Source organism: Pseudomonas sp. GW823-FHT02C02 (assembly GCF_058797635.1).
The window spans coordinates 513645-568269 of sequence record NZ_JBXAJV010000002.1; the positions used below are offsets into that span (position 1 = coordinate 513645).

At 58.1% G+C, this 54625-nt stretch carries 59 protein-coding genes and 2 pseudogenes (1 of these 61 running past the window's edge); 33 read left to right on the plus strand and 28 right to left on the minus strand.

Annotation, left to right across the window (positions count from 1 at the left end; genetic code table 11):
- Positions 1 to 71: 71 nt before the first annotated feature.
- Positions 72 to 917, plus strand: coding sequence for a helix-turn-helix transcriptional regulator (locus AC1ROI_RS05070; protein WP_102594919.1), 846 nt, complete (start codon positions 72 to 74; stop codon positions 915 to 917).
- Positions 918 to 963: 46 nt separating this feature from the next.
- On the opposite strand, the gene AC1ROI_RS05075 is transcribed toward AC1ROI_RS05070, so the two are convergent.
- On the minus strand, positions 964 to 1473 hold the full coding sequence (locus AC1ROI_RS05075; protein ID WP_010459172.1) for a YkgB family protein: 510 nt from the start codon (positions 1471 to 1473) through the stop codon (positions 964 to 966).
- A gap of 362 nt (positions 1474 to 1835) precedes the next feature.
- Positions 1836 to 2762, minus strand: coding sequence for a LysR family transcriptional regulator (locus tag AC1ROI_RS05080; RefSeq protein WP_102594917.1), 927 nt, complete (start codon positions 2760 to 2762; stop codon positions 1836 to 1838).
- Between the two features lie 142 nt (positions 2763 to 2904).
- Here AC1ROI_RS05080 and AC1ROI_RS05085 point away from each other — a divergent pair, with 142 nt between their 5' ends.
- Positions 2905 to 3306, plus strand: a complete 402-nt coding sequence (locus tag AC1ROI_RS05085; protein ID WP_010459176.1) for a RidA family protein — start codon at positions 2905 to 2907, stop codon at positions 3304 to 3306.
- Between the two features lie 86 nt (positions 3307 to 3392).
- Here the strand turns inward: AC1ROI_RS05085 and AC1ROI_RS05090 are convergent, their stop codons facing one another.
- The gene (locus AC1ROI_RS05090) at positions 3393 to 3797 is read right to left on the minus strand and encodes a DUF6632 domain-containing protein (protein WP_102594916.1); all 405 of its coding nucleotides are present in this window, start codon (positions 3795 to 3797) and stop codon (positions 3393 to 3395) included.
- 432 nt (positions 3798 to 4229) lie between these two features.
- Positions 4230 to 5114: a LysR family transcriptional regulator gene (locus AC1ROI_RS05095; RefSeq protein WP_102594915.1), complete on the minus strand. Its 885-nt coding sequence runs from the start codon at positions 5112 to 5114 to the stop codon at positions 4230 to 4232.
- A gap of 140 nt (positions 5115 to 5254) precedes the next feature.
- On the opposite strand from AC1ROI_RS05095, the gene AC1ROI_RS05100 reads away from it, so the two are divergent.
- The 9 genes from AC1ROI_RS05100 to AC1ROI_RS05140 all read left to right on the plus strand — a co-directional run bounded on the left by AC1ROI_RS05100 (position 5255) and on the right by AC1ROI_RS05140 (position 16010).
- A complete protein-coding gene (locus AC1ROI_RS05100; protein WP_102594914.1) occupies positions 5255 to 7018 on the plus strand; it encodes an IlvD/Edd family dehydratase in 1764 nt (587 codons plus the stop codon).
- Between the two features lie 26 nt (positions 7019 to 7044).
- Positions 7045 to 7959 carry an NAD(P)-dependent oxidoreductase gene (locus tag AC1ROI_RS05105; RefSeq protein WP_207235054.1) on the plus strand — a complete coding sequence of 305 codons (915 nt, stop codon included), beginning with the start codon at positions 7045 to 7047 and terminating at the stop codon, positions 7957 to 7959.
- A 27-nt stretch (positions 7960 to 7986) separates the two neighbouring features.
- On the plus strand, positions 7987 to 9024 hold the full coding sequence (locus AC1ROI_RS05110; RefSeq protein ID WP_102594912.1) for an isocitrate/isopropylmalate dehydrogenase family protein: 1038 nt from the start codon (positions 7987 to 7989) through the stop codon (positions 9022 to 9024).
- Positions 9025 to 9037: 13 nt separating this feature from the next.
- Positions 9038 to 9823, plus strand: a complete 786-nt coding sequence (locus tag AC1ROI_RS05115; protein ID WP_102594911.1) for a 2-keto-4-pentenoate hydratase — start codon at positions 9038 to 9040, stop codon at positions 9821 to 9823.
- Between the two features lie 144 nt (positions 9824 to 9967).
- Positions 9968 to 11608: an acetolactate synthase large subunit gene (locus AC1ROI_RS05120; RefSeq protein ID WP_102594910.1), complete on the plus strand. Its 1641-nt coding sequence runs from the start codon at positions 9968 to 9970 to the stop codon at positions 11606 to 11608.
- A 59-nt stretch (positions 11609 to 11667) separates the two neighbouring features.
- Positions 11668 to 13116 carry an NADP-dependent succinate-semialdehyde dehydrogenase gene (gabD, locus tag AC1ROI_RS05125; RefSeq protein WP_102594921.1) on the plus strand — a complete coding sequence of 483 codons (1449 nt, stop codon included), beginning with the start codon at positions 11668 to 11670 and terminating at the stop codon, positions 13114 to 13116.
- Positions 13117 to 13318: 202 nt separating this feature from the next.
- Entirely contained in the window at positions 13319 to 14635 is a 1317-nt protein-coding gene (locus AC1ROI_RS05130; RefSeq protein WP_102594909.1) for a CitMHS family transporter, read from the plus strand.
- Positions 14636 to 14720: 85 nt separating this feature from the next.
- Entirely contained in the window at positions 14721 to 15404 is a 684-nt protein-coding gene (locus AC1ROI_RS05135) for a TerC family protein (RefSeq protein WP_102594908.1), read from the plus strand.
- 66 nt (positions 15405 to 15470) lie between these two features.
- Positions 15471 to 16010 carry a peroxiredoxin gene (locus tag AC1ROI_RS05140; RefSeq protein WP_102594907.1) on the plus strand — a complete coding sequence of 180 codons (540 nt, stop codon included), beginning with the start codon at positions 15471 to 15473 and terminating at the stop codon, positions 16008 to 16010.
- 158 nt (positions 16011 to 16168) lie between these two features.
- Here the strand turns inward: AC1ROI_RS05140 and AC1ROI_RS05145 are convergent.
- Positions 16169 to 16354: pseudogene (locus tag AC1ROI_RS05145) on the minus strand (EamA/RhaT family transporter); the annotation flags it as partial.
- Position 16355: 1 nt separating this feature from the next.
- Here AC1ROI_RS05145 and AC1ROI_RS05150 point away from each other — a divergent pair.
- Positions 16356 to 17096 (plus strand): annotated as a pseudogene (locus AC1ROI_RS05150) (LysR substrate-binding domain-containing protein); the annotation flags it as partial.
- Between the two features lie 204 nt (positions 17097 to 17300).
- Here AC1ROI_RS05150 and AC1ROI_RS05155 read toward each other — a convergent pair.
- The 5 genes from AC1ROI_RS05155 to AC1ROI_RS05175 form a co-directional block, all read right to left on the minus strand.
- Positions 17301 to 17600: a hypothetical protein gene (locus tag AC1ROI_RS05155; RefSeq protein ID WP_077750366.1), complete on the minus strand. Its 300-nt coding sequence runs from the start codon at positions 17598 to 17600 to the stop codon at positions 17301 to 17303.
- A 92-nt stretch (positions 17601 to 17692) separates the two neighbouring features.
- Complete coding sequence (locus tag AC1ROI_RS05160; RefSeq protein ID WP_077750367.1) at positions 17693 to 18412, minus strand: NADPH-dependent F420 reductase; 720 nt, start codon at positions 18410 to 18412, stop codon at positions 17693 to 17695.
- A gap of 343 nt (positions 18413 to 18755) precedes the next feature.
- The gene (locus AC1ROI_RS05165) at positions 18756 to 19316 is read right to left on the minus strand and encodes a hypothetical protein (RefSeq protein ID WP_102594906.1); all 561 of its coding nucleotides are present in this window, start codon (positions 19314 to 19316) and stop codon (positions 18756 to 18758) included.
- A gap of 60 nt (positions 19317 to 19376) precedes the next feature.
- Positions 19377 to 19871: a PaaI family thioesterase gene (locus tag AC1ROI_RS05170; RefSeq protein ID WP_077750369.1), complete on the minus strand. Its 495-nt coding sequence runs from the start codon at positions 19869 to 19871 to the stop codon at positions 19377 to 19379.
- A 79-nt stretch (positions 19872 to 19950) separates the two neighbouring features.
- On the minus strand, positions 19951 to 20955 hold the full coding sequence (locus AC1ROI_RS05175) for a LacI family DNA-binding transcriptional regulator (protein ID WP_077750370.1): 1005 nt from the start codon (positions 20953 to 20955) through the stop codon (positions 19951 to 19953).
- 227 nt (positions 20956 to 21182) lie between these two features.
- Between AC1ROI_RS05175 and AC1ROI_RS05180 the strand changes: the two genes are divergently transcribed.
- Genes AC1ROI_RS05180 through AC1ROI_RS05190 form a run of 3 tightly spaced genes read left to right on the plus strand, consistent with a single transcriptional unit; the run spans position 21183 to position 24705 of the window.
- Entirely contained in the window at positions 21183 to 22322 is a 1140-nt protein-coding gene (locus tag AC1ROI_RS05180) for a Gfo/Idh/MocA family protein (protein ID WP_172962149.1), read from the plus strand.
- A complete protein-coding gene (locus tag AC1ROI_RS05185; protein WP_077750372.1) occupies positions 22319 to 23416 on the plus strand; it encodes a sugar phosphate isomerase/epimerase family protein in 1098 nt (365 codons plus the stop codon). The genes AC1ROI_RS05180 and AC1ROI_RS05185 overlap by 4 nt, the downstream gene beginning before the upstream one ends.
- A 56-nt stretch (positions 23417 to 23472) precedes the next feature.
- Entirely contained in the window at positions 23473 to 24705 is a 1233-nt protein-coding gene (locus AC1ROI_RS05190) for a nucleoside permease (protein ID WP_102594904.1), read from the plus strand.
- On the opposite strand, the gene AC1ROI_RS05195 is transcribed toward AC1ROI_RS05190, so the two are convergent.
- The 4 genes from AC1ROI_RS05195 to AC1ROI_RS05210 form a co-directional block, all read right to left on the minus strand.
- Positions 24690 to 25382 (minus strand): class I SAM-dependent methyltransferase, encoded by a 693-nt coding sequence (locus tag AC1ROI_RS05195; protein ID WP_102594903.1) that lies wholly within the window; start codon positions 25380 to 25382, stop codon positions 24690 to 24692. The genes AC1ROI_RS05190 and AC1ROI_RS05195 overlap by 16 nt on opposite strands.
- Before the next feature lie 90 nt (positions 25383 to 25472).
- Positions 25473 to 26003, minus strand: a complete 531-nt coding sequence (locus AC1ROI_RS05200) for a glyoxalase superfamily protein (protein WP_102594902.1) — start codon at positions 26001 to 26003, stop codon at positions 25473 to 25475.
- A gap of 315 nt (positions 26004 to 26318) precedes the next feature.
- Positions 26319 to 28574, minus strand: a complete 2256-nt coding sequence (locus AC1ROI_RS05205; RefSeq protein ID WP_102594901.1) for a TonB-dependent siderophore receptor — start codon at positions 28572 to 28574, stop codon at positions 26319 to 26321.
- A gap of 253 nt (positions 28575 to 28827) precedes the next feature.
- Positions 28828 to 29253 (minus strand): hypothetical protein, encoded by a 426-nt coding sequence (locus AC1ROI_RS05210; RefSeq protein WP_083377066.1) that lies wholly within the window; start codon positions 29251 to 29253, stop codon positions 28828 to 28830.
- Between the two features lie 154 nt (positions 29254 to 29407).
- Between AC1ROI_RS05210 and AC1ROI_RS05215 the strand changes: the two genes are divergently transcribed.
- Entirely contained in the window at positions 29408 to 30082 is a 675-nt protein-coding gene (locus AC1ROI_RS05215; RefSeq protein ID WP_077750378.1) for a TetR/AcrR family transcriptional regulator, read from the plus strand.
- Positions 30083 to 30743: 661 nt separating this feature from the next.
- On the opposite strand, the gene AC1ROI_RS05220 is transcribed toward AC1ROI_RS05215, so the two are convergent.
- Positions 30744 to 31436 carry an RES family NAD+ phosphorylase gene (locus AC1ROI_RS05220; RefSeq protein ID WP_010459214.1) on the minus strand — a complete coding sequence of 231 codons (693 nt, stop codon included), beginning with the start codon at positions 31434 to 31436 and terminating at the stop codon, positions 30744 to 30746.
- Entirely contained in the window at positions 31430 to 31834 is a 405-nt protein-coding gene (locus AC1ROI_RS05225; protein ID WP_077750379.1) for an antitoxin Xre-like helix-turn-helix domain-containing protein, read from the minus strand. Before AC1ROI_RS05225 ends, AC1ROI_RS05220 begins: the two co-directional genes overlap by 7 nt.
- Positions 31835 to 32029: 195 nt before the next feature.
- On the opposite strand from AC1ROI_RS05225, the gene AC1ROI_RS05230 reads away from it, so the two are divergent.
- Positions 32030 to 32500 (plus strand): anti-virulence regulator CigR family protein, encoded by a 471-nt coding sequence (locus AC1ROI_RS05230; protein WP_083377063.1) that lies wholly within the window; start codon positions 32030 to 32032, stop codon positions 32498 to 32500.
- Positions 32501 to 32529: 29 nt separating this feature from the next.
- On the opposite strand, the gene AC1ROI_RS05235 is transcribed toward AC1ROI_RS05230, so the two are convergent.
- Both AC1ROI_RS05235 and AC1ROI_RS05240 read right to left on the minus strand, forming a co-directional pair.
- Positions 32530 to 32964, minus strand: a complete 435-nt coding sequence (locus AC1ROI_RS05235) for a GFA family protein (protein WP_102594900.1) — start codon at positions 32962 to 32964, stop codon at positions 32530 to 32532.
- Positions 32965 to 33010: 46 nt separating this feature from the next.
- Positions 33011 to 33952 (minus strand): carbon-nitrogen hydrolase family protein, encoded by a 942-nt coding sequence (locus AC1ROI_RS05240; RefSeq protein ID WP_102594899.1) that lies wholly within the window; start codon positions 33950 to 33952, stop codon positions 33011 to 33013.
- A gap of 104 nt (positions 33953 to 34056) precedes the next feature.
- Between AC1ROI_RS05240 and AC1ROI_RS05245 the strand changes: the two genes are divergently transcribed.
- A complete protein-coding gene (locus AC1ROI_RS05245) occupies positions 34057 to 34746 on the plus strand; it encodes a winged helix-turn-helix transcriptional regulator (protein ID WP_010459223.1) in 690 nt (229 codons plus the stop codon).
- A 109-nt stretch (positions 34747 to 34855) separates the two neighbouring features.
- On the opposite strand, the gene AC1ROI_RS05250 is transcribed toward AC1ROI_RS05245, so the two are convergent.
- The 6 genes from AC1ROI_RS05250 to AC1ROI_RS05275 form a co-directional block, all read right to left on the minus strand.
- Positions 34856 to 35143, minus strand: coding sequence for a cyd operon YbgE family protein (locus AC1ROI_RS05250; protein ID WP_010459225.1), 288 nt, complete (start codon positions 35141 to 35143; stop codon positions 34856 to 34858).
- Complete coding sequence (gene cydX, locus AC1ROI_RS05255; RefSeq protein ID WP_010459227.1) at positions 35140 to 35262, minus strand: cytochrome bd-I oxidase subunit CydX; 123 nt, start codon at positions 35260 to 35262, stop codon at positions 35140 to 35142. The genes AC1ROI_RS05250 and cydX overlap by 4 nt, the downstream gene beginning before the upstream one ends.
- Before the next feature lie 22 nt (positions 35263 to 35284).
- Positions 35285 to 36421: a cytochrome d ubiquinol oxidase subunit II gene (gene cydB, locus AC1ROI_RS05260; RefSeq protein WP_102594898.1), complete on the minus strand. Its 1137-nt coding sequence runs from the start codon at positions 36419 to 36421 to the stop codon at positions 35285 to 35287.
- Positions 36414 to 37985, minus strand: coding sequence for a cytochrome ubiquinol oxidase subunit I (locus tag AC1ROI_RS05265; protein ID WP_010459231.1), 1572 nt, complete (start codon positions 37983 to 37985; stop codon positions 36414 to 36416). Before AC1ROI_RS05265 ends, cydB begins: the two co-directional genes overlap by 8 nt.
- A complete protein-coding gene (gene cydP / locus AC1ROI_RS05270) occupies positions 37982 to 38182 on the minus strand; it encodes a cytochrome oxidase putative small subunit CydP (protein WP_331460111.1) in 201 nt (66 codons plus the stop codon). The genes AC1ROI_RS05265 and cydP overlap by 4 nt, the downstream gene beginning before the upstream one ends.
- 148 nt (positions 38183 to 38330) lie before the next feature.
- On the minus strand, positions 38331 to 39656 hold the full coding sequence (locus AC1ROI_RS05275) for a sigma-54 interaction domain-containing protein (RefSeq protein WP_102594897.1): 1326 nt from the start codon (positions 39654 to 39656) through the stop codon (positions 38331 to 38333).
- Between the two features lie 237 nt (positions 39657 to 39893).
- Here AC1ROI_RS05275 and AC1ROI_RS05280 point away from each other — a divergent pair, with 237 nt between their 5' ends.
- From AC1ROI_RS05280 to AC1ROI_RS05305, 6 genes are all read left to right on the plus strand, one after another.
- On the plus strand, positions 39894 to 40772 hold the full coding sequence (locus tag AC1ROI_RS05280) for an MBL fold metallo-hydrolase (protein ID WP_102594896.1): 879 nt from the start codon (positions 39894 to 39896) through the stop codon (positions 40770 to 40772).
- A gap of 52 nt (positions 40773 to 40824) precedes the next feature.
- Entirely contained in the window at positions 40825 to 42495 is a 1671-nt protein-coding gene (locus AC1ROI_RS05285) for a bifunctional protein tyrosine phosphatase family protein/NAD(P)/FAD-dependent oxidoreductase (RefSeq protein ID WP_102594895.1), read from the plus strand.
- A gap of 28 nt (positions 42496 to 42523) precedes the next feature.
- The gene (locus AC1ROI_RS05290) at positions 42524 to 43324 is read left to right on the plus strand and encodes a sulfite exporter TauE/SafE family protein (protein WP_102594894.1); all 801 of its coding nucleotides are present in this window, start codon (positions 42524 to 42526) and stop codon (positions 43322 to 43324) included.
- Positions 43325 to 43436: 112 nt separating this feature from the next.
- On the plus strand, positions 43437 to 43877 hold the full coding sequence (locus tag AC1ROI_RS05295) for a YeeE/YedE family protein (RefSeq protein ID WP_102594893.1): 441 nt from the start codon (positions 43437 to 43439) through the stop codon (positions 43875 to 43877).
- The gene (locus tag AC1ROI_RS05300; protein ID WP_083377055.1) at positions 43874 to 44293 is read left to right on the plus strand and encodes a DUF6691 family protein; all 420 of its coding nucleotides are present in this window, start codon (positions 43874 to 43876) and stop codon (positions 44291 to 44293) included. Before AC1ROI_RS05295 ends, AC1ROI_RS05300 begins: the two co-directional genes overlap by 4 nt.
- Before the next feature lie 13 nt (positions 44294 to 44306).
- Positions 44307 to 44519: a YgaP family membrane protein gene (locus tag AC1ROI_RS05305; protein WP_010459248.1), complete on the plus strand. Its 213-nt coding sequence runs from the start codon at positions 44307 to 44309 to the stop codon at positions 44517 to 44519.
- Positions 44520 to 44553: 34 nt separating this feature from the next.
- On the opposite strand, the gene AC1ROI_RS05310 is transcribed toward AC1ROI_RS05305, so the two are convergent.
- On the minus strand, positions 44554 to 45222 hold the full coding sequence (locus AC1ROI_RS05310) for an FMN-dependent NADH-azoreductase (RefSeq protein ID WP_102594892.1): 669 nt from the start codon (positions 45220 to 45222) through the stop codon (positions 44554 to 44556).
- Positions 45223 to 45325: 103 nt separating this feature from the next.
- Between AC1ROI_RS05310 and AC1ROI_RS05315 the strand changes: the two genes are divergently transcribed.
- Together AC1ROI_RS05315 and AC1ROI_RS05320 are read left to right on the plus strand one after the other, a co-directional pair.
- Positions 45326 to 46180, plus strand: a complete 855-nt coding sequence (locus AC1ROI_RS05315) for a LysR substrate-binding domain-containing protein (RefSeq protein ID WP_102594891.1) — start codon at positions 45326 to 45328, stop codon at positions 46178 to 46180.
- 147 nt (positions 46181 to 46327) lie between these two features.
- Complete coding sequence (locus tag AC1ROI_RS05320) at positions 46328 to 46657, plus strand: DHCW motif cupin fold protein (RefSeq protein ID WP_010459253.1); 330 nt, start codon at positions 46328 to 46330, stop codon at positions 46655 to 46657.
- A 176-nt stretch (positions 46658 to 46833) separates the two neighbouring features.
- Here the strand turns inward: AC1ROI_RS05320 and AC1ROI_RS05325 are convergent, their stop codons facing one another.
- Both AC1ROI_RS05325 and AC1ROI_RS05330 read right to left on the minus strand, forming a co-directional pair.
- A complete protein-coding gene (locus AC1ROI_RS05325) occupies positions 46834 to 47274 on the minus strand; it encodes a phage infection protein (RefSeq protein ID WP_145309481.1) in 441 nt (146 codons plus the stop codon).
- A gap of 59 nt (positions 47275 to 47333) precedes the next feature.
- Positions 47334 to 47513, minus strand: coding sequence for a hypothetical protein (locus AC1ROI_RS05330; RefSeq protein ID WP_102595538.1), 180 nt, complete (start codon positions 47511 to 47513; stop codon positions 47334 to 47336).
- A 253-nt stretch (positions 47514 to 47766) separates the two neighbouring features.
- On the opposite strand from AC1ROI_RS05330, the gene AC1ROI_RS05335 reads away from it, so the two are divergent.
- A complete protein-coding gene (locus AC1ROI_RS05335) occupies positions 47767 to 48660 on the plus strand; it encodes a transporter substrate-binding domain-containing protein (RefSeq protein ID WP_102595539.1) in 894 nt (297 codons plus the stop codon).
- A gap of 23 nt (positions 48661 to 48683) precedes the next feature.
- Here the strand turns inward: AC1ROI_RS05335 and AC1ROI_RS05340 are convergent, their stop codons facing one another.
- Positions 48684 to 49601: a LysR family transcriptional regulator gene (locus tag AC1ROI_RS05340; protein ID WP_083377050.1), complete on the minus strand. Its 918-nt coding sequence runs from the start codon at positions 49599 to 49601 to the stop codon at positions 48684 to 48686.
- 125 nt (positions 49602 to 49726) lie between these two features.
- Between AC1ROI_RS05340 and AC1ROI_RS05345 the strand changes: the two genes are divergently transcribed.
- The 6 genes from AC1ROI_RS05345 to AC1ROI_RS05370 all read left to right on the plus strand — a co-directional run.
- Positions 49727 to 50485 carry a 5-oxoprolinase subunit PxpA gene (locus tag AC1ROI_RS05345; RefSeq protein ID WP_010459262.1) on the plus strand — a complete coding sequence of 253 codons (759 nt, stop codon included), beginning with the start codon at positions 49727 to 49729 and terminating at the stop codon, positions 50483 to 50485.
- Between the two features lie 92 nt (positions 50486 to 50577).
- Positions 50578 to 50823 (plus strand): acetyl-CoA carboxylase, encoded by a 246-nt coding sequence (locus AC1ROI_RS05350; protein WP_077749837.1) that lies wholly within the window; start codon positions 50578 to 50580, stop codon positions 50821 to 50823.
- 10 nt (positions 50824 to 50833) lie between these two features.
- Positions 50834 to 52207: an acetyl-CoA carboxylase biotin carboxylase subunit gene (locus AC1ROI_RS05355; RefSeq protein WP_083377048.1), complete on the plus strand. Its 1374-nt coding sequence runs from the start codon at positions 50834 to 50836 to the stop codon at positions 52205 to 52207.
- Positions 52204 to 53076, plus strand: coding sequence for a 5-oxoprolinase subunit B family protein (locus AC1ROI_RS05360; protein ID WP_102595540.1), 873 nt, complete (start codon positions 52204 to 52206; stop codon positions 53074 to 53076). The genes AC1ROI_RS05355 and AC1ROI_RS05360 overlap by 4 nt, the downstream gene beginning before the upstream one ends.
- A complete protein-coding gene (locus tag AC1ROI_RS05365) occupies positions 53073 to 54047 on the plus strand; it encodes a 5-oxoprolinase subunit C family protein (RefSeq protein ID WP_083377046.1) in 975 nt (324 codons plus the stop codon). Before AC1ROI_RS05360 ends, AC1ROI_RS05365 begins: the two co-directional genes overlap by 4 nt.
- A gap of 111 nt (positions 54048 to 54158) precedes the next feature.
- Positions 54159 to 54625 carry the 5' portion of a purine-cytosine permease family protein gene (locus AC1ROI_RS05370; protein WP_102595541.1) on the plus strand. The gene runs 850 nt beyond the window's last position, so the window shows 467 of its 1317 coding nt (coding positions 1-467); its start codon is at positions 54159 to 54161; its stop codon lies off the right edge, out of view.

Sequence of the window (54625 nt, forward strand, 5' to 3'; positions counted from 1 at the left end):
AGGACCCAACCGGACCGCAACCCCCTCGGTGATATGCTATTTCGTATCTACACCTCGCCCAGAGATCGCCCATGGATCGCTTGTCTACACTGTTGTCGCAGTTCGGCGTGCGCGCCAACCTCTTTTACAACGGCAAGCTTTGCGGCATGGCGTCTTACGACGGTGCTGACACGCGAGGTCATATTCACCTGCTTCAGGCCGGTGCCCTCACGTTGCAGGGGCTCGATCGCAAGGACTTGCTGCTGACTCGGCCCAGTCTGATTTTTCTGCCCCGACCACGCCGGCATCAACTGTTTGCCAATGAACCCGAAGGGGCTCAACTCCTGTGCGCATCAATGGAGTTCGAGGGTGGGGTCGATAACCCGCTGTCGGCTTCGTTACCCGACCTGCTGGTGCTGCCCCTGGATGAGCTACCGATGCTGGCCGACACGTTGAGATGGATGTTCGTTGAGGCGGCGGGCGGACATTGCGGCAGGGAGGCTGCGCTGGATCGCTTGTTCGAATTGCTGATCATCCTGTTGTTTCGGCATCTGCTCGACCACCACCAGTTGCACACCGGAATGATGGCCGGGCTGGCCGATTCACGATTGGCGCGCTCCCTGGTCCAGATTCAAAACGCACCGCATCGTCCCTGGTCGATTGCCGAGCTTGCGAGCGAGTCAAACATGTCGCGCGCGGCCTATGCCGTGCATTTCCGGGCCGTCATCGGGCAGACACCGGCCGATTATCTGTTGAGTTGGCGTATCAGCCTGGCGCAAAAGCGTCTGCGTGAAGGGCGACCGATCACGCTGATCGCCGCCGAGGTCGGTTATGAAAGTCCTTCGGCGCTTGCCCGCGCTTTTCGTCGCAAGACGGGCTACAGCCCCCGGGACTGGATGAAGGATTCGGCAGGAGAGGCTGATGGGGAAATGGCCTGAAAACCTCGAGCGGTTTCAGGCCATTCCTGGAGGACAAATCATCGGTTCAACGCGATTCCAGTGCAGTCAGAGAATGGCCGGCCACGAAAACCGAAGCGGCAAGCAAGCCGATATCCTTCAGGAGAAACTGACCAGGTGCAACCGAAATGGCCGGGAAACCGAGGCCGGGTTCAATCACGCCAGGTGTCGACAACATGAAGCTCAAGGTCGTGAAAAACAATCCGGCAGACAACGCACCCCCGATCAATGAAAGCTTGGGTGACAGCAGGCGCCCCGCAATAAGGAGTCCGATCGAGACTTCCAGGATACCGAGCAGACTGGAGAACGTATCCACACTGAAAATGTTGTAGACCCAACCGAGGAAAGGGCTGTTGCTTACCAACGGGACCAGGCCCTCGGCTTCATAGTGCGTGAACTTCATGCCGCCGAACCAGAAGTAAATGATGGCCAGAGCAACGTAAGCACCGTAGGTGCCGATCGCCGTGGTTCTAACCCCGAGCGATGCTTTCTGAGTGACGCCGGACGTTCTGCAGTTCTCATTGTTCAAGGTAGTCATGATTCAGGCTTCCAATAATGTGGGGATTCAAACCCAGCGCGGTTTACGTTGGGAGTGGACACAGTGTTGCCTTTGATCCCACGCTCTTGGCTTCTGAACGTATTGAGAACTGTGCAGATCGTCTTGACTCACTTCAGGTCTTGAAAAGAGGAGGGCGGCTGGACCATCGCGTCCCGGCGCCTGCCCATGACACTGGCCAGCCTGTTGCTGTCCCTGGAAATGATCTTCGCGACCTGCCTGGGGCTGCTGTTGTGTTTACCGGGCACTCGGTGCCGGAGGGGCATCGCACTGATTGTGGTGGGAGCCGTCACAGCGATCATTTGGACAAAGCGACCGCCATGGCGAATTCCCCAACGCTGTATTCACGAGTCATGTCCGTCGCTGACAGGCGCATGGTGTGCCATCAGCTCAGCGACCCAATCGATGAACACGCGCAGTTTGATACTGATATGCCGATTTGGCGGAAATGCCACGTAGATGGGCATCGGATCGAGTTTCCAGTTCTCGAACAGGGGCACTAACTCGCCGCGTGCTTCGAAGGTCTTGGACATGTACTTTGGCAGCCAAAGCACGCCCAGTCCGGCAAGGCCGGCCGCGAGGTAGGCATTGCCATCGTCGACTGCCAGCGCGTAGCGACCTTTGATTCGGACACTCTCAACGTCGTTGTGCAGGGCATAGGGCACGGCTTTGCCGGTGCGCGCCCACAGGAAACCGACGATACGGTGATGCGAATCTTCCAGCTCCCGCGGATGCGCAGGCGTACCGACGCGTGCCAGGTAGCTGGGCGCTGCAAAAACACCAAGCTGGAGGTCGCCTACTCGTCGGGCCATTAACGACTGATCCGTCAGCTCGCCGCCGCGCACCACGCAATCGACGTTCTCATCAATCATATCCACGATACGATCGCTGACGCCCATGTCGATCTGGATGTCTGGGTACCGCTCGTAAAACGCAGGCAACGCGGGTACGAGAATCATGCTGGCCAGCGGGCTTGGCACATCCACTCGCAACCGGCCCCTGGGCAGCGTCGAGGCGCCGGACAGGCTGGTCTCGGCGTCGTCCATGTCGGCCAGCAATTGAAGCACTCGCTCGTAATAAACGGCACCGTCGGCGGTGACGTTGACTTTGCGAGTCGTGCGGTTAAGTAATTTGACGCGCAACCGTGCCTCAAGCTGCTGGACCAGTTGTGTCACGGTGGTCTTGCTCATGTGCAGTGTTTCGGCTGCCTTGGTGAAGCTGCCCGCTTCCACCACTCGAGCAAATGCCTGCATTGCATCAAAACGGTCCATTGCTGCCCCGGCTATCGATCAGATTGTTTGGATTTCACAAACAGTGATAGCTACGGTTGCTTGTTTATCGCCCAGGCACAAGTCCTTACAGTCTCGACATCGTTTGTTCCGGGTCTGCGTAGACCCATTGATGGAGGCACCTATGACACAGCGTGATGTTGTTTTTCCACCCGGACGCCAGGCGCTTTATGAGCGCAATCGCTATTCGCCGGCTATCAAGTCCAATGGTTTCTTATTCGTGTCGGGACAAGTCGGCAGTAACGAAGACGGCTCGCCCGAACCCGATCTGGAGGCCCAGGTTCGACTCGCGTTCAACAATTTGAATGCAATCCTGGGCGCTGCCGGTTGCACCTTCGACGATGTGATTGACGTCACCGTCTTCATCGTCGATCCCGAATCAAAGTTCGAGACGATCTGGAAGGTTCTGCCAGAGTTCTGGGGTAACGCGCCGCACCCGACGCTGACCGGCGTCGGCGTCACGTGGCTCTACGGTTACCAGTTCGAGATCAAGGTGATCGCCAAGCTTCCAGAAACCACGGGATGACCTGAGATCTGACGTATCGACAGCTCGCCCGTGGTTGCTTTACTGAAACGCAATTTTCGTCCCGATCCTGACAGTCAAACTTGCTCTTAGGCCCCATTGTGTGTCCGGGGCTGAGCGGCCAATTGCGAGCGGGGCGTCAAGATGGCCAAGGCAACCGCCACGATGAAAAGCGCCGGCACGTCACCTGCCAAGTGCCCCATTTGCCCCGGCTGGGTGAGCGCCTGGACGGTCATGATTCCTCCGTGAACGGCGCTAGACCATACGGTGAACCAGATTAGGCTCAGATTGGCTAATGGGTCGCGTGCGGCCAGGATCAAGAACACCCCAAGTGTGGCGTAGAGGCCAACGATCATCATCGGGTAGTCCGAGTGACCGACGTGCCAGGCCCAGCCGGACGGCCAGAACAACATCAGTGGGTAGAGCGCAAGGCACGCGAGGCCAGCCAAAACTAGAACGACGCGCAAATACCTGAGGCGATCGACTACGGTCATGGCGGACTCCTTTTTGGGCCTAACTCTAAGTTGACCTCAAGTGGGGTGATAACACCTTCACGGGCTTGGTCGACTACATTCCTTGCTCTGTCATCTTGCCTGGCTAGACCGGGCATTGTGACTGTCGGGCGACCGCTGAAGGGGGTTATACACCATGGTCGGAAAGCCCCATCTGCTCAATCAGTTCCGGCAGTAGACCAAGCATAGCTATTCATTAGCTATCGCTTCGTCCACCGGTTGAATCCACAGCCGATAGCTGCCCGTCATGAAGTCAGAAATCGACCCATAGCTGCCGGTGAGCGTCGGCAGATTAGCTGATAGCTATATTTCGAGAAATTATAGATCCGGCTATAGGCGGTCTTGTGGTTGGCTGCTTGAATATGCTTACCGATGAGTCGATTTGGTAATTACTTGTTTGGCTGCATATCAAACCTACGCTTTGTTGAAGAAACCAGCAGTCTGGGCAAAGTCGACGAAACGCTTGTTCGCCAGGGAAAGGTATTCGTTCGCTCGCCAACATAACCTGAAGCTCATGGTCTGGGCTGGTTTGAACGGCACTCCAACGATCCCCGGCTCGCGTTCCTGTACTGAGCGCAGGAGCGTGGATATCCCCATTCCGTCGAACGTCGCTTTTGTCACAAGGGATACAAAATTGCTTTGCAGTGCAATCCGATAGCTGATGCCAGAGGCCTTACAGAAGGCATCGAGCAGATGGCGTTGCAGGAATGTCTGATCGAACACCACCATCTCTGCGCCTTGCAACTGATGGGCTTCGAGGTGAGGCTCAGTAGCCAGTGAATGATCCTCCCTCATGCACAGCACCATCTCGTCGTTGCCAAGCAGCACCGATTCCCATGCGCTTCCCACTCGCCGAGATTCGAGTAATGCCACGTCGATTTCGCGATTTTCGAGGCGCTGGCTAATCGCGTCCGCGCTGCCTTCTATGACGGTCATCACGATTCCGGGGTACTCACGCCGAAAGGCGCTGAGCAGATCCGGGACATAGTTGATCCCGAACATCGGTGGTACGCCCAACTTTATTTCGCCACTGTGCAGTTGAGCCATGTCACGCAGTTCCTGGCGTGCCATGTCCAGCTCCAACAGCGCCAGTTCGACACGGCCCAGAAAGCATTGCCCTTCAGCCGTGACCGTGATTTGTCGTGGCGCACGGTTGAAAAGGATGACGTCCAACTCTTCCTCAAGGCGAGTCACGGCCATGCTCAATGCAGGCTGGGCGATATGAAGCGTGTGTGCTGCCTTGGTAAAGCTGCCTTGACGGGCTATTTCGACACAGCATCTGAGCGCTTTCAAATTCACTTCCGGGCACTCCATTTTCTGAGTTCACATCACACTTTGTGATGAAACTGATCATAACAATATATTTCACATGATGAGTAAGCGTTCCTAGTATGGCGACACAGCATTCCCGTTCCCTACGCAACCCGGAATATGACGCCATGCCTTTTGACGATGATTTGCCTTCCAATGCCCCGAAAGATTCGAGTGAAACCTCAGGCCTTCGCCGAGGCCTCACCAACTATGGAGACAAAGGCTTTTCGCTGTTTCTACGAAAAGCGTTTATCAAAGGATCGGGTTACACCGACGGTGCGCTTGAGAAACCCGTCATCGGCATCGCCTCCACCGGTAGTGCATACAACCCCTGTCACGGAAACATGCCCCAACTGGTGGAAGCGCTGAAGCGTGGTATCCAGCACGCTGGTGGCTTGCCAATGGAATTTCCAACGATCTCGATCGGCGAAAGCTTTTCGGCGCCCACTAGCATGTACCTGCGCAATCTGATGTCGATGGACACTGAGGAAATGCTTCGAGCTCAGCCTATGGATGCAGTCGTCCTGATCGGTGGCTGCGACAAAACCGTTCCAGCGCAGTTGATGGGCGCCGCCTCCGCAGGTATCCCCGCCATCCAGTTGATTACCGGTTCAATGCTCACGGGCAGTCACCGGGGTGAGCGGGTAGGGGCGTGCACTGATTGCCGTCGCTACTGGGGTAAATTCCGCGCCGGCGAAATAGACAGCGTTGAAATCGCCGACGTTAACAGCCGTCTGGTGGCGAGCGTGGGGACCTGCTCGGTGATGGGCACCGCCAGCACAATGGCCTGTATCGCTGAAGCACTTGGTATGACCGTGCCGGGTTGCGCGACACCCCCAGCCGTTACGTCGGATCGCATGCGGATTGCGGAGGAGACCGGCACTTGCATCGTCGACATGGCTCGCCAACGCCGAACCATCGACAAGATCCTGACCCCGGCTGCTTTCGAGAATGCCATGCGTGTGCTGTTGGCCATTGGTGGATCCACCAACGGTATTGTCCACCTCACTGCCATTGCCGGACGCATGGGACTGGAAGTGGATTTGGCCGCCTTGGACCGGATGAGCCGTGAGACGCCAGTACTGGTGGATCTCAAGCCTTCTGGCACCCAGTACATGGAGGATTTTCACGATGCCGGCGGCATGACCACGCTGCTGCGTGAACTAAAACCCTTACTCAACCTTGAAGCGCTGACCGTTACCGGGCGGACCTTGGGCGAAGAACTCGAACGAGGCGAACCGGCCTTCAATCAAAATGTAGTGCGCCCATTTCTGCAGCCCATCTATCCCCAGGGAGGCATTGCAGTACTTCGAGGCAACCTGGCGCCTGGCGGTGCAATCATCAAGCAATCGGCGGCTGACGCAGGTTTGATGGAGCATGAAGGCCGTGCCGTGGTTTTCGAAAACATGGAGGACCTCGCCGCCCGCATCGACAGCGATGAACTGGACGTCACTCCCGAGGATGTCCTGGTGCTCAAGAACATTGGCCCAAAGGGCGGACCGGGTATGCCAGAGGCGGGCTATATACCCATCCCGCAAAAACTGGCCAAAGCCGGCGTGAAGGACATCATCAGAATTTCCGATGGACGCATGAGCGGTACGGCATTCGGCACCATCGTTCTTCACGTCACCCCCGAAGCGGCGGTGGGCGGTCCGCTTGCCTATGTCCAGAACGGAGATCGCATTCGTCTCAGCCTGTCGAATCGGGAGATATCGGTGCTGATCTCGGATGAGGAAATGCGCCGCCGTTCTGAAGCCAGACCGGTAGTGATACCGACTGGCGATCGTGGCTACCACAAGTTGTTCCTGCAATCGGTCACTCAAGCTGACACCGGTGTGGATTTTGATTTCTTGCAGGCCACGACCCTCAGTGGCGCTGTTCCGCGTACATGATCGAATCAGGGAAATTCAACATGAAAATGGCATTCATCGGGCTTGGCCAAATGGGCAGGCCCATGGCAATCAACCTGCTGCGTTCTCACCCCGGCTTATTGGTCAATACGGCCAGTGGCCGGGCCTACGCCGAGTTGGAACGGCTGGGAGCGATAGCGACTGACGATCGCCGCGCCCTGGCCGACTGCGACCTGGTGTTTTTGTCACTGCCCGATGATGAAGTGGTCGATCACTTCCTGTTTGGTGCCGAAGGTATCGCGCAATGGATGTGTCCCGGCAGCATCGTCGTCGATACCAGCACGATCAGTTATGCGCAAACCCTGAGCATCGAAACGAAATTGGCCGCACTGGGTATTCGTTTTCTGGACGCCCCGGTTTCCGGCATGGCTTCTCGCGCTGTTGACGGGACATTGACTGCGATGTGTGGCGGTAGCGAGCAGGTATTCAACGAGGTCGCCCCTTACCTGGAAAAAATGGCCTCCAATATTCTCTACATGGGCGCGGCGGGTGCGGGTCAACTGGCCAAGCTCATCAATCAACTGTTGTTCGATATTAACTGTGCGGCGATTGCTGAAATCTTGCCGATGGCCGTCAAGCTTGGCCTTAACGCAGAGAAAGTGGCTGCGATCGTGAACAGCGGAACTGGGCGTAGTTACGCCTCGGAGTTTTTCGTGCCGCATATTCTGGCTGGCCGGTTCAGCAGTGGATACCCGCTTAAACATGCCTACAAGGATCTCATCAGTGGCGCCGGGTTGAGCGCGAAGATGGGCATTCCGCTACCGGTGCTATCCGCCGCCACGGCGACCTACCAGACCGCCGTCCTCCAAGGCCATGGCGACAGTGACAAGGGCGCGATGATCAAAGTGTATGAGCGGCTGCTGGGCGTGGAGTTTCGCGCTGCAGCCCCGTCAGCAGATGGCTCCACCGCTCATCTTCAGTAACCCGGCACTTTCTAAAGAGAAACCATCGTGGAAAATTCATCTTCAAACAAAATTCCGGCAACGCTGATTCCAGGTGATGGTATCGGGCCGGAAGTGGTCGAGGCGGTTGTTCGGGTTCTGGACGCGCTGGGAAGCCCTTTCGATTGGGATGTCCAAGTGGCGGGGATGGCCGGAATCGCAGCCGTGGGCGATCCACTGCCGAACGCGACCCTGGACAGTATCCGTGCACGCAAGCTGGTGCTCAAAGGTCCGCTGACGACGCCTGTCGGCGAAGGTTTCCGCTCATCCAATGTGCGACTGCGCGAAACGTTTGAATTGTTCGGCAATGTCCGTCCTGCCAAGACGCTGATCCCGGGACGATATGAGGACATCGATCTGGTACTCATTCGGGAGAACCTGGCGGGTTTCTACGTCGCTAATGAGTATTACATCCCGGTGGGTAACGATCCTCGGGCGATCGCCGTTTCCAGTGGCATCAACACCCGTGAAGGCAGCGAGCGCATTGCGCGGTTTGCCTTTGAGTACGCCATTAAAAATGGCCGTAAGAAAATCACGGTCGTGCACAAGGCCAACATCCTCAAGAAGCTGACGGGGTTGTTCCTTGAAGCCGCTCGGGAAGTCGCAAAGGAGTACGAAGGACGGGTCGAGATAGAGGACATGATCGTGGATGCCTGCGCCATGCAACTGGTGCTCAACCCTTGGCGTTTCGACATGTTGCTTTGCACCAACTTGTTTGGCGACATTCTCTCCGACCAGTTGGCAGGTCTGGTGGGCGGTCTGGGCATGGCGCCTGGCTCCAACTTTGGCACCGATACCGCAATTTTCGAAGCTGTCCATGGTTCTGCACCGGATATCGCCGGCATGGGTATCGCCAACCCGATTTCGTTGATGCTGGCCGCGGCCATGATGCTGACTCATGTTGGCCTGGAACAAGACGCACAGCGGCTGCGTGTCGCCATCGACGAAACCTTGAATATCGACAATGTACGGACTCGGGACCTGAAAGGTCTGGCCTCCACACTCGAATTTGCTGACGCCGTCTGCCAACGACTGCGCGCTCAATAATCAGGAGATCAATATGCCAACTTCTCTTTTTGATCCAAACGCTACCGCAGCGGTTTTGTTGAATGCGTGGCGCAGTGGCGAGCTGTTGAACCTGCTGCCTGCTGAAGTCAAACCGGAAACGCTTGAACAGGGTTATGACGCACAGGACGAGCTATTCAAATTGGCCGGCGGTACTCAGGCGGGCTGGAAACTTGGCGTGGGCAGCCCCGCTGCGATGCGCGCCGCGAAATTGTCACGGCCTCTGGTAGGACAGCTCGAAAGAGCGCGCCTGCATGGGACTGGCATTCACCTGCAACTGCCTGACGATACGCCGGTGACGATCGAGTGCGAAATTGCTTTTGTCCTGGATCGGGACCTGCCTCCTGTGATTGGCAGAACGGTCAACGCTGAGGACATCCGCTCCACTTGCGTGACCTTTGAGGTGGTGCGCTCGCGCTTCACCGACCGCAAAACAGTCGGTTGGCCAAGCTTTGCTGCGGATAACGTCGGTTTTGAAGCGCTGGTCGTAGGCAAGTCGATTTGCGAAGGCATCGACCTGCACGCCATGCGCGAACTGGCGGAAACGGCCGTCGTCAATCTGGACGGTTTACCCAGGGCAAAGGGTCTGTTTGGTGACACGGCTACAGATCCTCTGAGTTCGCTGGCTGCCCTCTACCAGCATGCCGCCGAGCGGGGCGTGACCCTGCGTGCCGGTCACCTGGTGTCGACTGGAGCCATGTGCGAGCCCTTCGATATCAAAGGGCCCGGTCATGTCCTGTCGGTGAGTTACTTCAATAAAGAGCTGACGTTCTCCCTGTGAAACTCAGGACGCATCAGTCATAGCGCAAGCCACTGCATTGACGGCGAAACTTGTCCAGGCCGTTACCTGGCTGGATAAGCGCCGCCGATCGATGCTCGCCATTAGAACGTGGTTGTTCACTGAATTATCGAAGAGCGTAAAAAAATGAAAGCTGCTGAGCTGGTTGTGCGCTGTCTGGAAAACGAGGGTGTTGAATATGTATTCGGCATCCCCGGCGAAGAAAACCTCGACCTACTGGACTCGCTGTCTCGTTCGCCGATCAAGCTGATTCTGACGCGCCACGAGCAGCCCGCTGGCTTCATGGCCGCCACTTACGGTCGTCTCACGGGCAAGACCGGTGTCTGCCTCTCGACGCTTGGCCCGGGTGCCACCAACCTGGTAACCGCCGGAGCCTATGCCTATCTGGGAGGCATGCCGATGCTGATGATCACAGGTCAGAAGCCTATCAAAAAATCAAAGCAGGGCCGTTTCCAGATTCTCGACGTCTGCGGGATGATGGCGCCCCTGACCAAGTACACCCATCAACTGGCTTCCGCCGATAACATTCCGTCGCGTATCCGTGAAGCTATCCGGCTGGCCGAAGAAGAAAAGCCAGGATCGGTGCACCTGGAGCTGCCTGAAGATATCGCCGCCGAAGACACCGACAGCACGCCCATTGCGCCAAGCCTCAGCCGTCGCCCGGTGGCCGAAGCGAAATCGATCCGTGCCGCGGTTGCCAAGTTGCAAGCCGCACGCAGTCCGGTGTTGGTCATCGGCGCCGGGGCTAACCGCAAGTCGACTGCCCGGGTGTTGCTTCAACTGATAGCGAAAACCGGCATTCCGTTCGTAACGACGCAGTTGGGCAAGGGGGTCGTCGACGAACGCCACCCGCGTTTTTTGGGCAATGCGGCGTTGTCGGCCAATGACTTCGTCCACCGTGCGCTGGAGTCGGCTGATCTCATCGTCAACATCGGCCATGACGTGATTGAAAAGCCGCCTTTTTTTATGGTTCGCGGTGGCACCGAAGTGATCCATGTCAGTTTCCGGTCTGCCGAAGTCGATCCTGTGTATTTCCCTCAGATCGAGGTGGTGGGGGATATTGCCAATGCGATCTGGGAGATAAACGAAGCACTTGTCCCCCAGCCGACCTGGGATTTCAAACGGCTGCTGGCTATTCGCGAAGCCAACGAGGCCCACGTCGCCGAAGGCGCCACCGACGATCGTTTTCCGGTTTACCCGCAGCGACTGGTCGCGGACCTGCGCCACGTCATGCCGGCCAACGGCATCGTTGCCTTGGACAATGGTATCTACAAAATCTGGTTTGCCCGCAACTACAAGGCCTACATGCCGAACACCGTATTGCTGGATAACGCATTGGCAACCATGGGAGCCGGTCTACCTTCGGCGATGGCGGCACGCCTCGTCTATCCCCAGATTCCGATTGTTGCGGTGTGTGGCGATGGTGGATTCATGATGAACAGCCAGGAGCTTGAAACCGCCGTGCGTTTGAAGATGAATCTGGTGGTCATCATCCTGCGCGACGACGCTTACGGAATGATTCGCTGGAAGCAGGCACAGATGGGGTTTGAGGATTTTGGTCTGGACTACGGAAACCCGGACTTCGTGCTCTACGCCCAAAGCTACGGTGCCTTTGGCCACCGGGTTAACAGCGCAGCCGCTTTCGCGCCGTTGGTACAGCACTGCCTGGAGACTCCCGGTGTGCATGTGATCGACTGCCCGGTCGACTATTCGGAGAACGACCGCATCCTGCATCAGGAGATCAAGGCGTTAAGTGCGGCGGTATGAAATCGCTCCTCGTAACGCAAACCTCAGGGACCCCGGCCCTCCAACAAGAAGAGAACGTCATGCAGCTCAAAGATGCTTCCCTGTTTCGACAACAAGCCTATGTGGACGGCATCTGGATCAATGCCGACAACGGCGCCACGTTTGCCGTGGACAATCCAGCCAATGGAAAGACGCTTGGTACGGTTCCCGGGTTGGGGCGTATCGAGACTCAACGCGCCATTGATGCGGCCCAACGCGCATTGCAAGGTTGGCGTTCGCTGACCGCAAAAGAGCGCTCAATCAAGTTGCGTCGCTGGTACGAGCTGGTGCTTGAGAACCAGGATGACTTGGCCCTGCTCATGACCCTTGAGCAGGGAAAACCGCTACTGGAGGCCAAGGGCGAGATTATCTATGCCGCTTCGTTTCTAGAGTGGTTTGCCGAAGAGGCCAAGCGGGTCTATGGCGATACGATTCCAGGACATCAGGCCGACAAACGCCTCCTTGTCATCAAACAGCCGATCGGTGTCACCGCCGCGATTACCCCGTGGAATTTTCCAGCGGCGATGATCACCCGCAAAGCGGGGCCGGCGCTGGCGGCCGGATGTACGATGGTGGTCAAGCCTGCCAGTCAGACACCGTTCACGGCACTGGCGCTGGCCGAATTGGCGGAGCGCGCTGGCATCCCCAAAGGTGTGCTCAACGTTGTCACGGGTTCGGCCACTGAGATTGGTGCCGAGCTGACTGAAAACCCCATCGTGCGCAAGATTTCCTTTACTGGCTCTACTGAAATTGGCTCCAGGTTGATGGCGCAGAGCGCACCGACGTTGAAGAAGTTGTCCCTTGAGTTGGGGGGGAATGCGCCCTTCATCGTCTTCGATGACGCTGATTTGGACAAAGCCGTGGAAGGCGCCATTGCTTCTAAGTATCGCAATGCGGGGCAGACGTGTGTCTGCGTTAACCGACTGTATGTGCAGGACGGCGTTTACGATGCGTTCTGCGAAAAACTAAGGGTTGCCGTCGCGAAACTGAGGGTCGGCAACGGTCTGGACGAAGGCGTAAGCGTCGGCCCTTTGATTGATGCCAAGGCCGTCGCGAAGATCAAAGAGCACATTGATGACGCTGTGAGCAAAGGCGCCCGGATCGTTGCGGGTGGACAGGCCCATTCCAAGGGTGGCGGCTATTTTTTACCGACCATTTTGGTGGATGTCCCTAATAGCGCAAAGGTCGCCAGGGAAGAGACTTTTGGCCCACTTGCGCCGCTGTTTCGCTTTATGGATGAAGCGGAGGTCGTCGACTTGGCGAATGATACTGAATTTGGCCTGGCTTCCTACTTCTATGCCCATGACCTGTCCCGTGTGTTTCGCGTTGCCGAAGCGCTGGAGTACGGCATGGTCGGCATTAACACCGGGCTTATCTCAAACGAGGTCGCACCCTTCGGTGGAGTAAAAGCCTCCGGGCTGGGTCGTGAGGGCTCCAAGTACGGGATCGAGGAGTACCTAGAGATCAAATACATTTGCTTGAGCATTTGAACAAGCAGCCTGCTCACTTGATGACACTGAACTGCATAAAACAAACATAACAACATGCGAGGTTTTCCCATGATCCACGTCTTGCCATCCAGCGCGGCACCTCCGCCATAGCCTGACCCGCTTCCCCCAGAAACCGTCTTCAGAACGGCCAGATGTGGCCGCTGGGGACTCTGTGCGCCTAATAAAAAAAGAGAGTCCGGCCATGTTGGCAATCCTCGGCTTTTCAATGGTTATCTGCTTCATGTACCTGATTATGACGAAGCGCCTGTCGGCGCTAATTGCCTTGATCATCGTTCCTATCGTTTTTGCCGTTCTGGGAGGTCACTACACAGGACTGGGATCAATGATGCTGGATGGGGTAAAGACATTGGCCCCTACAGGTGTCATGTTGACGTTCTCAATCCTTTATTTCGGCATCATGATCGACGCCGGGCTTTTCGATTCGCTGGTACGCAATATTCTAAAGTTGGTGAAAGGTGATCCGCTGAAAGTGCTAGTGGGTACCGCAATACTCACCATGCTCGTGTCTCTGGATGGCGACAGCTCCACGACGTACATGATCGCCTGCGCAGCATTTTTGCCACTTTACCAGCGCCTTGGCATGAATGTTCTCGGCCTGACTTGCATACTTAGCATCGCTACCGGAATCATGAATATCTCACCATGGGGAGGCCCTACAGCACGTGCTGCCGCCGCGCTGCACGTGGACGCGCTGGAGATATTTCTCCCGATGATTCCTGCCCTGCTGATTGCCGCGGCGACCCTGGTGTTCACCGCTATTGTTCTCGGCCGCCGCGAGCGTGCTCGACTTGGCGTTATCCATCTGGAGGATTTCCATAACGGCTCGTTGGCCTTGGGGCATGGTTCGGCAGAAGAGTGTGAAAAACTTCGACGTCCCAAAATGTTCTGGCCCAATTTGATCGTTACGCTCGTATTGATTGCCTGCCTCGTCGTCGGTGCAATGCCAATCCAGATATTGTTTATGGTGGGGTTTGCTATCGCGATAGTGATCAACTACCCAAGGATTGAACAACAGAGGGAGCGGATTGCTGCCCACGCCTCGAATGTATTGGCGGTGACTGCGCTTATATTCGCGGCGGGCATATTTACGGGGATTCTGTCGGGTACAGGCATGGTCGATGCCATGGCTAAAAGCTTGCTTAGTATCATCCCTGACAGCTTTGGTCCTTTTCTTGCGGTGTTCACCGCGCTGATCAGCATGCCTTTGACGTTCTTCATGTCCAATGATGCCTTTTACTTCGGCATCCTGCCTGTGATCGCCCACACCGCCGCTCAATATGGCATCACGCCTTTGGAGATTGCTCGTGCCTCCATAGTGGGTCAACCCGTGCACTTGTTGAGCCCGTTGGTTCCTGCTCTCTATCTACTGATTTCCTTGGCGAAAGTCGATTTGGGTGACCACCAGCGCTTTGCACTGAAGTGGGCAATTCTTTCCAGTTTGAGCCTGTTGGCTGGCGGACTTCTATTCGGCGCCTTTCCGCTTTACCACTTGAGTTAGAAGACAATCCGACGCCCAAAGCGATCTGCTCGAAGTACTTGGGTTTAAAAATCATGCTCGCTGCGCCGCAGCCAGGAGTTTCCAGTTGATTGAGTTCTTGAATTTGCCAGGTCCTTGGCTGGCGATCGGGCAAATCATAGCCATTGACATTATGTTGGGGGCTGACAATGCCGTGGTTATCGCCATGGCTTGTCGAAATCTCCCCAGGCATCTAAGAAGCAAAGCCGTCGTCTCCGGCGTGGCGGGGGCCATTGTGCTGCGCATCGTCATGCTCTTCTTTGCCATGCAGTTGTTGGCACTTCCAGGCTTGAGAATCGTCGGGGCGATCTTACTTTTATGGATAGGGATCAAACTGATCACGGCAGAGGAGGATCACTACGATTCTATCAAGGGGACTGTCTTACTTCTGAATGCGATAAAAACGATTGTCATTGCCGACGCTGTCATGTCTTTGGACAACGTCTTGGCTATAGCGGGCGCCGCGGGAGGGGATATGTTCATCGTCTCACTTGGAGTATTGATCAGCATCCCCATCATCGTCTGGGGCAGCGGGTTTGTTCTCGATTTGATAGAGCGATTTCCGCAGGCGGTCCTATTTGGCGCCGGGTTGCTCGGGTGGATCGCTGGCGGCATGGCAAGTTTGGACACCTTGGTGCAACCAAGCATGAACGCGGATAAAACCCTGTACTACGTTGCTTCAAGCATTGGCGCCGTTTTCGTTGTTTGCGTGGGATCTTTCTACGCCCGAATCAGGCCGAAAACTGGCTAGGAAGAGTGTCCACCGCTCCGACAAACGCAATACGTCGCCGTTAATAATCAACAATACGAGAGCTTTATGAACAACAACTTGCCTATCGATCATAGTACTAACGTTTTAATCGGTCGGCGTCTGCCCGCGATTTCATTGCCATGTACAACGGGCATGGATATCGATTTGACCAGCCTTTCAGGGTGGTGCGTGATTTTCATCTACCCCCGAACCGGAAATCCCAACGAGACGGCACCTGAGGGGCTTTCGGAAATTCCTGGCGCCAGAGGTTGTACCCCTCAGGCATGCGGGTTCAGAGACAGTCGCGATCAACTGGTCGATTCAGGCTTCTTGAATGTGTTTGGACTTTCTACTCAGGCAAGTGCGTACCAGCAAGAATTCGTACAGCGTATGAGTCTCAACTACTCGTTACTCTCTGACCCCCATTGCAAGTTGGCATCAAGCTTAGGGCTGAAAACCTTTGTTGTGGAGGGACTAACATTTTACGCCCGAATAACGCTAATCATTCATGATGGTCTTGTTGTAAAAACATTTGAGGACATTCAGGACCCCGGTGCCAATGCAACCGAGGTGCTTACGTGGGTTGCCCAAAGCGGAGAAGCCTGAGGGGAACTTATTTTCGGTTCACCAGACGATCGAAAAGCTGGCATGTAGAGGATATTCCGAGGATGTGCCTAACCGTGATCTGCACTTGGATACGGGCTCCTTTTGGCCGATTGCAGTCTGTCGGCAAGAGCAACTTCTGCCCGAAACATCCATCAGCTTTACCGCCGGGCCTGTCGAGCCTCCGACCGAACCACCATCCAGATGCCGACCTCGGACACTGCCATGCCTGACACCATCTGCCATGACAACGGTTCGTTGAACATTGCCTAGACCCAAAGCATCGTGACGGGCGGGCTCAGGTACAAGACGCTGGCCACTCGTGTGGCTGTCGCCCGGCGCAGGCATAATATCCAGCGGCTTGAAGCGGTGGCCGGCGGGCGATTGCTGAACCGCGATAACCAATCGGTGTCCTTGACCGCACTGGGCAAGCGTTTGCTTTTGTCGACGACAGAACTGCTGAGCACCCATGACCGGGTGCTGGCCGACCTGCATGGAAGCCACCTGGCAGGACGCATTACCCTGGGTGTCCCCGACGAATACGCCGCCCATGTCATCCGCGACATCCTGCCGACATTCGCCGCTGCCTGGCCCAACGTGGTGCTGGAGTTGAAGACAGCCCCCAGTGATTCGCTGCGTGACCAGGTCCAGCGTGGAAAGCTTCAGGCCGCGGTGATTGCCCAAGCCAGGGGGCAGCTGACCATGCAGGCGCAATTTCTCGTCGCCACCACGCCGATCTGGGTGGGGCCGGCAAACAAGTCGCTGGCCTCGATGGATCCGCTGCCACTGGCCGTGCATGCGGCGCAATGCCCTTATCGGCAAGCCATGGTGGCATCACTCAAACAAAGCGGCCGCCGGTGGCGCGTGGTGCTGGACAGTCCGTCCAACCAGGCCGTCAGCGCCTGCGTGGAGGCCGGGTTGGCGATCAGTCTGATAGACCGCGCCCGGGTGACGGAAAGTATGCAGATTCTCGACGGTTTGCCCGTCATACCGGAGCATGAGGTCGTGTTTGTCCGATCGCCGTCTTCAGATGGGGATGAAGCGGTGGATTTGCTCTCCCAAGCCATGCAGCAGCACTTTCGGCTCTAGTCCGCGAGCAAGGGAAACTGTCAGGCTCGATCGTCCCATGCTGAATGGCATTGCGAGCAAAGCTGCACTACCGTGTAGGTGTAAGCCTTCGTGCCGCAGTCCTATTCTGGTTGAGAGGTGGGTTTCATGAACAACATCATCTACATCGTCGGGTTAGTGGTGGTCGTCGTGGTTATCCTGTCGTTCCTCGGCTTTGCATAGGTTTCAATGCCTGCACTCCGCCAACACCACTTGGCAAGTAGTCGGCGTGCCACCGGATCGGCCGGCATAGCGGATGCAATTATCCATGGATTTTTTACGCGCCATGCTCAAGGTGGAGCCCCAAGCCAGGCCACCCTCGCCAGCGGTGGGAAGCGCTTTTGCATAGCAGGCTGAGCCCACGCTTGAAGTTGCATAGCGAGCGGTGGACGCTTTGCCGGAACATCCCGCGATCAGCGCCAGGTTGATGGCGAGCAGGGAGGGTATGACCCATGACGAGCATTGGCGCGCTGTTCTATTGGCCATCCCGTTTCCCCTGTATCAAGAGGCGAGCCGCGTGGGGTTGTGCTTCATTGAGATTAGACGGTGTTGGACCTGACCCTCTATCGATTTCAACACTAGCGAGCTTCAGCGCAGGTCGCCTCTACATTCAGACAAAGCTCACCGACGCCCCGTCGTTGCTTGAGTTCGGCCTCACGCCAGACGCCGCTGAGCGGGCCGCCCGGCAACCCCTCATTGGCGCGCGCCAGCGGGAACAGCACCGGTACAAATCCGGCATCACGCACTAACCGGACGCCGATATCCCTGGCCTGGGCATCGTCGGCGAAAACAGGAATCGCCTTGTTTTTGCCGGAAAGGCCTTTCATTGAGGCGAAGCCAATGGCGTTGAACGCCCGCACCAGGTGCACGCCGGGCAGATACTGCTGATCCGCCAGGGCCACGCCCATGTCCAGCGCCTTGCGCCCGACATCTGCGTCACGGCCGCCGAATGGATTACTGGTGCTGAATATCACTTTGCCGTCCAGTTTGCCCTTCAACTGTTCGGACAGCGCCGGCATGGCGCCATAGGGAACACTCAACACGATTACATCGCCCCAGGCCGCGGCCTCGGTGACCGAGCCGGCCCGCGCGTTGGGGCCGGCCTCCTTGACCAGGTCCGCCAGCGCCTCGGGGTGGCGTGATGAAAACATCACCGAGTGCCCGGCCTTTACCCAGAGCGTGCCAAGCGTACCGCCGACCTTGCCGGCGCCGATCACGCCGATCTTGAGGGTGTCTGCCATCGCCGGGCTGGTATACAGAACCAGGCCGGCGAGCATCAGAGAGAAGATTCTGGACATGCACTGGGCTCCTCGGTTGGACAGCGGTCTTGGAATCACCGTAGTTGAGCTTACGTCTAAACGAAAGCTGCGGAGGGAGGCGGCGGACGAGCAGGGGTATTTGATGAGCGGCGTGAGGCGTGTTCAGCAAGGGAAGCTATTGTCTATGTGTTCACCTCGCCAGTTGCCGTCCAACCAGCTCGTCCCTGAGGCGGCTGGCGAGGTGGACCCTCCTGGCCGATTGCTGCCTTTTGATTTCGCTTGTACTGGACTGGACAGCTGCCATGCCGACTCTCGCCAACTGCGAAGATGGTCTATTCACCCTCCAGGGTTGCGGCCACCCGCGCCACTTTCCACGACCCGCCTAGTTGGTCAGTGTAATGGCGACGTCCAAGGCAGAAATGGGCACATAAATCAGGGTGATCGTCGAATACGTTTTGCGCGATTTGGCCCTGAATGCGCAGACCGGGAGAATAATCATGACGACATCCAGCGCCCCCCAAAGCGCCATCGGCGATACCTGAAAGAAGAGGACGTTCACGATGAGGCCGAGCACGAGGTAGGTCGAAAACGATAGAAGGGCGTAGCGCCCATCCTGTTCGAAGTAAACGCGAAGCCCGCTTTGCTCGTCCTCACTTCGACTGGGCAGCAGTAACGCGGCAGAGACAAAAAGCGAGAGCGCCAGGAGCACCAGCAATAAAAACTCGGCAAACGAAAAGGTCGCTTTGATCGTCGGCAGCGCGTTGACCGCCCACCAAAAATCCAGCTGGGACGTGAAAAGCATGACCGCCCAGACCAGCGCCACCCAATCAGGCGCGGCGACGCGGCGGATGCGGAACACCGTCAGCGCACCCATCAGCAGGCGAGTGACGGAGAGCCCCAATATCATCGCGAGTACCGTGGCCACGATGGGGAAGTTGCTCATGACACCTCCTTGTAAATTACACGACCCACACGCAGGATCGATTCCGCTTTCGGTTAGGTCCTACCGACTGTGCGCCGCCGCCGCCAATTGATCGGTATCCACGCGGACAAAAACGGAATCGCCAACCGCCGTGAGTACGTCCCCGGCATAGACCTCGCAGATGACACGGGTTTTGCGTCCGACATCGCCTTCCACTCTGGCACGCAGGGTCAATGGCACACCCATCGGTGTCGGTTTGATGAACTTGATGCCAAGGTTGCCGGTGACGCAATTGATCCGGGGCAGGCTGGCGACTTCGCGGTTTTCCTCACGGTAGTGATAAGCCATCGCCGTCCAGTTGGAATGACAGTCCACCAGCATCGCGATCAACCCGCCGTACACCAACTCCGGCCAGCCGCAATACATGGGATCAGGCACGTGCTCGGCCATGACATGCACGCCGTCCGCATGCCAGAAGCTCTTGATGTGCAGCCCGTGCGGATTGCTGCTGCCGCAGCCGTAACAGACGCCGTCAGGCGCGGCGGTGTCTTGCAGGGAGTTGTCGAGACTGGACATGACAGGCGCTTCCTCATACGAATGAACTCAACCGTCGGATTCTAACGCTGGTATCGGGGTGCGGTCACTTGGTCATCCGTTAGCGCGCCCTGACAACTGCGGTGCTGTTGCGCAACGTCAACTTGAACGGCAACACCACATGCCGCTGTTCGATCGGTTTCTTCTCGATCAGCGCGATCAACATCTCGACGGCTTTCTGACCGAATGTTTCGGCGGGTTGCGAGATGGTCGTCAGCGGCGGGTCGCAGTACGCCGCGAAGGGGATGTCGTCGAAGCCCACCAATGAAATGTCCTCAGGAACGCGCAGGCCTTGTTGCTTGATGCGTTTCAACGCGCCGATGGCCATTTCATCGTTTTCGCAAAACAACGCCGTGGGGCGGTCGGGCAATTCCAGCATCGCGGCGGCGCCGTCATGTCCGGCCTTCAGACTGAAATCGCCATGGCAGATTAGCGCGGCATCCGACGTGATACCGGCCTGTTGCAAGGCGTCCTGATAACCGGCCACGCGATCGCGGGTCAGCGGGCTGCTTTTCGGGCCTTTGATCAGGCCGATCCGGCGGTGGCCCAGTTCGATCAAATGTTCGGTCATGGCCTTGGCAGCCGCGCGGTTGTCGAGGCTGATGGTGGGATGACGGCCGCCCTGAATCACCTCGCAGGCATTGACGATCGGCGGTAAATCGGCGCTGGGGAAGGGCGCTTCAAAAGGGTCATAGGCGCGCAACTGGATCACGCCATCGGCCTGATGGGCGTAGACCAATTCGGCAAACTCCCGTTCCACTTCCTCGCGGCCCTGGGTGTCGCACAGCAACAGCCGATACCCGGCGAGCTGGGCGGCTTGCTGCGCGCCGCTGATCACCTTGGCGAAAAACGTGTTGGCGATGGTCGGCACCAGAATCACCAGGTTGCCGGTTCTGCGCGAGCGAAATTGCACCGCCATCTGGTTCGGTCGATAACCGGCTTTTTCCACCGCGGCGTTGACCTTGTCGCGCGTGTCGGGGAGCACGCGTTCAGGCGACTTCAGCGTCCTGGACACCGTGGCGACGGAGACGCCGGCCAGCCTGGCTACTTCGCGGATATTGGACAAGACCACCTCGTTATCGAACTGTGCAGGGGCGAGCTTAACGCAGGTAAGCCCACCCCTGAAATTTTCCTGGAGATTCATCCGGGGTTTGACACCTCGTCAAACAGGGCCTAGATTTCCGTCACGATGTAACCGGTTACATCGGCTTTCGGGTGCATTCCTGAAAAGCCGCCGGAAACCGCCTCAAACAGAGAAACGTTGCGATGAGTGTTGCCGTGAAAAAAATAAGAATGGGTTTTGTCGGTGGTGGGGAGGGCGCCTTCATCGGTCAGGCCCACCGTCAGGCCGCCGGGCTCGATGGCCGTTTTGAGTTGGTGTGTGGCGCGTTCAGTCGCGACGCCCGCAACAATCAGGACACCGGCGCCGCGCTGGGATTGTGCGCTTCGCGTTGCTACAGCGACTGGCGGCGGATGCTGGAGGCCGAGCGCGCGCTGCCGGTCGATCAGCGCATGGAGCTGCTGATCATTGTCACCCCCAATCACCTTCACGCGCCGATTGCCAGCCAGGCGCTGAGTGCGGGATTTCATGTGTTCAGTGAGAAACCGGCGGCGTTGAATCTGGCCGAGTTGCTGCCGCTCAAGGCTGTGCTTGAACGCAGCGATCGCCTCTATGGCCTGGCCCACACGTACCTGGGCTATCCGATGGTCTGGCAGGCGCGGCAGATGGTTCGCGACGGGGTGATCGGCTCCGTGCGCAAGGTGATTGTCGAGTACCCCCAAGGCTGGCTGAGCGAGGATGTGGCGGGGCAGGGCAACAAGCAGGCCGGCTGGCGCGACCTGCCTGAGCAGTCCGGGTTGGGCGGCTGCATCGGCGATATCGGCACCCATGCCTTTTCATTGGCCGAATTCGTGGCGGACCAGCCCATCCAGCGCCTGTGCGCGATGTTGAATACCCACGTTGCCAGCCGGCAACTGGACGACGATGCCGCGATGCTGTTCAAGATGGCTGACGGCGCGAGTGGTGTGTTGATTGCCAGCCAGGTCTGCGCGGGTGAAGAGAACCCGTTGAAAGTCCGCGTCTACGGCGACAAGGGCGGCCTGGAATGGCGTCAGGAAGAGCCGTCGAGCCTGATCCATCGTTCCCTTGACCAACCAATGCGCGTGCTGCGTTCCGGTGTCGGCCAACCCTGGTTGTGCGACGCCGCGACCCGGCGCATGCGTCTGCCGGCTGGACATCCCGAAGGCTATCTGGAAGCCATGGCCAACCTCTACGGCGATTTCGCCACGGCGATTCGCAGCAACGTCGACGGCAACGTGGCCCCCGGCGTGCCGGGCATCGACGTCGGGCTGCGCGGCATGGCCTTCATCGAAACCGTGATTGCCAGTCATCGTGGCGACACGAAATGGACCGAACTGGTCTGCCTTCAATGAACCCGGAGCACTCGCCCGTGAACCCTACTTCTCAAGCAGGCCTGCGCGGCCCGGGGATCTTCCTCGCGCAGTTCATGTCCGCCGAAGCGCCCTTCGACACCCTGGCCAATATTGCCCAGTGGGCGGCGTCGCAAGGCTACAAGGCCATTCAGTTGCCGACCTTGGGCACGCAATACATCGACCTGGCGCGCGCCGCTGAAAGCCAGGAATACTGCGACGAATTGAAGGCAGTCTGCGCTAAAGCGGGCGTCGAGATCAGCGAGTTGTCGACGCACCTGCAAGGTCAACTGGTGGCGGTGCATCCGGCGTTCGACGCCCTGTTCGACGACTTTGCCCCGGCGCATCTACGCGGCCAGCCGCAAGCACGCACCGAATGGGCCATCGAGCAGTTGAAGCTGGCAGCCCGGGCCAGTCAGCGCTTGGGACTGAAGGCCCACGCAACCTTTTCCGGTGCGCTGCTGTGGCCGTATGTCTACCCCTGGCCGCAACGCCCAAGCGGATTGGTCGAACAGGGTTTTGCCGAACTGGCCAAACGCTGGTTGCCGATTCTTGATTGCTTCGAGGAGGCCGGTGTCGACCTGTGCTACGAAATCCACCCCGGTGAAGACCTGCACGACGGCGCCTCGTTCGAGCGTTTTCTGGAGGCGGTGGATCACCATCCACGCGCCGCGATTTTGTATGACCCCAGCCATCTGCTGCTCCAGCAAATGGACTACCTGGGCTTCATCGATCGCTACCACGCGCGCATCCGCATGTTCCACGTCAAAGACGCCGAGTTCCGCCCCGATGCGCGTTCGGGCGTCTACGGCGGTTACCAGGGCTGGGTTGAGCGGCCGGGGCGTTTCCGTTCCCTGGGCGATGGCCAGATCGACTTCAAATCGATCTTCAGCAAACTGACCCAATACGACTTCAGCGGTTGGGCCGTGCTTGAGTGGGAGTGTTGCCTCAAGGACTCCGCCCAGGGTGCCGCAGAAGGGGCGGCGTTCATCGAGCGGCACATGATCAGCAAGACGCAGAAGGCCTTCGACGATTTCGCCAGCGTGCAGTCGGACGCAGGTTTCAATCGACGATTGCTGGGGTTGCCCGAGGCCTGATCAAAAAGTTATTCGCTTCTCTCTCCAACAAGAAAAACAATAAGACGGTGACTGTTATGTCCACGATGACCGCGCGCCTGAGCGCCATGATGTTCCTGCAATTCTTTATCTGGGGCGGATGGTTCGTCACCCTCGGTACGTTCCTCGCCAGTAACCTGGGCGCCAGCGGCGGGCAGATCGGCATGGCGTTCTCCACCCAGTCCTGGGGCGCGATCATCGCGCCCTTTGTGATCGGCTTGATCGCCGACCGCTTCTTCAATGCCGAACGCATCCTCGCGGTGCTGCACCTGGTGGGCGCCGTGTTGCTGTATCAGCTGTATCGAGCGCCGGACTTCAGTACGTTTTACCCTTACGTGCTGGCGTACATGATGATCTACATGCCGACCCTGGCACTGGTGAATTCAGTGGCGTTCCGGCAAATGAGCGACCCGGCCCTCGAGTTCTCCCGCATCCGCGTGTGGGGCACCATCGGCTGGATCGTGGCCGGCGTGGTCATCAGCTTTGTGTTTGCCTGGGACTCCCAGGCCCTGATTTCGTCAGGCGGGCTGCGCAACACCTTTCTGATGTCGGCGATTGCGTCTCTGGTGCTTGGCCTCTACAGCTTCACCTTGCCGCGCACCGTGCCACTGAAACCTGAGGTGGGCCGCAGCGGCCTCAAGCAAATGCTCGGGCTGGATGCGTTGAGTTTGCTGAAGGACCGCAGTTACCTGGTGTTCTTCGTCGCCTCCATTCTGATCTGCATTCCGTTGGCGTTTTATTACCAGAATGCCAATCCGTTTCTGGCGGAAATCGGCGTAACCAACCCAACGGCGAAAATGGCCATCGGGCAGGTTTCCGAAGTGCTGTTCATGCTGCTTCTGCCGCTGTTCATTCACCGCTTCGGGATCAAGATTGCGCTTTTGGTGGGGATGTTGGCGTGGGCCTTGCGCTACTTGCTGTTCGCCTACGGTAACAATGGCGACCTGGCATTCATGTTGTTTACCGGCATCGCCTTGCACGGTATCTGCTACGACTTCTTCTTCGTGTCCGGCCAGATCTACACCGACGCCAAAGCACCGGAGCGTTTCAGAAGCTCGGCCCAAGGGCTCATTACTTTGGCGACCTATGGCCTGGGCATGCTGATCGGCTTCTGGGTCGCAGGGCAGGTGACCGACCACTATGCGCTGACGGGCAGCCATGACTGGAAGAGCATCTGGTTGTTTCCGGCGGGGTTCGCCCTGGCGATCTTTTTCTGCTTTGCGCTGGCGTTCAAGGGGCGGCACGCCGCGGTTGTTCAATCGACCGTCTGAACAACGCCTTGCCCGCTTTCGGCCACCAACAGCAACGACTGCGGCACCGGACTTTGCGGGTGCTGCGGCTCTTGCAGGACGGCCAGCCGAAAGCCGGCCATGTCCAGCGCATTCAGCCAGCTGGACAAGGTGCGGAAGTACCACGGCATGGGCTGCCACTGGCCCTTGAACCCGGCAAAGGTTTCTTCCCGCCAGCCATCCTGATAGTCGCCTGCCGCGACAGCCCACGGGTGCAGTGTCTGGATCACCAGTGCACCACCAGGGCGGAGCAGGGCGTTCATGGCGGCGAGCAGCGGAATGATGTCCTGGTGCAACAGGGCGAAGTTGGCGCAGATCAGGTCGTAGTCGCGGCCGATGTTCACCTTGGCCTCCACCAATTCTTCATAGCTCGCCACATGCACCTGTGATGACCCCGACGCCCGCGCCGCGTCGACCAGCGTCGCATCGCCATCCACACCGACGGCCGTGATGCCCCGTTGAGCCAGCGCGCGCAGCAACCAGCCCTCGCCGCATCCGAGGTCGAGCACGCGCTCGGGTTGGCGGCCCAGCACGGCCAGCAGGATGGCCTGGTCGGTCACCGTGAGGCGGCTTTCGATGGCGCCGCTGCGGATGGCTGCGATCCAGGCGTGGGCGTTGTGGTGCCAGCTGTCGAGGAGGGTGGATTCGGAGGCGGGCATGTTGGCGTCTGGCGTGGTGGGTTGGTTAGAAGGATAGGACACGTATCAAGGAAACGGGCTGAGTCACCCCAGCCCGCCAGGCAGGCAGGATCAGCTTTGGCAGAATCGAATGCGATTGCCGAAGGGGTCATGGACTTCCAACACTTGCCCCCAACCTTGCTGAACGATATCTGGCCGTCCGTAACCGTAGCGTTTGCCCTGTAATTCGTCGCGCAACAGTTCGATATTGTGCATCGGGACAAATATCGTCGATCCCGGGCTCGCATCGCCATGATGTTCGGAAAGATGGAGCTGCAGACCGTTTCGGTTGATGCCCAGGTACAGCGGTAGATCTGCTTCGAAGCGGTGCTCGAATTCGACGCTGAAGCCTAGAAAATCAAGGTAGAACTCGCGCGCCTTGGTTTCGTCAAACATCCGCAGTATCGGGATGGCTCTGTCGAAGGTAATGGCGGGTTGATCAGGTTCCTGGGGAAGCGTCGCAGACGCTGTGTTCCAGTCCTTGTAGCCCAGTTGATGCGCGACCAGCTCAAGCGCGGTTGAGTGAGACGTCGCTTGATTGCGCGCCTCAAGCGAGGCACGCAGCCTCTTGGCCATCTGCTTGGCTTGTTCGATTGAAAACATCGCTCCTCCTGTAGCCAAGGCATTCTGGTGCTCGCGTTGCCAAACCTAGGCTCTCAAGAGATACGACAGGATTTGGGGGGAGAAGCAATGCTTTCACCTTTCCCTTCGGGAGCGAGCGGCGGGCAGCATCGGCCCGGGACTGATGATACACAGCGGTCAATGAGTGCGGAAGTCAAGAGCAGGTGAACGAGAGAATGGGCTATTTATTCGACATGAGGCGAGGACGCTTTCGTGTTTGTCTGTCGTCAAAAAGCGCAACACCGGCGCAAGGCCGGTGTTGTGTCAGCAGAGTGCAGCGCCACCCGATCGGGTGCCTTAGAAGCGGTATTTCGCCGAAGCCGTAATGCTACGCGGTGCACCGTATGTCAGGGCGCCGTAGGCATCGAAGATGTCGAAGTACTTCTCGTCGGTGACGTTGTTGGCATTCACCTGGCCCGAGAGGTTTTCGGTGAACTCGTAGCGAGCCATCAGGTTGACCAGGGCATAGGCATCCTGCTGGATTTTTTCGGAGTTGCCGGCCGGGTTGACGGCGTAGGTGTAGATCGAATCCTGCCAGTTAACCCCGCCGCCAATGGTCAGCTTGTTGAACGCCCCTGGCAGACGGTAGGTGGTAAAGGTGCGCAGCAACTTGGTCGGGTACAGCGTGTTGACGTCGTCGCCGTTGGCATCTTCGGCCGTGAACTGGGTGTAACCCATCGATGCATTCCAGTCCGTTGCGAGCTCGCCGGAAACTTCCAGCTCGAAACCCTTGCTGGTCGCGCCTTCACTCGCCTCGTAGGCGAAGCCGCCGACCGGGTTTGAAGGATCGATCAGCGCGCCGGTGTTCTGGCCCAGGTTGTCTTGTTTGATCTGGAAAACCGCTGCGGAGGCGTTCAAGCGGCCACCGAAGTACTCACCCTTCAGGCCCAATTCAGTGCTCTCGCCAACGATCGGTTCCAATGCCTGGCCACTGCGGTCGCGTACCGATTGCGGCAGGAAAATTTCTGTGTAGCTGGCATAAGCCGAAAGGTTGTCGGTGAGGTCGTAGACAATACCTGCATAGGGTGTCAGCTCATGATCGACATCGATCTTGCTCACTTCCGAGAAGACGTCATCACTGGTCTTCTCGTACCAGCTTTCACGCGCGCCAAGGATCACTTTCAAATCGTCGGTCACGTTCAGGCGGGTTGCCGCGTACAGGCCCTTCTGGCGGGTCTCGCTGTAACCGTAGTCGGTCCTCGGGCCCCATACCGGTTCTGCGAAATTACCGTTGTAGGAATCGAAATCGGCGACACCGCCAAAGCCTGTTTGCGCGTCGAGTGAATCGGCGTCGAACTTCTGCTTGCTGTCCACATAGCCGAAGGCCAATTCGTGCTCGCGCCCCAGGAACGAGAACGGGCCATTGAAGCGGATGCCGTAGTCGTCCTGGGTGGTCTCGGTCTTGTAGGTCGCCGGGAACGAAGACATCGCGGAGCTGCCGTTCCTGCCTGGATTGCCGGACAGGTACAGCAGGGAAGAGTCGCCGGTGCGTTCGCCACGGTTGTAGCTCAGATTGACTTGCCAGTCGTTGGCAAAGGTGTGATCAAGATTGACGAAGTAGGTCTCGTAGGTCGTGTCCCACTTGCTCCATTTGGCGGAGGTCGACTTCGAGCGGCTCCAGTTGGTGCGGCCGCCGTCTGCGTACCAGACTGGCAGGCCTCCCCACATCGGCGAGTCGGCGTTGCTTTCTTGCCGGCTCAAGCCGAACCAGAGCGTGGTGTCGGGCGTCAGGTCGATATCCATCGTGCCATAGAGGGTCTGGCGCTTGTTCGAGTTCATATCGATCCACGTGTCGCCCTCGTTGGTCTCCCCGACCAGCCGCGCGCGAACGGTGCCTTCCTCGTTTAGCGCCGTGGACACATCAGCCTCGACGCCGTAGGTGTCCCAGGTGCCGGCGCTCAGTTCTACAGAACCCTTCAGGTCTTTACTGTTGGCGCGCTTGCGCACCATGTTGATGGAGGCGGATGGATCGCCGGCACCGGTCATCAGACCGTTGGCGCCGCGTACTACTTCGACGCGGTCATACATGGCCAGGCTGCTGAAAATTTCCCCCGAACTCCATGGCTGCTCGTAGATGGTGGGCACGCCATCGATCATCAGCGAGTTGAGCTCAAACCCTCGGGCGTTGAACTGCGCCCGGCTGGTCTCGTAGCGGTTGACCGACACACCGGTGGCATTGTTGACCACGTCGAGGATCGTATGCAGATCCTGGTCCTGTATGCGTTGCTGGGTGATGACGCTGACCGACTGCGGCGTCTCCCGCAGCGACATGCTCAACGGCGTGGCCGTGCGCGCAGCCTCCGTCGTGTAAGAGTTGGTGTCTTCGGTGACGGCACTGCGTTCGCGAATGGCCGTCTCAGTGATCGCGATAGGGGCCAAGGTCACAGAGCTTCCAGTCTCCGTCTGCTCAGTCTGTTCCGCCGCCTGCAAGGAGGGCGCAGTGATGGCGATACCGGCTGCCAGCATGTGCACTGCGAGCGCCAGGGGGCGCAGGGTCGAAGGCATGCGCGGCGTCACGGAGGTTTGTGTACACAGGGAGATGGGGGCGGTCATGCGAACACTCATTTGATTTTGCTGTTATTGAGAATCCGTATCATACGCAATGGAAATTGATTCTGGAATAGGATTTATACTCATTTGAGATGGTTTATCAAATGAGATGTGTCCAGCGCATTGCGTGCACGCCTGGAGCGAGGCTGCATCGGCCGTTGACACAGGCTTGATCATGACGGAGGCAGCAATCGATCCGAGGCAGAGTCACCCCGGACCGATACGCTGCCCAAAAAGCGGGGACGTGTCTGGCGCGTCAAGACAGGCGCGATTCGCCTGTCGGGCTGCTCAGGTACACGGTTGTCACACCGATGCGCGAGAACACCAGCCACACAAACAGCAGCACACTGCAACCGATGAGGAGCGAGGCGACGCCAATCAACGGCTCGACTGACGGGAAGCCCTTGAGCCGCAGCGTCAGCGCGCCGAGCATCAGCGGGACGCCAAGGTTGTATATCCAGAACTGCGCTGCGGCCACGCGCCCTTCGGTGATGGACGGGTGGGCTGTGCCGATGATGCCGAACAGGGCCATCGACACCCATCCCAACAGATTGATATGGGCATGTACCGCGAAGAGCGAATGATCGCCGGAAGCGCCCATCGCCACGCCCAGCATTACGCCAATGGCAAAGTAGAGGGCAGCGAGCCGAAACCAGGTCCGGGAACGGGGGTTGTGATTCATGGCATTCACCTCATGCGCCCTGGGGCGCGTTCAGTTGCTCAAACAATTGATTTGAAGTCGTCAGGCGCTCCTGCGGGCGACTTCTTGTGGGTTGGATATCGAGTGTCTATTATGAGACTCGTGTCTCACGACAAGACAGGATCTCATTTACTCCATGCCAATTTCCAAGTCAAGCCCGTCCAGCGGAGACGGCGATCAGGGCCGCGACAACCAGAAGCGCCGCACGCGTCAGGCGCTGATCGATGCCGCCATCGCCTTGCGCGACGAGGGCCATAACCCGACGGTTGCGCAAGTGGCCGAGCGGGCGATGGTGTCGCGCGCCACGGCGTATCGCTACTTTCCCTCGACGGAGGCGTTGATCAGCGAGACGGCGGCAGACCGAGACATGACGCCGCTGGAGCAGATCTGGCGGCCGGGGGACGATCCGGTAAAGGGCATCGGTCTGGCGGCGAACGCGTTGAACAAACTGTTGATCGACGACGAGATCGGCCTGCACGTGATGGAACGTTCGTTCATGACGGTGTGGCTCGAAAACGAATCCCGTGAGGCACTGCGACCAGGCCGACGCATGAGCTACATCGAGCCGATTGTCGACTCGCTGAAGGACGTGCTCTCACCTCGGGCGCGAAAGCGATTGAAGCAGGCGCTGTCGATCGTCATGGGCACCGAGGCGTTGATCGCCGTGCGCGATATCAGCCGCGCGAGCGTAGCAGAATCACTCGACGCCGCCGCCTGGGCGGCTCGGGCGCTGGTGCGTCAGGCACTGGCGGAGGATGAAGAGGCACGACGAAAACGCAACGCTTCGAGCGCGCGGTCTTCGGCTCCTTGACACCGCATATCCCTAAACTGCCTGTGATCCGGGCTGATACCGATCAAACGTAAAGACGGCGGCGTCTCGCTGGTCAATGGAAAACCGCAACGATAATTCGCCACAGCCTCCAAGGACGGTGCTTTGAATCACATCAACACCTGCGCGTCTCAAACATCCACCATCGTGTCGCCCTTGGTTTGGTTGTCGGTATTGGCAAGCGTGCTCATCGCCGGCTGTTCCAGTCCGCCTCCACCGGTCACCCCGGTCTACCGCGATCTCTGCCTGGAGGCTGGCCCTGTCAACAGCGCGGTCTAAGATACGTGTGTGCAAGATCGGGAACTCGACAAAGCCTTGGCATACAAAGCACTTTCGAAGATCTCGGGCCCTCTTTCCGGCACAGACACCCGAAGCACCGATGCTTTCATCGTTCGGGCACAGGCCGCCTTGGCACCGACCGGACCATACCCTGTCGAGTTGAGCGCAGGCAAAGAACCCGCGTGGCACGCCGACGAGCTCACGGGAGATAACCTGCATCGGGAAATCCGGATCACGCCAAAACGGTGCGTGGAGTGATGTAAACCTGGGTGCAAACCGGTGGTAACGCCCGCCCAATACGACAATGGGCAGGCCCGTGCAACGCAGCTTCAGCGTAATTTGATCAGACGATCAGACGATCGTTTCAAGCCTCGCTGATCTTGCTGACACTGGTGACCTGACCATTCCAGACCATCTCGTAATGCGCTGTTTGAATGATTGATAGAACCGGCTTGGGCGTCATCAGCGCCCAGCAATAACTGCCTTGCATCCGCACCGAGTGGTAACGAATCCCTGGACAGCGCGCCTCTTTGACGGACCTGCCCAAGCGCCGCGAGTGTGTGTAGTCGTCAGGGTCATAAACCGGATCAGTCAGCGCAATGGCAGCAGCGTCTTTCATTGCCACATCCACGAAGGCGCAGGACAACCCCCGGAACACAAACCGCTCATAATTGAGGCTCGGCACATTTGACCAATAAAGACTCTGGTGATGCCGAACCTCGGCCAATGCCGTGTCCATGGAGTCCGCCAGGTACAACACCCCAAAACGGCCATCGCTGAACCGCGAACCCGCCGGGTTGACGTGAGTAAACGGCGCCGTCGCATAAGAGCAGCCAGGGATGCCGAACGGGATTTGATCCCGCGCAATCAACTCAAGATGACCCACTTCATTTTTCAGCCGGGGATTGGTCAGCGCCTGAATCTGATACAGCACCTCAAACTCGTCCGCATCCGCCACATCATCAAACATCGCAATCGGTGGAAACTTCGAATTGACCAGGCGATAAGCCTGCAATTGCTCACCGGCCAGTTCTGCCAGTTCGCTCACCGTCACCATTGCGCACCACGCAGCACGTCAATGCGCTTGAAGGTTTCATACAAGGAAATCATGTCGCCCTGAGCCATGATCTCCAGCGGACTGCGCCCATTGAAAAACTCGTTGTGGTTGGCCATCGACGGAAAGCCGTAGACGTTGTCCGGGTTGTCGAAGACCAGGCGCAATGCGGCGTGGATGTTGAGCACGAAGCTGATGCGTTGCATCTGGTCTGAATCGAGCGTCACGGACCATGCGGGATCGCGCTGCCGGGCGCGGGTGTAGGTGCTGCGGGAAATGCGCAGGATGCGACAGGCCTGATCGCTGGAGGCGCTCCACTTTTCGAGGATGCCGACGGCAGCGCGCAGGCCTGTTACGCATTGGGCTTTGGTAAAGGCTTGTTCCTGGAGGGGGACTGCCATATTCAATAGCTCTTTCTGAATCTGTAGATTCGAAGATAGGTTTAATGAATCTATAGAGCAAGTCTGCTTCGACCAATGGACATTGAAGTCATTGTTATCGGTTAAATACTTTTGGCGACGCGAAGGGAACCAATCTCCTCAATAACGACTAAATTTTAACGAGGGATATTTCCCCCTTACTGAAGGAACGACCCAATGTTCACATCACGCTCATTGATTGCCGCTGTTACAAGTCTTGCATTGGTCTGCGGCTCGGCAACGGCATTGGCCGATCCAGGTAATGGAAAGGGCCAGGGGAACGGCAAGGGAAACCCGCAAAACGGCCAGGCCCATGGCAACCAGGGAGGCCAGGCCGGCCAAGGCAAAAACACCGGGGGCGGCGAATGGGGTCATGGCCCGAGTATCAATCACAACAGTATTCTGGGGATTGTCGGCGGCTATCGGGACTACTGGAGCCCCGGCCCTGCGTTGCCACCTGGCATCCAAAAGAACCTCGCGCGCGGTAAGCCGCTGCCCCCCGGCATTGCCAAAAAACTGGATGGCCGCCTGGTTGGCAGGCTGCCTCATTACGACGGATACGAATGGCAGCAAGCGGGGACCGATTTGATCTTGGTGGCGCTGGCCACCGGGCTGATTTATGAAGTGTTGAACGGTGCGTTTGATTAACGCTTGAATCAGCGTTCAGCCTCGCTGTGCTATTCCTCCACGCTGATACCCGATCCGCCTAACTCGCCGGGAACATCCTTCAGCTTCGGCAATCCATCCTTGAGCCGCAGCACCGTCTCCTGATAGTGCACGTGGACAGCCGGCGAGTACGCGAGATCCGGAATGACCGCGGCATACACGTCAATCAGCCCCATCTCGGGGTGGTCCGTAAAGAGGTGCCCGCCACACGTCTTGCACCATTTGCGGTAGCTGCGCGGTGTCTTGTTGTAGGTGCCGATGTTGTCGGCACCCCGAGTCACTTGCACCGCGTCGGGTTTCCACAGCGTGAAGGCATTGACCGGTCCTGCTGACCAATGCCGACACGACTCGCAATGGCAATAGCCCATTGCGGCCGGTTCACCGCTGACGGTGAACTCGACTGCGCCGCAGAAACAACTGCCTTTGTACGACCGTTCAATGCTCATGGCATGACTCCTTTATCAATGGCCGATACAGCACGGATGCCTGTCTTCACTCGTCGATGTAGCGAACCGGTATCGCTGGCGAGCGCCGCACGTGCAGTTCGAAAATGTCAGGGCGCGCGTAATGCCCGGTGACGTCGAGCGCCCGTCGCGCCGGCGCCACGAGTGCGACGTCAATGTCCGCATACAGAATGCCGGCCTCCCGATGCAAGGGGCCGGCCACAATCCGGCCTTGAGGACTGACCACCACCGAGTCGCCATCGTTGATCCATTCGTCCGGATCGGCAAACAGTTGCATACGCGCTGGAAAGTCCTCGGGAATGTCACTGCCGCGCAGCGCGGTGCCGCTGCCGAGCACCCAACAGCGGCCTTCAAGTGCAATGTGCCGCATCGTGCTGATCCAGCCTTCGCCGGTGTCGTAGGTGGGCGCGATATAGATCTCCACCCCTTGGGCATACAGGGAATAGCGCGCCAGCGGCATGTAGTTTTCCCAGCAGATCAGCGCACCGACGCGGCCGACCGGTGTATCGACCGCACGCAACCCGGACGCATCACCGAAGCCATGCACCATGCGTTCCGGATTGGTCGGCATCAGCTTGCGATGGCGGTTGAGCACTGCGCCATCCGCACCGATAACGACTACGCTGTTATAGAGCGTGCCGCCTCCCGTAGATCGGTCGCATTCATTGATGCCACACACAATCGTCACGGCGTGAACCCTGGCGGCTTCGCATAATTCGCCCAGATCACCGTTGGCGATATCGACCGCGTTGGCCAGCAGCCGCGTGTGCAACTGGCCCATGACAGCCCCGTCCTTGCCCGCCGCCAGTCGCCAGATCCACGACGGGTAACCGGGAATGAACGATTCGGGCAAAACGATCAGCGAGGCGCCTGCTGCCGCCGCCTCGGCGACCGATTGCACGGCCCGGGCGATCGTCGCGCTGCTATCGAGCAGCACGGGCGGGCGCTGAATGATGGCTACCTTGGTCATGGCGTTCTCCATTGGCTTTTGGCTTTCGAAGGCTTGAGCGTGCGCGTGGCGAAGGGGCCGGGCTAGTTCAAAAAGTGAAGCGTTGCAGTTGCGGAGTCCAGGCAATGGAAGAGAGCTACGGCCAGTTCTGCACAGTCGCCCGCGGTGCTGAAGCCCTGTGCGAGCGCTGGACACCGTTGGTGGTGCGCGAGCTGCTGTGCGGCAGCAAACGCTTTAACGAACTGCACCGTGGCGTCCCCCGAATGTCCACCAATCTGCTGGCACAACGGCTACGCCATCTGGAAGACATCGGCGTCGTACACCGCACGGCCACCGGCAAAGTCTGGGAGTACAGCCTGACCGCGGCGGGCGAGGAACTGCGCCCCATCATCATGGCGCTGGGGCACTGGGGAGCGCGCTGGATCGGCAGTCGCCTGCGCGATGACCAACTCGACGCCGGCCTGCTGATGTGGGATGTGCGGCGGTTCGTGCGCATTGAGACGTTTCCGTCGCGACCGGTAGTCATCCAGTTCACGTTCCGCGACGCGCGGCCCGGCGAGCAAGCGTGGTGGCTGGTGGTGGAGCAGGGCGTGGCGGATCTATGCCGCGATGACCCGGGCCGCGAGCTGACGCTGGTGGTGGACTCCAGCGTGCGCGCGTTGACCGAAGTGTGGGCGGGCGACCGCACACCGCGGGAGGTGCTTGAGTCGCAAGAGCTGCGTGTGGATGGCGCGGTGAAGGACGCGGAAAACCTGTGGCGCTGGCTGGGGACGAGTGCGTTTGCGGGGACCAGGAGGGCGGCAGTCACTCGTTAGCTTGGCGAAATAACCATCAGTGATCGAGCGGCGCTGGCCGATCTGAGCATGATCTGACCGGCCTCAGTTCCTTATGTTGAAGACTCAGATCAAATCGTGTCGTCAGTCCTCACTGTAGAAACTTTACCCAGCCAGCAACGGCAAGTAACACGAAACAAGTCCAGCCTGAGAGAAGCCAGCGCCAGACGAGCATCCGCGGGACAAAACCCACACCTTTCACAAAGGCCACGCTCATGGCTGCGAATAATGCTGTAGCCAGCGCGTGGTCAGGCTTCCCGTCAGGAGCGGCCATCATGGGAGGATAGAGCGTACAAGCGAGCATGATTGCTAAAGCGATCACCAAACTCGGCAAATGAAGGTGTGAGGTTGGTTGAGGGTTAGCGACGCGCGGCATCATGACAGCGTCTCGTCGTTGTCGCTCAAGGCTCGGCCAACTTCGTTCTCGCCCCACATCGCGTTCAATATAGCCAGTAGCAATGCAAAACCGACCCCCAGCATCCAGGCGAAATACCACATGTTCATTACTCCTTTGCCGGCACTAATAGGCGGAATGTTCGTTGGCTTTGATCTGTGCAACGGTGATCTTGCCCCGCATGACGCGATACGCCCACGAGGTATAAAGCACAATCAGTGGCATGAAGATCAACGCGGCCCAGAACATGATGGCCAGGCTTAAGTGACTGGCGACGCTGTCCCACACGGTAAGACTTGCCTCAGGCATCGTTGATGACGGCATGACGAACGGAAACATCGATACGCCGGCCGTGCAGATAACACCGATGACTGAAAGCGATGACGCAATAAACGCTGAAAGTGTATGGCGCGCCATCAACAGCACGGCGGCACCTGCTGCGCCGATCAATCCCAGTGCGGGCAGCAGCCACAGCAAAGGATAATGGCCATAGTTGGCCATCCAGGCTCCCGCTTCGCGCACCACGGACTTGCTGAGAATGTCAGGCAGTCCTGCCGTATCAACTACCGATGTAATGCGATAGCCATCAATCCATTGCAGCCAGATGCCGGCAACGATAAATGAACACACGAGCACGATCGCTGCACCCACCCCGCCTTTGATTGCCCTCGCCTGGATAACCCCTTCAGTGCGATGTGCCAGATAAGCACCACCTTGCAGGGTGATCATTGCGCTGCTTACAACGCCGGTGAGTAACGCGAAGGGGTTGAGCAGTTGCCAGAAGCTGCCGGTGTAGGTCGAAACCAGCAGGTCGTTAAAGTGGAACGGCACACCTTGCAGCAGGTTGCCAAACGCAATCCCGAACACCAGAGGCGGCACTGCTCCACCCACAAAGAGTCCCCAATCCCAAGTACTGCGCCAGGTGGAGTTGTGGATCTTGCTGCGATAGTCAAAACCCACCGGGCGGAAGAACAGCGCCCAGAGGACCAGAATCATCGCCCAGTAGAATCCGCTGAATGCGGTGGCATACACCACAGGCCACGCCGCAAACAATGCGCCACCCGCAGTAATGAACCAGACCTGATTACCATCCCAATGCGGACCGACGGTATTGATAACGACGCGCCGCTCCATGTCATTGCGGCCGACAAAGGGCAGCAGCGTGCCGACCCCCATGTCGTGGCCATCCATGATGGCGAAGCCGATCAGCAATACACCGACCAGCACCCACCAGATAATTTTCAGGGTGAAGTAATCAAGCATGGTGGAGTTCCTTCAAATGGGCATCGTGTACATAACGGCCAGTACCGAGGCTGCCAGGACCTTGACGGGCAAACTTGACCATCAGGAACATTTCAACCACCAGCAGCACGGTGTAGAAAACGATGAATCCCGCCAGCGAGCCATAGAGGTTGTTGACGCTAAGCGTGGATACGCTCATGTGGGTCGGCAGCACGCCGTAAATGGTCCAGGGCTGGCGGCCGTATTCAGCGACGAACCAGCCCAGCTCGCAGGCAATCCATGGCGCAGGCAGCATGCAGAGCGCCCAACGCAGTAACCAGCGGCGTCGTGTGCAGGTCGACTTCAAGGTGCTCCAAAAGGCAAGTCCGAATAGCACAAGCATGGCAAAACCTAGCGCGACCATTATCCGGAACCCCCAGAACATAGGTGTCACGCGCGGTACGGTATCGTTTACGGCCTTTTCGATAATGGCCGGCGTGGCCTGGTTGACGTCCTCGACATACTTCTTGAGCAACAGGCCAAAGCCCAGATCGGTTTTGTATTCATCGAATGTCTTCAGAGCTGCCGAATCGGTGCGATTGGCTCTGACGGCTTCAAGGGCATTGACGGCGGTAATTCCTCGGAGAATACGAGCGCGGTTCTTTTCTTTGATCTCATGAATGCCTGGAATCTGCTTGCTGACTGATCGTGTGCCAATCAGGCCCATCAGCCACGGCACTTCAACTTCCCAGTTATTTTTGGACTCGGCTTCATTAATACTGGCCACCAATGTCAGGCCAGCCGGAGCAGGCTTCGTTTCCCACATGGCCTCCATGGCTGCCATCTTGGTTTGCTGCGCCTCACCCACCGTGTAACCCGACTCGTCACCCAACACGATCACGCTCAGCACTGATGCGAGACCAAAGGCCGCCGCCACCCGGAAACTGCGTTTGGCAAACTCGACATCACGATTCTTGAGCAAGTACCAACTGGAAATCGACAGCACAAACATCGAACCGGTGACGTAGCCGGCTGAGACGGTGTGCACAAACTTGGCCTGTGCTACCGGATTGAAAACCACTGCCCAAAAATCAACCATCTCCATGCGCATGGTGATGTAACTGAATTCTGAACCCACCGGGTTCTGCATCCAGCCATTGGCGATCAGAATCCACAAGGCTGAAAGGTTTGTACCAATCGCCATCAGCAGCGTGACCAGCAAGTGGTGCTCTTTCTTCAGACGATCCCAACCAAAAAAGAACAGGCCGATCATGGTCGATTCAAGAAAGAACGCCATCATGCCCTCGATCGCCAGTGGGGCTCCGAAGATGTCGCCGACGTAATGCGAGTAATACGCCCAGTTGGTACCGAACTGAAATTCCAGGGTGATGCCCGTAGTCACTCCCAGGGCGAAGTTGATGCCGAACAACTTGCCCCAGAAGCGCGTCATGTCTTTCCAGATAACATTACCGGTCATCACATAGACACTTTCCATGATGACCAGCAGCCAGACCATGCCAACCGTGAGCGGTACAAAAAGAAAGTGATAAAGCGCAGTGGCTGCAAACTGCAGCCGAGACAAATCCACCAGGTGTTCTGAAATCACTTGCTTGCCCCTTGAGTCGAGGTAGGTACACCGAAACGGTTTCCGATGGTGTTCGAGTCGACACTGACGTGCGAATCCCGGATGAACAGCCACCACAGCACTGTCAGCACCAGTAGCTTGATCACTACTGCTGTGAGCAGATGGCGTCGCAGTCGTTTGTCGGAAATGGTCATGACTATGCAGTTAGCACACGGCATGCCAAGGGGGAGAGGTAAGTTTTTATCGTTTTAAAACAGTTGCTTAGATGATAATCCAGCGATGCGTGAAATGTGTTGGCAGGTCAGTGCGCTGCCAATCTGCCAGGGTTGGCAGTCATTGGCAGTCTTACGGCGCGAGCACTCACTACTAGGCCAAACCTTGTTCTTTCAATCGTCTGTACAAAGTGCGTTCGCTAATTCCAAGGTGCTTGGCCAGTTCAGCGCGGGTACCTTTGAAAGTAGCCAGTTCCTGTACCAACGAGCTGCCATCGAAAGCAGTTGAAGTAGAGGCCTGAGCAGATGCCACCACGGATACCTGAGGCAAATGTATGGAGCGAATCACACCATCGTCAGCAAACAGACTGGCTCTTTCCAGAACATTGCGTAACTCACGGATATTGCCGGGCCAGGAAAACCGCTGCAATTGTGTCAGCGCATCAGCGTCTATTGTCAGTCGGCGCTTGCCTGAACCGGCGCGTTGCAGAAATGAATTCACCAGCAACCCAATGTCTTCAATTCGATCGCGCAAGGGAGGTAACTGAATGGGAAAGGCGCTGATGCGGTAGTACAGGTCCTGCCTGAACTCACCTTTCTCCATCATTTTTTCCAGTGGTTTGTGGGTCGCCGCTATTAATCTGAAGTTAGCGTGAAGGGTCTCGACACCCCCGACACGGCGATAGGTGCCCGATTCGATCAGGCGCAACAGTTTCACCTGCATCGCCAGCGGAACATCGCCAATCTCATCGAGAAACAACGTGCCGCCCTGGGCCGTTTCAACCAGGCCAGGCTTACGCATGGTGGCACCGGTGAATGCTCCTTTTTCATGGCCGAACAACTCGCTCTCAAATAACGTTTCAGTCAAGCCAGAGCAATCAACGACGACAAAGGGTCCAGTGGCCCGCTCGCTGGTTTCATGTACGGCGCGGGCGAACAGTTCTTTGCCCGTACCGGACTCACCGAGCAGCAGCACCGGCAGCATTGAGGGTGCCACCCGCTGCAGCTCCGAAAGGGCCCGGTTAAAGGCGGGTGAACGGCCGACCAACCCTTCGTTGCTGGGCCGCGCTGATGCGCTGCGAACCAGTGTCAGACGCTCCACATAGGCAGTAATAATACCGTGCTCATCTAGAATCGGGCGTAATTCGACGTCGACATGCTCTGGACCGCGAGGCGTGTGGTGAATGTGCAAAACGCGATCCGGTCCGCGCATTTCCTGCGCCTTTTTCATCGGACAGTTCTCACCCGCCTGATCACAGGGGACATCGTAATGGTGTGAGATTTGATAACACTTATGGCCGATAAAGGGCTTGTCAGCACTGCCAAACTGTCGCTGATAGGCCGTGTTGGCAGCCAGAATGTTGTAGTCCGGATCGAGCACGATCATCGGCTGGGGTTCGTACTCAAGAAACGAAACAAGTGACTGCACTTGATCCGAGTGCGGGAGTGAGTGGGGTGGGGCGGGCAGGATAATCTTCATCGTGGCTCCTGAGAATCCATCCATCCTGTTGTGGCACTGCCACCTCTGTCAACAAGCACTGCCAATGGCAGTAAATCCAAGTGAATCTAGAAAAACTCAAACCATACTGAAAAAAATAAAACTAATAAAATCAAATAGTTAGGAGCATATATTTGTGCGGGTAGGGCTTGGCAGACTTATTGCTATATCTGCCTCAGTGTGAGCGGCTTGGTAAAAGCCCCCTAAGGAGACAGGCCAATGAGTGTAAAACTTCACGTCGAAGGATTCTTCGATTCTGCTACCAATACCGTCAGCTATCTTGTTCTGGATGAGGCGACCCACCACTGCGCTTTGATCGACAGCGTACTTGATTACGACCCTAAGTCCGGCCACACCAGCACAACGTCTGCCGACAAGTTGATTGCGAGGGTGAAGGAACTCAATGCGAGGGTCGACTGGATTCTTGAGACTCACGTCCACGCAGACCACCTGACGGCCGCGCCCTACCTGAAGGAAAAGCTCGGTGGGAAAATAGGGATCGGCAGTCAGATTTCTACGGTGCAGGAGGTGTTCGGCACGCTGTTCAATACAGGTCGCGATATGGCCCGCGATGGAAGCCAGTTCGATCACCTGTTCGTCAATGACGAGCCGTTTGCCATTGGCACGCTGCCATGCCACGCGCTCCATACACCCGGCCATACACCCGCCTGTATGACGTATGTCATCAGCGATGGGATCGAAACGGCTGCATTCGTTGGCGATACCTTGTTTATGCCCGACTACGGTACTGCACGCTGTGACTTTCCCGGCGGCAATGCGCGCACGTTGTTCCAGTCAATCAACAAGGTGCTGAGTCTGCCGGCCAATACCTTGCTGTACATGTGTCACGACTACCAGCCGGGTGGCCGCGAGGTGCAGTTCGTCAGCACCGTTGCAGACCAGCGCGCGCACAACGTTCATGTGCGTAATGGCATCAGCGAAGAGGAGTTTGTGGCGATGCGCACAAAGCGTGATGCATCGTTGGAAATGCCGACACTGATCCTGCCATCGGTTCAGGTCAACATGCGAGCAGGGCACTTGCCCGAGCCTGAAGCGAACGGAACGCGCTACCTGAAAATCCCGCTCAACGTCGCCTGACGTTGCCTTTCCCAGAAAACGCATAAGAAAAATACCCATAACGGAGATCCTTATGGACATTCGCCACCTTGCGCCCGGACTGTCGGTATCAGAACAGATTTTCCCCAACCAATTGGCTGAACTCAAAGAAGCCGGTTTTCGCACCGTCGTGTGTAACCGTCCCGATGGCGAAGGCAGTGATCAGCCCTTGTTTGCCGAAATCAAACGAGCCGCCGAAGCGGCCGGCATCGAGGCGCACTACCTCCCCGCAGAGTCAGGCAAAGTCACTGACGAGCAAGGTATTGCCTTTGGCAAGCTCCTTGAAACACTGCCAAAGCCGGTGTTGGCCTATTGCCGTTCCGGCATGCGCTCGACAACGATGTGGGCACTGTCACAAGCGGGCCAGCAACCCCTGCCACAGATCGTCGAGACCGCCAAAAAAGCCGGGTTCGATATGAAAGGCGTCATTCGCCGGATCGCGAATCAGGGGCGCACGCCGGTCGAAGTGGCCGAGGCGCAGCATACCGTGGTCATTATCGGGGGCGGTGCGGCAGGTATCGCGACCGCTTCCAGTTTGCTGGCACGAGAACCCGGACTCGACGTTGCCATCATCGACCCGGCCGATGTGCACTACTACCAGCCTGGCTGGACACTGGTCGGCTGTGGAGTCTTCGATGCGCCACAAACTGCCCGAACGATGGGCTCGACCATCCCTCGCGGTGTGCATTGGATCAAGTCGGCGGTCGCCGCTTTCGAACCCGAGAGAAATGCCGTCATTCTTGATGGGTGCAGAGTCGTCAAATACGAGCAACTGATCGTGTGCCCTGGTCTCAAGCTCAATTGGCATGCAATCGAAGGTTTGTCGGACACCCTTGGCCGCAACGGCGTGACTTCAAACTACCTGTATCAGCTTGCCCCCTATACGTGGGAACTGGTGCAGCAACTGCGTGGTGGCCGAGCCATTTTCACGCAACCGCCCATGCCGATCAAATGTGCCGGGGCGCCGCAAAAAGCCATGTACTTATCTGCCGATCATTGGAAACGTACCGGTGTATTGGACAAAGTCGAGATCGAGTTTTGCAGCGCCGGCGCGGTGCTGTTCGGAGTTCCCGACTACGTGCCCGCACTGATGGAATACATCAAGGCCTATGGTATCGACCTGAATTTCGGCAACACACTCACCAGCGTGAATGGGCCTGCACGGACTGCAACGTTCAACTGCGTCAAGCCGGATGGCAGCGCCCATCTTGTTACGCGCGACTTCGATCTACTTCATGTGGTGCCACCGCAGATTGCACCCGATTTCATTCGCGTCAGCCCTCTCGCTGACGCGGCGGGCTGGATTGATGTCGACCCAGCCACGCTGCGGCATAAAACCTGGGTCAATATTCACGCGCTGGGAGACGCCACCAACACCAGCAACGCCAAGACCGCGGCAGCAGCACGCAAGCAGGCGCCCGTCGTTGCCCATAATGTGTTGGCCGCAATGGGTAAAGCCAAAGGCAGTGCCCATTACGACGGTTACGGCTCCTGCCCGCTGACGGTTGAACGCGGCAAGATCGTATTGGCTGAGTTCACCTATGGCGGCAAGGTCGCCCCCAGCTTTCCATCCTGGCTGATTGACGGTACCCGGCCATCGAGGCTGGCATGGCTGCTCAAAGAGCGGATTCTTCCACCGCTGTATTGGAAGGGAATGCTCAAGGGCCACGAGTGGATGGCGAAACCTGAGTTGGCTGACGTATGAAATCAGACCTGAAAGCAAGGAGACTGAGATGACCGTCGTCTTACTGCTCGGGCTTACTGTTGGCGTCATTCTGGCGCTGACCGGCGCCGGTGGAGGAATACTGGCTGTTCCGTTACTGGTGTTTGGAGTGGGATTGAGCATGGCCGAGGCAGGGCCAATCGGTTTACTGGCTGTCGGTTTAGCCGCGACCCTGGGTGCCGTAATGGGACTCAAAAACGGCACCGTCCGCTATAAAGCGGCGCTTTTAGTTGCAGGCGCGGGGATCGTCTGTTCTCCACTTGGCCTTTGGCTGGCGCAACGCACGCCTAACCGTCCGTTGACGATCATGTTTGCCTTCGTGCTGATGTACGTTGCGTTCCGGGTCTATCGACGATCGCTCACTCCCTCCACGGAGTCGAAGACCCCCGTCACATCCAAACCGCCGCCTTGTCTATTGGACGTGAACCGGGGAAAGCTTAACTGGACGGGGCCGTGTGCATGGGCACTCACCGTTTCCGGCATTGTCGCGGGCGGGCTTTCCGGCTTGCTCGGCGTGGGCGGTGGCTTTGTGATGGTGCCGGCACTCCAGCGATACACCAATTTGACAGCGCAGTCGGTGCTTGCAACGTCTCTTGCCGTTATTGCGCTGGTTTCCATTTCCGGCGTTGCTGCAAGCTCCGCAGCCGGGCATTTGCAGTGGGCGGTCGCACTTCCGTTTTCCATTGGCGCATTGGTCGGAATGGTGTGCGGACGTCTGATCGCTGCACGGCTGGCGGGTCCACACTTACAAAAAGGCTTCGCCGCAGTTTCCATGGTGGTGGCGGTGGCCTTGCTAGTGAAATCTATTTAGTCATGTGCATACGTCGCCGTGACGCAAAGCAGGTGTTCGATCGCATCGGCAATCCCGCTGCATTGCCAGTCATCCACACCCTCTATCAACCATTTCGTGCCGGAGAATCTTCATGAATGTCGACTGGCTCAACTTCACCCCCTGGTCATCCCTTGTCGGTGGCGCACTGATTGGCTTGGCGGCCAGTCTATTCGTCGTCGCCAACGGGCGTATCGCAGGCATCAGCGGTCTGATCGGCAGTCTTTTACAGCGTGGGAGCGAGGGGGTGAGTGAGAAAGCACTTTTTCTCCTGGGCCTGCTCATCGCACCGATTCTATGGGGCTTGTTCGCCACGCTGCCGCAGATCGAATTCAAAACTGGCTGGTTCGGGCTGATCGTCGCCGGTGTATTGGTGGGCATCGGCACACGATACGGTTCAGGTTGCACCAGTGGCCATGGGGTGTGCGGCATATCGCGCCTTTCGCCGCGATCGATGGTTGCCACTGCGTGCTTCATGTTCAGTGGTTTCGCCACAGTGTTTGTCCTGCGTCATCTTCTGGGAGGTTGGACATGATCAAACTGAGTGCATTCATTGCAGGTCTGCTGTTCGGCTTGGGTCTGCTTCTGGCCGGCATGGCCAACCCGAGCAAAGTGCTCGCTTTCCTGGATCTGACCGGTGCCTGGGACCCTTCCTTGGCGTTGGTCATGGTCGGCGCAATCGGCATAGCCATTGGCCCGCTGACCTGGGCACGCCGGCAATCCAGTTCGCTGCTGGGAAAGCCAATGCAGCTACCGATCAAACGTGAGTTGGACCCGCGCCTGATTGGCGGGAGCCTGTTGTTTGGCATCGGCTGGGGAATAGCAGGCATCTGTCCTGGCCCCGCAGTGGCCATTCTGCTGACAGGACGCTGGCAAATAATCGTATTCATGTTGGCGATGCTGGCCGGCATGTTGTTGTTTACTGCGCTGGAGACCCGGCGCAACCATTGATCGGGAGATCGCCATGAAAGCGAATGTCGGAACCATTGATCGAACCCTGCGCATTGTCGCCGGTCTGCTTCTCATTGGCCTTAGTCTGTCCGGGGTGATCGGCGTATGGGGCTGGATAGGTTTAGTGCCGCTGGCCACTGGTATTTTCCGTTTCTGCCCTGTCTATACGTTGCTCGGCATCAAATCGTGCCAGTCGACCTGTTCGGACAGCAGAGAACGGCCATAAGAGGTTAGGTCTCGCAGGCCGTGCTTCAAAACCCTCAGATACCTGCTGCCATTATTGCGGGGGAGGGGATGAAGCGGTCTGCCAGCCGCCTGGCCTGCTGAGTCGCAGCCTCACGCGCGCGCAGGTCAACGTCTTCCCCCAGGATGGTTTTCTCCACAATCACCGAATGCACATCCGTGACGCCGATAAATCTCAGCCAGGCTTCCACGTAGGGCTTCTGAAAGTCGAAGCGCTCCGCCGGTGTGATCGACTGCGCCGAAAAATCCAGGCCGCGGGCGTACATCACCACGGCGCGTTTGTTGTGCAGCATGCCTTCCAGACCGCGTTCCGGGTCAACGCTGAACAGGATGTCCTTCTGCGAAATCAGGTCGATGAAGTGCTTGAGTTTGTAAGGGATGCTGAAATTCCACAGCGGTACGGACATCACCAGAACATCCGCGCGGTGCAGGTGCGCAGCCAGTTCTTTCAACGTGTTCCAGGCCTCCTGTTGCGCAGTGGTCAACGGCGTGCCACTGAGCCCGGCGTATTTGGCCTCCATCGCCACATCATCAAATTCCGGCAGCGCCATGCTCCAGAGGTCGAGGGTGACGATTTCTGTGTCCGGGGTGTTTGCTTGATAACGCGCAATGAAACTGCGAGCGACTTCGAGGGAAGCCGAGCGCTGTTTGCGTGGAGAGCATTGAATATGCAGAAGGGTTGTCATGGCACACCTTGAATGATGAGGGCGGGGCAGGTGACGCATTGCAACATAGTTGTATTTGAAATATAAATCGTAAATTCCAACTAGATTAATCACGAATAAAACTATGTTCGACACGTTGCTGCTCAAGACATTTGTCACGGTCGTCGATGAAGACGGCTTCAGCCGTGCCGCCCAGAAGCTGCACCTGACTCAGTCGGCGGTCAGTGGCCATGTGCGGCGATTGGAAGAGCAGATTGGTAAGCCGCTGTTGACGCGTACCACCCGTTCCCAGCAACTGACGGCCGATGGCGAGCGCCTGGTCGCTTATGCACGCACGATCCTCGCGCTGAACCGTGATGCCTGGACTGACCTGACACGCACACCGTTTCACGGGCGGTTGCGGATCGGGTTGTCCGAAGATTTTGTCGAGTCTCGATTGCTGCGCACTGTTCAGGATTTCGCGGCGCAGTACCCCGGGATGGAAATCGAGGTGCAGGTGAACATCCCGGGTTCGTTGCTGGCGCTGATGAAGCAAGGGCAACTGGACGTGGTCATCGGTTCGTTGTGCGAAACCAGCGAAGCGGGGTTGCTGCTGTGGCAAGAGCCGCTGGTGTGGGCGTGGTCGGCGCAACCCGTCACCCGGTTACCGACGCCGTTGCCGCTGGCCCTGTTCCCCGCGCCGTGCCCTTATCGCGAAGCCGCGCTGACGAGACTGGCGCAGGCCGGAATCGCCCAACGCACGGCAATGTTGTGCAGCAGCACCGCCGGGTTGCGGGCGGCGGCACTGGCAGGCTTCGCGATAGCGCCCATGCCACTCAGTCAGTTGGGGCAGGGGCTGGCGGCTCTTGGGGCTGAACAAGGATTGCCGGCATTGCCGGATGCGCAATGTCGGCTGTTCGCCTCACCTGAAGCGGATCAGGCGATGGTGGCAGCGGTCACTCAGCTCATTGTGGAGTATTGCTCCACGCGCAGGGCTTGATTGGCATGGGCTAGCGGCATCCATTTGAGTCAGTGATTGCAAGCTTGGATGGGCGCCTGTATCTCCTAAATGCGGGGCATCTGTATCTATCGAGAATCCCACTGGAGCGGTACGGTCCACAGATCCTCTGTCATTGATGAGCCACCCATGGATCTAACGGATGTTCCCTTTGGTACGACCGATTGGTCGACTGTCGAACCTGTCCAGTACGCTGGACAGACGGGCACTGCCTATTGGCGAACCTGCCAGTTTGGTTCGACGCGTGTGCGGATGGTTGAATACAGTCCTGGTTATCTGGCCGATCACTGGTGCTGGAGAGGGCATATCCTGTTGTGCCTGGAAGGCGAGTTGCACACGGAACTGGAGGATGGTCGCCAATTCACGCTTACAGCGGGGATGAGCTATCAGGTGGGCAACAACGCTGAGGGGCATCGATCTTTCAGCACCACAGGCGCGAAGTTGTTTATCGTGGATTGACTCTGTACCAACCACGATCGTCCCATTGCAGAGTCAGGTGCTCATCGAAGGACGTTTGTGGCAGCACTGTGCGCCCGTTCTGCCTGTCCAGAGCTTGACTGAGTAAAAACAGAGCGTAAAAAAGCCCGGCATGTCAGGCCGGGCTTCTTGTTGGATGCCGCAGTAAAGCCATTCATTCAGGCAGCGCGGCTTTCGATCAGGCGGTCAGAACCACCCTCAGCGACGCGGTTTTCGATCAGACGGTCGGAACCACCTTCCGCGACGCGGTTTTCGATCAGACGGTCGGAACCACCTTCCGCGACGCGGTTTTCGATCAGACGGTCTGAACCACCTTCAGCGACGCGGTTTTCGATCAGGCGATCCGAACCACCTTCAGCGACGCGGTTCTCGATCAGACGGTCGGAACCACCTTCGGCGACGCGGTTTTCAATCAGACGGTCGGAACCACCTTCAGCAACGCGGTTTTCGATCAGACGATCCGAACCACCTTCAGCCACGCGGCTTTCAATCAGACGATCCGAGCCGCCTTCAGCGACAACCGGGTGAGCAGAAGAAGCGGCGAAAGCGTTAACTGCAAAAACCGAGAAAGCGATGCTGAGAAGGATTTGGCGTTTCATGATGGTGTGCTCCGGGGTGTAGTTGTTTGGTATGGAGGCGATGTTACGCCCCGGAGTTTTTAAGAGAACTTCATTGAGTTGATGGTGACTATCGATGGCAGCAATGGATGCGCCTCACGCCCGTGCCGTCCGCGCAAGCCACCGGACTTATTGACCGTATTGCTGGGCAAGTCGGGCACCATCGGGCGGGATCTGGGCTGAGGGTTGGAGCGGCTGCGGGGTTGAGGTTGTTTGCTCATGACTCGCCTCCAGACGTGTCGGCATTTCGCGAAGTAATCCCCCGATAAAGCTGCCGCCTGAACATCGCGATGAAATTCGTGCGATCTCGCACATACCTCGGTTTTCTGATCTGGCGCAAAGTATCTACCGTCCCTGGGCGTAGTGTTGGCAATAACGTTTCGTAGACACGCCGGAAATTGGTGCTCACATCCTTTACGTTTTTCAGTGTGTTTTGAGATGTTTTTGCCTTTTTCCTACTTTCAAGGGTGTCCGATGAAAACCTCATATTTCGTAGCAACGACAATCCTCGTCGCAGGCTTGTCCGCCATTGCATCTCCCGCCAACTCGCAGACACTCGAAAAAGTTTCCGACAGTAACAAAATCACCGTGTCTTACCGGGAGGCGTCGGTACCTTTCAGCTACTTGATCAGTCCTGCCGAAGCCGTAGGTTTCTCAGTCGATTTAACCGATGCCATCGTTGATGATGTGCGCAGGAAGCTCAACAAGCCGAACCTGGAAGTGGCTCACATTCCGGTGTCTTCGCAAACCCGCATTCCGTTGCTGGTCAATGGCACATACGATCTGGAGTGCGGATCCACCACCAACAACGCTGCCCGTGGCAAGGATGTGGCTTTTGCAATTAGCCATTTCTACACAGGCACGCGCCTGTTGACCAAGAAGACCTCCGGCATAAAGAACTACGCCGATCTCGCAAAGAAGACTGTCGCCAGTACCGTTGGCAGCACGAACGAGAAGGTCCTTCGCCAATACAGTGCCGACAACAATCTAGACGTACAGGTCGTCTTGGGCAAAGACTATGACGACTCCATGGCGCTGGTTGAAAATGATCGTGCCGTGGCGTTTGCCATGGACGATATCCTGCTGTTTGGCCTCATGGCGAACTCGAAAAATCCTGATTCGCTCGAAGTCGTGGGTGATGCGCTGCAAGTCGAACCCTACGGCTGCATGCTTCGCAAAGATGATCCTGAATTCAAGCAATTGGTCGATGGCACCATAACCCGTCTGATGGAGTCGGGCGAATTCGAAAGGCTATACACCAAGTGGTTTCAATCACCGATTCCTCCAAAAGGAATGAACCTGAACATGCCGATGAGCGAACAGCTCAAAGCCAATCTCAAGGCGCGCAGTGACAAACCAGCGCTGTAAAGCTTGACGAACTTTGCTCGACTTCAGCGTCGCGCAGACAGTTGTTGCGGCGCCAAAAACGCATCGTGGAAGTAATTACGAAACGCCTGCATGGCCGGGCTGAATTCGCGTTCGCGATGCCACGCCAGACCAACGCTCATGGGCGTCACTTTATCGGTGACGGTGAGGGTCTCGATGCGTTTTCCTTCCAGTGACCAAGGGCGGTGTACCAGGTCCGAAAGGATCGCCACGCCGCTGCCATTGGCGACCATGCTGCGCACCGCTTCCACTGAACTGGTGCGCACCCGCACGTTCGGCTGTTGGTGTGCGTGTTCCCAGTAGCGCATGGCGCTTTGTTCGGCTTCGTCGACGGTCAGCAGGATGTAGGGTTCTTTCGCCACGTCGGCGAGGCTGACCGCCGAACGTTCGCACAGTGGATGGTGGCTGGGCAGCCAAAGCCGTCGTTCGGAGTTGAAGAGAATTTCCGAGACGATGTCCGGGTGAGTGAGGTTCGCGGTGAGCACCACGGCCATGTCGAATCGACCTTCCAGCAGGCCTTCTTCGATGGCCGTCCGTTCCTGTTCGTGGACTTCGATGGCCACGTCAGGATGCCAGTGTTCCAGGCGTTGCAGGTGGTGCGGCAGGAAGTAGCCGATCACCGTGTAACTTGCTGCCAGACGCAGCACGCCACTGGCGCGAATGTCCGGCAACGGACTGTTCATCGCATCATCGACACTGCGCAAAATCACATACGCGCGATTCAGAAAGTGCCGCCCGGCATCGGTCAGGCTCATGCCCTGGGCCGAGCGCTGGAACAACAGCGCACCCAGCATACCCTCCAGTTCCTTGATCGCCGTGGTCACCGCCGACTGGGAAATATTCAAATGGATCGCGGCCTGGGAAATTTGCCCGATCTCGGCGGTGGCGACGAAATAGCGGACCTGGCGCAGGGTCAGTGACATGGGCACTCCGGATGACGAGGTATCTGTTTTTCAGAAGATACCCTATCTGTTAATAGATCTTCCCAAGGGGTACGGAGGAATCTAACTTGGCCTGCATGAAGTCACAAGTGTCAGGAGCAAGCGTCATGCAAGCAGTAGATTTCAATTCGGACATGGGCGAAGGCTTCGGCCCATGGACCATCGGCGATGGCGTCGACAACGAACTGATGGGCTTCATCAGTTCAGCCAATATCGCCACCGGTTTTCATGCCGGCGACCCCGGCACCATGCGCCGCACCATCGAGCAGGCCAAGCGCCTGGGCGTGGCCATCGGCGCGCACCCGGGGTTCCGCGACCTGGTTGGATTTGGCCGCCGGCACATCAATGCACCGGCCCAGGAGCTGGTCGACGACATGCTCTACCAGTTGGGCGCCCTGCGTGAACTCGCCCGGGTTCAAGGCGTAGCCCTGCAACACATCAAGCCCCATGGCGCGCTCTACATGCACCTGGCCCGGGACGAACAGGCCGCCCGTCTGCTGGTGGAAAACCTTCAGCGCCTGGAGCCTGAGTTGCTGCTGTATTGCATGCCCGACTCGGTGATCTGGCGGGTCGCCAAGGAGCTTGGCCAACCGGTAATCCGCGAGTTCTACGCCGACCGCGAATACGACCTCACAGGCTCCATCGTCTTTACCCGCAACGTACGAGCCTACGATCCGGCGCAAGTGGCCGCGCGAGTGCTGCGTGCCTGTCAGCAAGGCGTGGTGCGCACGGTCGAGGGTGAAGACCTGGCGATCGAATTCGATTCGATCTGTTTACACAGCGACACCCCTGGCGCCCTGGCGTTGGTCGAAGCCACGCGCAGTGCCCTCGACAGCGCTGGGATCGAGGTTCGTGCACCGCGCTAAATCAGGACGAGACACCTGGCACACAGATGCCAGGGTTTGCACACCGATTCATTTTTGCCTGCCTTTCTACAACTATTCCAAGAGGAACAGACATGGCCGAACACACTGTAATCACCCCGTTGCCCGGGACCTTCTACCGCAAAGCGACTCCTGAATCGGCGAACTTCGTCGAGGTGGGCGCGCAGGTCAGTGCCGACACGGTGATTGGCCTGATCGAGGTCATGAAGCAGTTTTCCGAACTGACCGCCGGAAAGGCCGGTCGCCTCAGCGCATTCCTGGTAGAAGACGGCGATCCGGTGGAACCGGGTCAGGTCGTCGCAACACTCGACGACGAGTGAGGGCGCGATCATGACTCAAGGTATTCGTAAATTATTGATTGCCAACCGTGGCGAGATCGCCGTGCGGATTATCCACGCCGCCAAAGCGTTGGGGATCCCCACCGTTGCGGCATGCAGCGAGGCAGACGTCGATTCCCAGGCCGCGCGCATGGCCGATGAGGTCCACGTCCTCGGCCCGGCCCGTGCGGATAAAAGTTACCTGAACGTCGAAGCGTTGCTCGGTGCCTTGAAAACCACCGGCGCCAATGCAGTACACCCCGGTTATGGTTTTCTCTCGGAGAACGCCGATTTTGCCGAAGCGGTCCTTGCCGCCGGCGCCATTTTCGTCGGCCCGAGCCCGGACACGATCCGGCGCATGGGCGACAAAGCCGAGGCCCGACGCACTGCGCAAGCCGCTGGCGTGCCGGTGGTGCCGGGTTCCCCCGGTGAATTGTTCGACGTCGAATCGGCGCTTAAGGCCGCCGAAGCCGTGGGCTTCCCTCTGTTGATCAAAGCCTCGGCCGGTGGGGGCGGGCGCGGCATTCGCCTGGCGGAAAACGCCCAGCAACTGACAGAAGAGTTTCCCCGCTCACAGCGTGAAGCCCAGGCCGCGTTTGGCAATGGCGCGGTTTACCTGGAGCGGTTTATCAGCAAGGCCCGGCACATTGAAGTGCAGGTCTTGGGCGACGGTCAGCACGCCGTGCATTTGTTTGAGCGGGAATGTTCCCTGCAACGTCGCAGGCAGAAAATCTTTGAAGAAGCGCCGTCACCGGCCCTCAGTCAGCAGCAACGGGAAACCCTCTGCGCCAGCGCCGTGCGCCTGACCGAATCCCTCGGCTACAAGGGCGCCGGGACGCTGGAGTATCTGTATGACGACGCCACCGGCGAGTTTTTCTTTATCGAGATGAATACACGGATTCAGGTTGAGCACCCGGTCAGCGAATTAATCACCGGCATCGATCTGGTCCAGGCCATGTTGCGCATTGCCGGGGGTGAACCGCTGGGCTTCAAGCAGAGTGATATCCAGCTCAACGGCGCCGCCCTGCAAATGCGCCTGAACGCTGAAGACCCGGCGCGGGATTTCTTTCCCAGCCCGGGGCTGGTCGAGGAACTGATCTGGCCGCAGGGTGAGGGCATTCGCGTCGATACTCATCTGTATCAAGGCTACCGTGTGCCGCCGTACTATGACTCGCTGCTGGCCAAGCTGATCGTGCATGGCGCTGATCGCGCCGAAGCCCTGGCCCGTGCGCGGGTTGCGGTAAGGCGAACCACGCTCACTGGCATGGCCAGCACCTTGTCCCTGCACGGCGTACTGCTGGAGCAACCGTGGCTGCACAGCGCCGACTTTCACACCGGCACCCTGGAAACCTGGCTGGCCGAGCGCCGTTTCGGAGGTGAAGTATGAGCACTCCCATCCGCTACAGCTTTGGCGCCGATGAGCACCTGTTCGCCGAAGTCAGCGACAGCATGTCCCTGGACGCGTTCTTCAAGGGCCTGGCCGTCACTCGCGCGGTGGAACGGCTGGCACTGGATGGCGTGCTCGATATCTGCCTGGCCAACGCGTCATTCCAGATCCGTTTTGACCCGGATCGCATCGCCCCTCATACCTTGCTCGAAGCGGTAAAGATCGCCGAAGTCGGGGCCGTCGCCGAACGCACGTTGCAGACGCGGATCATCGAGATTCCGGTGCTGTACAACGACCCCTGGACCCACGAAACCCTGATGCGCTTTCGCGACCGGCATCAGGACCCGAGCGCCACGGACCTGGAATACGCCGCACGTATCAACGGCCTGGCGGACGTCGAGGCGTTTATCGCCGCCCACAGTGGTGCGCCGTGGTTTGTCTCGATGGTCGGCTTCGTCGCCGGGCTGCCGTTCATGTTCCAGATGGTCGAGCGCGAGCGGCAGTTGCAGGTGCCCAAATACCTGCGCCCGCGTACCGACACGCCAAAACTGACCTTGGGTCATGGCGGTTGCTTTGGCTGCATCTACTCGGTGCGCGGTGCCGGTGGATATCAGATGTTTGGCGTCACGCCGGCACCGATCTACGACCCACAGCAGAACCTGGCGTACCTGAAAGAGCACATGGTGTTTTTCCGCCCCGGTGACATCGTGCAGTTCAAACCGATGGACCGTGAGGCGTATGACCACGCGGTGGCCGAAGTGGAAGCCGGTTGCTTCGATCTGCGGATCCGGCCGGTGGAGTTTTCGCTGGATGCGTTTCTGGCCGATCCCGTTGGCTATCCCAAGTCGCTGCAGGAGGTGTTGGCATGATCAAGGTACTCAAACCCGGTCTCGCCACGTCGGTACAGGACCTGGGACGCGAAGGGTATTACCACTTGGGCATTCCGCCCTCCGGCGCGCTTGATCAGTACGCCTTGAGTGCGGCCAATCAACTGGTCGGTAACCCGGCGGGGGCGGCAGCACTGGAATGCACGTTGCTGGGGCCGGAGCTGGAGTTTCAACAAGACGCGCTGGTGGCTGTGTCCGGCGCGCACATGACGCCACGGGTCGACGGCGTGGAAATGCACCACGACACGGCGTTTGCGGTGAAGGCCGGGCAAGTGCTGCGCTTTGACTTTCCCAAAGCTGGCGCCCGCGCTTACGTGGCGGTGGCCGGCGGCATCGATGTGCCGATCGTGCTCGGCAGTCGTTCCACTTATGCGCTGGGTGCGCTCGGTGGTTTTCAGGGGCGCAGGCTGGTGGCGGGTGATGAACTGCCCGTCGGTATCGCCAGCGGAAAGAGCCGCGCCGGGGCCAGTTTGCCCATGGCGTTGCGCCAGTCCTTGGGGGGCGAAATCACTCTGCGGGTGGTGCCGGGTCTTTACTACCACCGCTTGAGCGAATCCGCCGCGCATAGTTTCTTTGCCGAACCCTGGACGGTGGGCTCGGAAGCAGACCGCATCGGCTACCGCTTCAAGGGCGGCAGCGCGCTGAGCTTTGAGCCCCGCGAGCAGCCGTTCGGCGCCGGTTCTGATCCGTCGAACATCGTCGACAGTTGCTACCCCATTGGCTCGATCCAGGTCCCGGCCGGGCTCGAACCGATCGTGTTGCATCGCGACGCCGTGTCCGGCGGAGGCTACGCGATGATCGGCACGGTGATCAGCGCCGACCTCGACTTGATCGGCCAGATGCAACCGAACCAGAAGGCCCGCTTTGTCGCGGTGACCCTCGAAGAGGCGCTGGAAGCGCGACGTTCCTATAAGAAAAAACTCAGCTGCCTGAGCAAGCTGTTCCCTTCCTGATTCTGCCCGCCGCATTGCGCGGGTAATGCCAAACGGTAAGCCAACGCCGCACTTCGGTGCGGTGGCGGCTGCCCGCGCTTCAACCTTTGACTGGTTTTGGAGTTCACGCACATGGCTGCTTTATCGCAATCGAGTCAAACCGGGCAAGACCCGGCCAATCAACCCGTTCCAGCCGAAGCGCGCATGGGGCGATTGTCCCTGACCATGGCCTGGTGGGCGGTGTGCAGTGCGATGTTTTACATCGTGGTCGGCGCCTCACTGGCGTTGTCGTACGGAGCCCGCAACGCACTGATCGGCATGGTTCTGTCGGTGATCAGCTATGGGCTGGTCAATAGCGTGCTCAGCCGCTTTGCGATCCGCAGCGGCTTGTCGGTGGCGTTGTTTTCACGGTTGCTGTTTGGCAGGACCGGGGCGTGCCTGGCAACGTTGATCTTCTTTTCCACGGCGATCTACTACGCGGTATTCGAAGGCTCGGTAATCGCCGTGGCGCTCAATCACCTGTATCCGGAGCTGGTTTATCCGCTGGCCGCATTGGCGGTGGTGCTCTACAGCGTGCCAATGATTCTGGGCAGCGTGCA

Coding starts and splice junctions, on each gene's coding strand:
- AC1ROI_RS05180 (WP_172962149.1), top strand. CDS start 21,183: ATGGGTTTTGTCGGTGGTGGGGAGGGCGCCTTCATCGGTCAGGCCCAC.
- cydB (WP_102594898.1), bottom strand. CDS start 36,421: ATGCTTGATTACTTCACCCTGAAAATTATCTGGTGGGTGCTGGTCGGT.
- AC1ROI_RS05275 (WP_102594897.1), bottom strand. CDS start 39,656: ATGAAGATTATCCTGCCCGCCCCACCCCACTCACTCCCGCACTCGGAT.
- AC1ROI_RS05190 (WP_102594904.1), top strand. CDS start 23,473: ATGTCCACGATGACCGCGCGCCTGAGCGCCATGATGTTCCTGCAATTC.
- AC1ROI_RS05245 (WP_010459223.1), top strand. CDS start 34,057: ATGGAAGAGAGCTACGGCCAGTTCTGCACAGTCGCCCGCGGTGCTGAA.
- AC1ROI_RS05115 (WP_102594911.1), top strand. CDS start 9,038: ATGCCAACTTCTCTTTTTGATCCAAACGCTACCGCAGCGGTTTTGTTG.
- AC1ROI_RS05075 (WP_010459172.1), bottom strand. CDS start 1,473: ATGACTACCTTGAACAATGAGAACTGCAGAACGTCCGGCGTCACTCAG.
- AC1ROI_RS05290 (WP_102594894.1), top strand. CDS start 42,524: ATGACCGTCGTCTTACTGCTCGGGCTTACTGTTGGCGTCATTCTGGCG.
- AC1ROI_RS05195 (WP_102594903.1), bottom strand. CDS start 25,382: ATGCCCGCCTCCGAATCCACCCTCCTCGACAGCTGGCACCACAACGCC.
- AC1ROI_RS05225 (WP_077750379.1), bottom strand. CDS start 31,834: ATGGCAGTCCCCCTCCAGGAACAAGCCTTTACCAAAGCCCAATGCGTA.
- AC1ROI_RS05230 (WP_083377063.1), top strand. CDS start 32,030: ATGTTCACATCACGCTCATTGATTGCCGCTGTTACAAGTCTTGCATTG.
- AC1ROI_RS05165 (WP_102594906.1), bottom strand. CDS start 19,316: ATGAGCAACTTCCCCATCGTGGCCACGGTACTCGCGATGATATTGGGG.
- AC1ROI_RS05120 (WP_102594910.1), top strand. CDS start 9,968: ATGAAAGCTGCTGAGCTGGTTGTGCGCTGTCTGGAAAACGAGGGTGTT.
- AC1ROI_RS05070 (WP_102594919.1), top strand. CDS start 72: ATGGATCGCTTGTCTACACTGTTGTCGCAGTTCGGCGTGCGCGCCAAC.
- AC1ROI_RS05345 (WP_010459262.1), top strand. CDS start 49,727: ATGCAAGCAGTAGATTTCAATTCGGACATGGGCGAAGGCTTCGGCCCA.
- AC1ROI_RS05235 (WP_102594900.1), bottom strand. CDS start 32,964: ATGAGCATTGAACGGTCGTACAAAGGCAGTTGTTTCTGCGGCGCAGTC.
- AC1ROI_RS05360 (WP_102595540.1), top strand. CDS start 52,204: ATGAGCACTCCCATCCGCTACAGCTTTGGCGCCGATGAGCACCTGTTC.
- AC1ROI_RS05350 (WP_077749837.1), top strand. CDS start 50,578: ATGGCCGAACACACTGTAATCACCCCGTTGCCCGGGACCTTCTACCGC.
- AC1ROI_RS05220 (WP_010459214.1), bottom strand. CDS start 31,436: ATGGTGACGGTGAGCGAACTGGCAGAACTGGCCGGTGAGCAATTGCAG.
- AC1ROI_RS05200 (WP_102594902.1), bottom strand. CDS start 26,003: ATGTTTTCAATCGAACAAGCCAAGCAGATGGCCAAGAGGCTGCGTGCC.
- AC1ROI_RS05100 (WP_102594914.1), top strand. CDS start 5,255: ATGCCTTTTGACGATGATTTGCCTTCCAATGCCCCGAAAGATTCGAGT.
- AC1ROI_RS05330 (WP_102595538.1), bottom strand. CDS start 47,513: ATGAGCAAACAACCTCAACCCCGCAGCCGCTCCAACCCTCAGCCCAGA.
- AC1ROI_RS05325 (WP_145309481.1), bottom strand. CDS start 47,274: ATGAAACGCCAAATCCTTCTCAGCATCGCTTTCTCGGTTTTTGCAGTT.
- AC1ROI_RS05130 (WP_102594909.1), top strand. CDS start 13,319: ATGTTGGCAATCCTCGGCTTTTCAATGGTTATCTGCTTCATGTACCTG.
- AC1ROI_RS05365 (WP_083377046.1), top strand. CDS start 53,073: ATGATCAAGGTACTCAAACCCGGTCTCGCCACGTCGGTACAGGACCTG.
- cydX (WP_010459227.1), bottom strand. CDS start 35,262: ATGTGGTATTTCGCCTGGATGCTGGGGGTCGGTTTTGCATTGCTACTG.
- AC1ROI_RS05305 (WP_010459248.1), top strand. CDS start 44,307: ATGAAAGCGAATGTCGGAACCATTGATCGAACCCTGCGCATTGTCGCC.
- AC1ROI_RS05300 (WP_083377055.1), top strand. CDS start 43,874: ATGATCAAACTGAGTGCATTCATTGCAGGTCTGCTGTTCGGCTTGGGT.
- AC1ROI_RS05170 (WP_077750369.1), bottom strand. CDS start 19,871: ATGTCCAGTCTCGACAACTCCCTGCAAGACACCGCCGCGCCTGACGGC.
- AC1ROI_RS05155 (WP_077750366.1), bottom strand. CDS start 17,600: ATGGCCAATAGAACAGCGCGCCAATGCTCGTCATGGGTCATACCCTCC.
- AC1ROI_RS05285 (WP_102594895.1), top strand. CDS start 40,825: ATGGACATTCGCCACCTTGCGCCCGGACTGTCGGTATCAGAACAGATT.
- AC1ROI_RS05320 (WP_010459253.1), top strand. CDS start 46,328: ATGGATCTAACGGATGTTCCCTTTGGTACGACCGATTGGTCGACTGTC.
- gabD (WP_102594921.1), top strand. CDS start 11,668: ATGCAGCTCAAAGATGCTTCCCTGTTTCGACAACAAGCCTATGTGGAC.
- cydP (WP_331460111.1), bottom strand. CDS start 38,182: ATGCCGTGTGCTAACTGCATAGTCATGACCATTTCCGACAAACGACTG.
- AC1ROI_RS05090 (WP_102594916.1), bottom strand. CDS start 3,797: ATGACCGTAGTCGATCGCCTCAGGTATTTGCGCGTCGTTCTAGTTTTG.
- AC1ROI_RS05085 (WP_010459176.1), top strand. CDS start 2,905: ATGACACAGCGTGATGTTGTTTTTCCACCCGGACGCCAGGCGCTTTAT.
- AC1ROI_RS05215 (WP_077750378.1), top strand. CDS start 29,408: ATGCCAATTTCCAAGTCAAGCCCGTCCAGCGGAGACGGCGATCAGGGC.
- AC1ROI_RS05335 (WP_102595539.1), top strand. CDS start 47,767: ATGAAAACCTCATATTTCGTAGCAACGACAATCCTCGTCGCAGGCTTG.
- AC1ROI_RS05185 (WP_077750372.1), top strand. CDS start 22,319: ATGAACCCGGAGCACTCGCCCGTGAACCCTACTTCTCAAGCAGGCCTG.
- AC1ROI_RS05080 (WP_102594917.1), bottom strand. CDS start 2,762: ATGGACCGTTTTGATGCAATGCAGGCATTTGCTCGAGTGGTGGAAGCG.
- AC1ROI_RS05310 (WP_102594892.1), bottom strand. CDS start 45,222: ATGACAACCCTTCTGCATATTCAATGCTCTCCACGCAAACAGCGCTCG.
- AC1ROI_RS05105 (WP_207235054.1), top strand. CDS start 7,045: ATGGCATTCATCGGGCTTGGCCAAATGGGCAGGCCCATGGCAATCAAC.
- AC1ROI_RS05140 (WP_102594907.1), top strand. CDS start 15,471: ATGAACAACAACTTGCCTATCGATCATAGTACTAACGTTTTAATCGGT.
- AC1ROI_RS05240 (WP_102594899.1), bottom strand. CDS start 33,952: ATGACCAAGGTAGCCATCATTCAGCGCCCGCCCGTGCTGCTCGATAGC.
- AC1ROI_RS05280 (WP_102594896.1), top strand. CDS start 39,894: ATGAGTGTAAAACTTCACGTCGAAGGATTCTTCGATTCTGCTACCAAT.
- AC1ROI_RS05210 (WP_083377066.1), bottom strand. CDS start 29,253: ATGAATCACAACCCCCGTTCCCGGACCTGGTTTCGGCTCGCTGCCCTC.
- AC1ROI_RS05315 (WP_102594891.1), top strand. CDS start 45,326: ATGTTCGACACGTTGCTGCTCAAGACATTTGTCACGGTCGTCGATGAA.
- AC1ROI_RS05160 (WP_077750367.1), bottom strand. CDS start 18,412: ATGTCCAGAATCTTCTCTCTGATGCTCGCCGGCCTGGTTCTGTATACC.
- AC1ROI_RS05340 (WP_083377050.1), bottom strand. CDS start 49,601: ATGTCACTGACCCTGCGCCAGGTCCGCTATTTCGTCGCCACCGCCGAG.
- AC1ROI_RS05205 (WP_102594901.1), bottom strand. CDS start 28,574: ATGACCGCCCCCATCTCCCTGTGTACACAAACCTCCGTGACGCCGCGC.
- AC1ROI_RS05355 (WP_083377048.1), top strand. CDS start 50,834: ATGACTCAAGGTATTCGTAAATTATTGATTGCCAACCGTGGCGAGATC.
- AC1ROI_RS05250 (WP_010459225.1), bottom strand. CDS start 35,143: ATGATGCCGCGCGTCGCTAACCCTCAACCAACCTCACACCTTCATTTG.
- AC1ROI_RS05295 (WP_102594893.1), top strand. CDS start 43,437: ATGAATGTCGACTGGCTCAACTTCACCCCCTGGTCATCCCTTGTCGGT.